This is a genomic window from Mesorhizobium sp. Primo-A, assembly GCF_003997175.1.
Taxonomy (GTDB): Bacteria; Pseudomonadota; Alphaproteobacteria; order Rhizobiales; family Rhizobiaceae; genus Mesorhizobium; species Mesorhizobium ciceri.
In genome coordinates this window covers 168,025-224,773 of sequence record NZ_RZTG01000008.1, presented here as the reverse complement: position 1 = coordinate 224,773, position 56,749 = coordinate 168,025, and the positions used below count along the sequence as shown (strand labels likewise).

The following is a 56,749-nucleotide window of genomic DNA, read 5'->3' as shown; positions in this document are numbered from 1 at the left end:
CTGTTGATGAACAGGTTCACCGAGCATAACGAAGTGGCCGTTTCAAGCGGTACATCGGTGAATTTCAAGGGCGACCGCGGGACACCAAGGCAGCAGGCGGAGCCGAAGCGGTATGCTGATGGTGACGGCAAACTCTATATCCCCGGCCCGAACATTTTCGCGTGCATCATTGCGGCGGGAACATTCCACAAGGCTGGGAAATCGAAACTAACCACGCTGCGGACATCACTCATTCCTGCCGGCATCATGGTTGATGACCTTGTCTGCAATTTGACTGACCTTGATGGTGATCCGCTGACGGAATGGGAAGTCGATAGCCGTTCGGTCGTTATCCCGTCGACTGGCGGCCGCATCATGTGTCATCGACCGCGCGTAGACGTATGGGCGGCAAAGTTCACCTTGGACGTGGACGAAACAATGTTTTCACCATCGCTTGTCCGTGCAGTTGTGGATGACGCTGGTAAGAAGATCGGGCTCGGCGACTTTCGTCCGGCCCGAAAGGGCCCCTTCGGTCGTTTCGTTGTTTCCCGATGGGAAATAGTGAAAGACGGCGGCGGTCTTCTACAGGCAGCTTAGGCTGCTCACGGTCCGATCAGGCTGCGCATCGTCGGGCATTGTATGGCGTGGTCCGGCGCGGCATGGTTAGGCGGCGCTGACCAAGGTTAGGTAGCGCAGGGCGTGGCAAGTTGCTGTTTTGCAAGGATATGGCGGTCTTCGGACCGCCATTTGCGTTTCTGGCCTCCCCAACAAGGATTTGCTGATGACTGTTCGAGTCTGCTCCCTTTGCTGGGGCACGGCATGGGAACGCTATGGCCGCACGTTCGCGCAGACTTTCGCGGATTATTGGCCGGCGGATGTCGAACTGGTCATGGTCACCGACCGCTTCATTGGCCTCCCGCGTGGCAAGCAAGCGCCGCTGGAACTGATCAACGGCTACCGGGCATTCCTGGACCGCTGGAGCAGCGAAATGGCCGCCATGGGCCATCGGGCGCCGGCGGGCACGAAAACGAACGAGAACGGCTACTCATGGCGCCATGACGCTGTGAAGTGGATGCCGCAGGCGCTGGCACCCATCCCGGGCATCGAAGGTCTTGAGGATGGCGACATCTTCGTCTGGTTCGACGCCGACACCGAAACCACCGCGACGGTTCCGGCCGGCTGGATTGAATCGCTGCTCGACGGCGCGGACGTAGCCTGCATCAGGCGGCCGGGGCGTCACACGGAAATCGGCTTCTACGCCATGCGCATGAGCCCGGGTACGCGGCGCGTGCTGCGCCTGTTCGCCGACTTCTACCTCAACGACTCAGTGTTCAAACTCACCGAATGGCATTCCGCCTTCGTCTGGGACCGCGCGCTCGAGACGGAACCGGAACTGAAGGTCAGCGATCTCAATCCGACCGGCGCCCGCGGGCATGCCTGGCCCAAGACGCCATTGGCAGCCTGCACTGAGCATCACAAGGGCAAGAGAAAAGACCAATGAGGCACGTCAAGCACGCCTTCTACATCGGATTCGATCCGCGCGAGGCTGCGGCGTTCGCCGTGACAAGGTATTCGCTGAACAAACATCTTATAACCCCCGTCCCCGTGAGAGGTCTGGTTCTTGCGGATCTTCGCGCTCGCGGCCTATACACTCGACCGACTACCGTGCGCGATGGTCGCCTTTGGGATGACATCTCCGGTGCTCCAATGAGTACCGAATTTGCGATCTCTAGGTTCCTGTGCCCTCATCTGGCGGGTAGCGGATGGGCAATCTTTATGGACAGCGATATGCTAGTCCGTTCAAACGTCGAAAGGCTGTTCAAACTTCTCGACCCGTCGAAGGCAGTGATGGTTGTCAAGCACAACTTTCAGCCGCCGGAAGGGATCAAGATGGATGGTCAAATTCAAACCAGGTATTCTCGAAAAAATTGGTCAAGCGTTTGCGCTTTCAATGCGTCGCACCCGGCGAACGCTGCTTTGACAGTGGAGATGGTGAACTCACTGCCTGGGCGTGAATTACATGCCTTCTGCTGGTTGGAAGATAAGGACATCGGGGAACTGGATTGTTCGTGGAACTGGCTGGCCGGTCACAGTGATCCGGAAATCGAACCAGACATATGCCATTTTACCGATGGGCTGCCATTCATGTTGGGGCATGAAGACGCTCCATTCGCAGATGAGTGGTGGCAAGAATTGTCGAACTGGGCTATATAGAAGCGAGCCGCCACGGTGTTGGAAGCACCGTGACGGCCCTAACCGAAACGATCATGTGAGGATCGAGTGGCTAACGACAGCATACAGCAAATTTCCGTCTTCATATATGGCCTGATTGATCCCCGCGATGGTCAACTGCGCTACGTTGGAAAGACCAAGAATTCCTTGAAATCTCGCCTTCTCGCCCATGTCAGCGACGTCAGGCGCGGCCGAACTTATATCCCTCGTCACAAATGGCTCTGTGACCTGCTGCTTGCCGGTGAATTCCCGGAAATTGTCGAATTAGACAGGGTTGCCTCCGACGCATGGCAAGAGGCCGAGCAATTCTGGATTGGCTATCTTCGTTTCGTTGGATTGCCACTGCTGAATGGCACAATCGGCGGCGACGGCACTATCGGGCATAAAATGTCCGAGGAAATTAAGAAGAAACTCTCAGATGGCGCCACCAAGCGGTATCAAAATCCCAACGAGAGAAGAAGGACCGGCGCTGCTGTCAAGCGCGGTCAAGACACCGACTCTTATCGGGCTTATATGCGCGAGCGGGCGGCGAAGTGCACGCCGGAGAGTTTGGCCAAACTCCACGAGGGGACGAGAAGATATTGTCGGTCCGAAGAGGGCCGGAAAGCAATCGCAGATCGAATGCGCGGCAAGGTTGTGTCTGAGGCGACAAGGAAAATTCTGTCTGAGCAGCGTCTAGGAGTAAAACTCCCCATCGAGACGCGCTTGAAAATGGCAGCGTCTAGATTGGGCAGAAAACACAGCGAGGCGACCAAGGCAAAGATGAGGGCGGCGATCAATCGCGATGCGTCATCCTTGCGCACTCGCGAGCGTTGGCTGGACCCGGAATACGTAGCCAAACAAGCGGCCGTCAATCGATCCGCCAAACTCAAATCAAAATGGGCCGACCCCATGTGGCGGGCAGAGCGTCTGGAACGACAAAGAGCGGCAAGAGCGAAGACATGAACCTGCAACCATCATCCTCAAGAAGTATGTAATGTCCGGCCTACGATCGCCGCTCAATTTCGCCAACACGGTCGACTACGAAGCCATCAAGCGCCATGCATTTCATGACCAAAACATTGTGATAGTCCGTTTGGACGATCCGAAACTATCCTGGGCTGATCGCGAAATGCTCCGCGCTGTTGGTGAGCGCCTATACGGAGCGCCTAAGCCGGCCGGGAGGTAGGTTATGGGCGGTATTGGCAGCGGCGGCAACGGCAGACTTACGGACGCTGAGAAACGCGCCAAAGGCACATTCCGAAACGACCGGACGGATGAGATCTACGCGGCCAAGGCCGCCGAGAAGGTTGTTGTCGGCCCTTGGCTGACTTCGATTCCTGAGCCGACCATTCCGCTGAATGCGGTCGGCAAGGCAAAATACGACGAGATCACTGCGCTCCTCTTCGCCACCAATAAGCTGACCAAGGTCACCTGCGGCGACTGCGAGCGCATGGCCGTGATGCACCAACAGATGCATGAAAGGCTGACGGCGGGCAAAGCGGTCTCGATGGATCTTATCAAGCGCATGGATGCGATCAGCGTGAGGCTCAGGATTGCAGAAGATGCGCCAGCGATCGCGAACCCCAACCAAAAAAACAGGTTCGCCGGGTCGGGGTTCTCCAATAGCAGGACTTCACCGATCACACTGCGGCCACATCGCGCCGCTGGAACTGGTAAACTCTGAAACCAACGAGATTGAGCTCGTTCCTGATTATCCGGCGATCGCCAGGCTGTATGCCGAGGTAGTCGCGTCGGGACGGCTTCCTACCAATCGCCTGCTTGTTTTCGCGGCGCAACGCTATCTCGACATGCTCGAGATGGCGGAGAACCCGAAGAACGATTTTTGCTACTCGCCTATCCATCTGGTCGACTTCTGCCGTTTTAGCGAGAGGCTGAGGCACTTCGAAGCCGGCAACTGGCAATTGAACCAATTCGATGAGGCCGGAGACCCAGATCCTCGCATCATCCTCGAGCCGTTTGAGATATGGATCGAATCCGCGATCCACGGTTTTCGGATGCGCAACAATGGCACCCGGCTCGTCAAGACAGCACTCGAACTAATTTCGAGAAAAAATGGGAAGTCGATTCGGGCCACCCGTGCTGCACTATTCGATCTCTGCTGCTCCGGAGGCATGGCGCCGGAAATCCCGATCGCCGCGTTTTCTTCGAAACAGGCTGACGACACGCTGTATGGCGACATCGTCAAAATGCTCAACAACGACGACGAGTTGAAGGAGCAGTTCAAGATCCGCGTGACGCAGGAGGAGATCACCTCCAACGGCGGCCGCATCTTCAAGCTGACCCAGCACGGCGATCGGATCGACGGTCTCAATCCGTCCTTGGCGCTCTTTGAAGAAGGTCACGCCGGCGCGGCGCTAGTTTACAAGGTTGTCGATTCCGCCTTTGGTGCGCGGCCGAACGCGCTGCGTCGCATGATCACCACCGCGGGTCACTATTCGGAGGGCCCGGCATTTGACCTCCTAACCCAGGCTCAGATGATCCTTGAAGGCAAGGTTCAGGATTTCACGTTCTTCGCCGCGATCTACACGCTGGATCGCGAGGACTACACCAACCCGGAAACCAACGCGATCGACTGGGATCGATTGCTGACAGACGAAAGCCTGATCGAACGGGCCAACCCGATGTACAGGGTGGCACTTGACCCGGTGGTCATCAGGGCTGCAGTGAACGAGGCTCTCCGGCTTCGTCCAGATAAGCGGGGTGAAGTAGCGCGTACCCGCTTCAATATCTGGACCGGTGCCGGGATGACGCTGATCGAGGCTTCGGCCTGGGGCCAGTGCAAGCGGCCGGTCTCGCTTTCTGACTTCTTCGGCATGAAGTGCTGGATCGGCGTCGATCTGGCGCAAGTGCTCGACATGTGCGCGATCACGCTGCTGTTCGAACTGCCGGCCGGGCAGCTGGTGGCATTCGCCAAGTTCTTTCTGCCGGCGGAATCGCCTACAGCGCGGAATCCTGATCTGGTCGACCATCTGGCGACATGGGAAACGCAAGGCCACCTTGTCCTGACGCCAGGCCCGCTCGCCGACCACGACCTAGTGCGCGCCGACATTGAAGCTTTCTGCGACGTGTTCGACGTCCAGGTGATCGCCTGTGACCCGGCGCAGGCGCACAACACGGTGAAGTACCTCTGGGATGGCAACCGACCGGTGGTCGTCTATCCGAACTCCGCGAAGACAATGACGGCGCCGACCGACGACATCCTTGGTCGCATTGCAGCACAGACTATCTGGCATGACGGGAACCCGGTTCTCGCCTGGAACGCGCAAAACGTTCATGGCGAGCGCAAAGCTAACGGCTCGATCATTCCGAGAAAAGAAAAAGAGAATTCACCTCGCAAGATCGATGGCTTCGTCGCCCTTTGCTTCGCGAATGGCTGCCGGATGCAGCCGGATGAGGCGAAGCCCGCTGGCGAGGTAGCCGGCACTTCGACTGACCCGTATCTGACGCGAGGCATGATTGGATTCGACCAGATGGTAGGTGACGGCAATGTCTGATGTCGAAGAGACGGCCGTCGTCGCAACCGAGTCCCGCCAAATGGACCTGATCGCGAAGGACCATGGCACAGAAATGACCATGGCGGAATTTACGTCGTGGTTGGGCGAGAACATCGCCAGCGCCAGTGTGCAGAATGCGCTGAAGCAGGCCGCATTCTTGCTGTGCTGCGACGTCATCGCCCAGGACATCTCTAAGTCCACGCTACGGCTGCGGGAGAGGCTTCCAAACGGCACATCTCGCGTTGTGCTGCCAGAAAAGCATGAGATGGCTGCGTTCCTCGCCCTTGAGCCGAACCGCCGCCACACATGGCCAGAGTTCATCGAAATGATGGTGCTCTGGGAGTGCTACACCTCGAACTCATATGCTGGTGTGCTGCGCAACAACTTCAACGATCCGCTGGAACTGATCCCATTCCAGACCGGTCGCGTCAGGACGCTGGTCGAGGGTCGGGACATCTTCTACGACGTCACAGCCGGCACCATGCAGGAACAGGCGCTGCTCGGCGCCGTGTCGATGACCTTCCATGAGAGGGACATGATCCACGTCCGTGGACGCATGATCGATGGACAGGATGGTTATTCGACGCTCATCGCCGGCAAGGACGTATTGGAGACGGGAAGCGCGATCGATGATTTCCGCACTTCTCTCTTCAGTGAAGATGGCCAGGTGCGCGGTGTTTTCAAAAAGAGCGGCGATGGCGCCATCGACGAACTCGCGTTCCAGCGGCTGCGGTCCCAGCTAAAGATCCTGATGAAGAGGTACAAGGCCGGTGTTGAACCGGTCGTCCTTGAAGACAACATGGAATTTCAGCCGATCGCGTCGAAACCGCAAGAGATGGAATTGACCAAGCAGTTCTCGGAACAGATCAGCCAGACGTGCCGGTTGCTTCGTGTCCCGCCGTACAAGGTCTTCCAAATGGATGGCCAAAAGTACGACAACCTCGATACTGCCGAGAAGATGTACGTGGGCGACACACTCATCCCGCGCGCCGAGCGTTTCGAGCATCGGTACGACAAGATCCTCCTGAGCCGCAAAGACCGGCTGAAATACTTCTTCCAACACGATCGCGAGGAAATGACGCTCCGCGACTCGCAGCGCGAGACCGAGCGCATCAAGACGCTGCTCGAGCGCGGCGCTATCGAAGTCGATGAAGCCAGGGCGATGCAAGGCTTCAATCCATTGCCGAACGGTCAGGGCCAGGTTCGCCTGATCCCGGTGAACATGAATGTCGTGGACCGCGACGGGAAAGTCATCGTCGCCGCATCGTCAACGGTCGATCCGAACGCTCCGGCGGCCGATCAACCAGCAACCGACGCAAAGAAGAAGAAAGACGCTTAGATCCTCACAATTGGAATTGTTGGAGGGCCACCAGATTCCTACATACAGACGGACCGCCGCAGCGTTGGAAGCGCCGCGACGGTCCTAACCGAAACGATCATGTGAGGATCGAGTGGCTATCCAAGAATTATTCGCTCGCATGGGCGACAGCAAGACCATTCAGTTAAATTGTCAGCATTGCGACAAATCATTTGTCCGATATCGGTCGCAGATCAAAAAAGGCAACCACAAGTTCTGCGGCCAAGAGTGCAAACGCGGGGCCGCCGGGGGATCGTGGCTTGTCTGCGTAGGGTGCGGTGGCGATACATACCGCAAGCGCTATCAAGCGGAGAAGATCGAAGCGTCAGGGGCGAATGTATATTGCTCCAGGGGATGTCAGAGTAAGCACAAGACGTTCTCGCGGACATGCAAAAATTGCAACTTGTCATTCTCGAAACCAACCAGTCAGGCCGTCGGCCTAAATCGAGATTCGCTTTGCAGCATCCAATGCAAAGAGGCGTTCGATTACATGGAGACAAAATGCAGTTGGCCTGGATGCTCTGAGACATTTCGGACAAGAATTCAGAGAAAGACGACCAGAGGCGTAGAGGGGCAATATTTCAGGACCGATTTTAACGGCACCATGAGGCTTTCATGGAGGCCAATCTGCGAGTTCCATCACAATCTTTGCTCCCAATACGTTGGCGGACACTACAGGGCGAACGGCAGACTCAAATGGTTTGATGATCCAGAGATAAATCTTGGATCGAGGGGCGTAAATCAGCCGATCACACGGCTTTTGATTTTTGCCAAGACCGACGGGAAATGCTCGCATTGCGACCGAAGTCTCGACTTCAATGGTGGCCACTCCGAGTGGCACATCGACCATACCATTCCAGTCTACAAAGGCGGGAAGACAAACTATCCAAATTTGCAGCCGCTTTGTCGGATCTGCCACGACGTAAAGACCTCTGTCGAGAAATCCGAGGTCGGTCGCCTTCGCCACAAAATGACGAAACTGGGCCGCTGGCTCACTCATACCGAAAAAGACGAACTGATCGCCGAGTTGCGACGCGAGATTGATGTTCTGCGCGCGTCCGCGAACAAGGAAAAGGAGTTGGGCGCATGCCTAAGAAAATCAGCATCGACGAAATCATCGCGAAGCGCAAAGACATTGGATCAGATGTCGCTCCGATTATGAAGGCCGCGAAGGCGCCGGCGTCGTGGAATAAGGAATCGCGATCGGCGCGGTTTGTCATGAATGCCCAGGCGGTGGACCGCTATGGTGACATCATTGTTACTGCCGGTATCGACACAACTGAGTTTGAGCGCAACCCGGTCGCCCTTCTTTTCCACAATTCGCGCACATGGCCTGTTGGCAGTTGGGGCAATCTCGAGAAGGTTCTAAAGGGGCGCCCGCCCCGAATTGAAGGAGACATCGTCCTTCTTCCTGCGGGCGGTCCGGTCAAGGAGATCGACGAAACCGAGTGGATGATTGCAAACGGAGGTATCCGGGCTTGCTCCATCGGGTTCATGCCGGATTGGGACAACTACGAAATGATCCTCGATGACGAGGAGCGATGGACAGGCGGTATCCAGTTCAACAAGTCAATTTTACTCGAGGCGTCGATTGTGGCGATTCCCGCGAGCCCGCAGAGTCTGATTAAAGCAGCCGGCCGCGACATGAACCTCGCTCGTGAACTGCTTGAGGACGTTCTCGACAACTGGGCCAAGACCCCGGAAGGCTTGCTCATCCCGATGGATGAGTATCGCGCCAAGCACTTCGATCTCAATGGCAACCGCTCGATCTTCGTCATCGACAAGGCGTTTGCGCCGACGGCCAAGACCTTCGTTCCCGTCGCCGACATGACGCTTGAGGCGACAACCCAAGACGAGGCAGTCAAGTTCGTCGGTGCGAAGGTGACGATCGATCCCGATCATGCCGAAAACAAAGGCGCTCCATTCTCCGACAGCCTGGCGAAAGCGACCGGGGAGGTCATCGACAGTTGGATCGTCGATGAAGGTGTGAACAAGGGCGTTCACGCTCTCGCTGTGGAATTTCTGACAGACGCCTGGAGCGGCATGTTCCGCGGCATCAAGGCGGACCGGTTCCTGCTTGCTGAGAAGGCAATCGCAGACGGAACAGCTACCGTCGATGAAGCTCGTGATGCTCTCGGCCTTGATCCACTGCCGGTGGCCGACGTCACCGACGAGAAGAAGGGTATGGACCTTCTCACGGACGAAGTCCTCGACGCCTTCGCCGCACAGATCAAGGAAGCCGACATCGTCGTGCTCCGCAATGCTGACGAAGTGAAACTCGTGATCGAGCGTGAGGGTGAATCGGTCGGCGAACTGGTCCTGCCGCTGGATCTCACCATCCGGCAGATCGACGAGGTTTCGCAGTCCATCTGCGATCGCGTGACCAAGGCGAAGGAAGAGCCGGAGTCGGAGAAGAAGCCAACGTCAGTCGGCTCGATCTCCATCGAACTGGACACGGCCGAGGCAACCGAAAAATTGACTGCTCTCCAGCGCCTTCTCGAGTCCGTCGGCGCCACGATGGCGAAGTTCTTCGGGACCAAGGACGTCGAGAAGGACGACCCCGACGACGAGCCGGCAGAACCGCCAGCGCCGCCATGCGAGGAAGAAGTAGAGGCCGCCAAGGCGGCAACCGCAGCCATCCTCGCCCGCTTCGCCTCCAAGGGTCTGATCGAGGCCTAACACCACATTCCAGAATTCCGGGCCGGGCAACCGCCGGATCAACAAGCCGCTCCGCAAGGGCGGCTTTTTTCATGAGCAAAAGGAGACAACCATGCTCGCAATCCTGAAAGCCCGGCTGAAAGAACTGGTCGGCGAAATCAAGGCCCTCACGGACAAGACTGACATGTCCGCCGAGGATTTCACCGGCCTCGAGACCAAGAACACCGAACTCGAAGAGATCGAGAAGAAGATCGATGCGCTGACGAAGGCTGATGAAGCCCGCGCCCGCGCCGCTCTTCCGGCAAACGATCCGGCCGGCTCCGTCGAGCGCACTCCCGCTGAAGTCGCGGTCAAGCTGACCACGGTCGAAAAGACCGGGCTCATGATCGCCGCCATGGCTCGCGCCTGGATCGAAGAGAAGGCCGGCGGCCCCAAGGCTGTCTTCCGTCACCTCGAGGCGGCCGGCTACGGCCATGTGGCCCGCGAGTTCGACTCCGCCCAGAAGACCCGCGCCCTGAATTCGGGTTCGGCGGCCGCTGGCGGCGTTCTGCTTCCGGAAGCCATGTCGAGCGAGATCATCGACGTTCTTCGCCCGACGACCACGTTCCTGCAGGGTGGCCCGCGTCGCGTGCCGCTGATCAACGGCAGCTACAAGATGCCGAAGGCGGGTTCGAGCGCCACCGCCGGATGGCGTGGTGAAGGCCAGGCCATCGCCAAGAGCCAGCCGACCTTCAAAGAGATCAACATGGTGGCGAAGTACGTCGACGCCCTCGTGCCGATCACCAACCAGCTCATCCGCTATTCGCTGCCGGATGTGCGCTCCTGGGTCGAGATGGACATGGCCAACGTCATGGGCGTCGAGATCGACCGCGCCGGTTACATCGGCGAGGGCACGGCCTACACCCCGCAGGGCATCACCACCGTTGCAGGCGTCACCACCGTCACCCTGACGGCCACCGGCACCGCGCCGACGGTCGCGCAGATCGAGGCGGACGCTTCCTCGGCGGAGCTCGGCATGATGAATGCCAACCTGCCGATGCTGGGCGCCAAGTGGGTCATGTCCCCGCGCACGTTCATCCACCTGCAGAACATGCGCGACGGCAACGGCAACCGCTACTACCCGGAACTCCAGCTTGCGAGCCCGATCTGGCGCAACAAGCCGGTCCTGGTCACCACCCAGAATCCGGTCAATGGCGGCGCCGGCACCGACGAGACGCAGATCTGGCTGATCGCCTTCGGTCACGTCCTCTTCGGCGAGGGCATGGGCATCTCGTTCTCGGTCTCGACCGAAGCGACCGTGGTCACCAACGGCGTTGCCGTGTCGGCCTTCCAGAACGACCTGACCTACATCAAGGCGTCGGCGGAGGCGGATTTCGACATGCGCTACCTCGAAGCCGTGTCGGTCATCCCGGGCGTTCGCTGGGGCGCGTAAGCGCCTCTTTGACTCACTGATCAGGAGATCTTCGTGAAAGTAGTCAAAAAGACCGGCCTCGTGCCGGTCCATTCCACCAAGACCGGCCGCATCTTTGGTGTGACGCCGGATACGGCTCGCAAGATGCTCAGGGAGAAGGCTGCCGAGTTGGTCAACGTGCCGGAAGGCATCGAGACCTTCGAGGTAGCCGACTCCGTTGAGCCGAAGCAGCCGGCCGAAATCAAAGAGGTGACCGCAGCGCCCATCCCGGACGATTGGGAGAGCATGCACCACCTCCAGAAGGTCAAGTTGGCCAAAACCCTCCCCGGTGGCGAAGACGTGAAGACGCTTGCCGCCGCCGTCGAGGTCATTGGCGCTGAAATTCAGCGGCGCGCCGCTGCTGTAACTCCGTCGGAATAATTCGGCGGAGACGAAAACGCACGAGAAGGAGATTCCAACATGCGTGCAAATATGCTCGACGGCGGCGCTTACAGCCGCACTGCCTTTGCTGCAATCAACAAGACAGCCGTGGCAGCCGGCTCCGGTGACGCCACCGAAGTCGACTGCGCCTGGATCGATCGCGAACTTGAAGGCATTGGCATGGCACAGTCCGCCAAGCTGGTGATCGCCTTCACCGCGACGCTCGAAACCGGCGAGACCCTGACCTTCGCCGGCAACTTCCAGGACGCCACCGCGCTCGCCGGCACTGGCGTGGCTGACTTCGCCACGGCTTTCGCGGCCGCTGTCGTCGCCACCGGTGACTCCGGCGGTTCGGTCGAAACCGGCACCTACGAAGTCGACATCGACCTCGCCGGCGCCCGCCAGTTCGTCCGGACGCAGATCACGCCGAACCTTTCTCGCGGCGCGACCGACACATGCGAATGGTCGGCGGTCCTGGTCCTGTACGGCGATCACAACCAGCCTTCGACGCAAGCCACCTACAAGCTGGGCACGGCAGACGCGATCTAATGCGCAAGGCGGGCCTTCGGGCCCGCCGACTACCTCGGGGGAGGGCGGCATGGCCAACTATCTCAGCAATGTCGGTTCTGCCTTTTCTCGCCTGCTGAACACGCTCATTGGCGGAAGTTCAGACCAGACGCTTTCGGCCAGGATTGGCCTCGCCATTCTAGGCGGCGGACCGGCGTCGAAAATCAAATTCCCCAACGCTCTTCGCGAGCATTTTGTCGATGCGGCCATGTGGTCGCTCAGAGGTAAAAATCATGACTGATTTCGTGAGAACCTTCCGCCCCAATGGGGACGACGGAGAGCGGGTGCCTCTGGATCAGGTCGGGTTACTCGCAACGCCGCAGATCGAAGTGGTCAGCGCAACTGCCTATGCGCTCACGAAAGATCACCACGGCAAGATTCTCGATTTCACGGCCGCTTCGGCGGTCACTCTGACTGTCCCGGCTGGTCTGCCATCGGATTTCATCTGTGGCATCAGCCAAGGCGGCGCCGGCCAGGTAACGCTCACGGCATCGGGCGTAACGATCGGTGAGCCGGACGATCAGCTTTCAACTGCGGCGCAGTTTGTTTTGCTGACGCTCATGGCTTTCTCGGCGGACATATTCCGCCTCTATGGACGGACCGCCTGACATGCTGGCCGGTAGCGGACTGTCGCTGGCGCAGGTCGCGGCGAATATAGGCGCGGGCGGGGGTGGTGGAGCGACTGTGGGCGCTGTCCATTTCGACGGCAGCACCCAAAATCTGATTGCCGAATCATTGGCCGGTGTGGTGGACAGTTATGTTGGTTCGTTCAGCGTCTGGTTGAACCCTGATGATTGGCATCAGAATCGCGCGATCTTCATCCCCGACACTACCAACTTTAACACCGAGTGGTTTGGTGGATCGGGCAGCGGGCCACCTGATTTTCTGCCATCGGGCGTTGGCAATGAGATGGCGTCGTTCGTCGGTGGACTCTTCAGATTGAATGCCGATGGTGTGCCGGGATCGATTGTTAACGGCGCGTGGCAATGGGTTGCCGGCATGTTTGATGCGAATCATCTGGAGGGCGAGAAGATCATCAAGCTCTTCATCAATGGCATCGACAAGACTGGCTCTGTTCAGGACTTCGGCGATCAGTTCATGCCCGGTTTTGGTGGATTGAGTTTCGCGTTACCAGACATCCTGGAGAACGCGACCTTCTATTCGGGCGGAATGGCCGAGTTCTGGTGGGCACCTGGGCAGTTCGTTGACTTCAGTGATTCCGAGGTTCGCGCGAAGTTCATGAGCGCGGGGAAGCCTGTTGACTTAGGCGCGGACGGCTCGACTCCGACCGGGACAGCCCCGGCTGTTTTCCTGAGCGGAGATGCAGCGACATTCGGCACGAACAAGGGCACCGGTGGAGTACTCACGCCAACCGGCACGCTAACCAACGCCTCCACAAGCCCGAGCGACTGACGGTGACCATGAAATCCCTCCTGACCATCGCGAAGGCGAGGTTTTCATGATCCGTTACACGGCACCGCTCGAGAAACCTGTGTCCAAGAAGGGGCTTAAGCCGAAGCCGGTGACGCGCCCAAAGGGCAAGGAAGTCGATCGTGTCGTTCGCGACATGCAGCCGGCCGGCCGTGGCCCTGGCTACAAGACCAGGTGAACATCCATGCTCGACATTGAGATCGTCACGCCTCCGACGGATGAGGCAACCGACATCGTGTCCGTCGCGGAACTCAAGCGGCATCTCCGCATCTCGTCGACCATCGCGGCGCACGACACTTTGCTCGGAGAAATCCTCGAAGACGTTGTTGATAAGTTGCACGGCATTGGCGGTGAACTGAACAGGACGCTGCTCACCACGACCTACAAGCGCTACATGACGAAATTCCCAGGGAATGACGAGTGCGGCAAGCCGCTTCCGATCTTGCTCCCATATCCTCCGTTGATCAGCCTTGGCGCGATCATGATTGAGGACGGAAGCAGTCCGGACAACGTCGTCGACTCCGCGGACTATGTCGTCAAGAGCGGCATGCTTGTTCCTGAGGTCCATCCGGTCAGCGCCTGGCCGTCTGTCACTGCTGCGCCGCGCGCGGTGTCGGTCACCTATACGGCCGGCTACGCTGAGCACAACGGCAAGGTCAAGAGGATGGTCAAGTTCTTGGCCGGCCACTACTTCGAAAACACAGAAGCGACCATCCTTGAGCAGAACAAGACGCTGATCAGCCGAAACGTACTGTTCGCCATGGATGACCTGCGCGCTGCGCTAAAAATTAGCAACTCGTATGACAGCTTTAATGAGGACTAACGCATGCGCGGCTCAGTCCTTCGTAACCAGATCGAGATCCAGCGCAAGGTTCAGGTCGGCGTCGACAGTCTGAACGCGCCAAACATGGTCTGGCAGACCTGGCGATCGCCTCTTTGTGAAGTGGAAGTCCGCCGCGGCCGAGAACACTTCGACCCGGCGACCAAGCAGCGATACTCAGAAGAGGTTTGGCGCTTTCGGACAAGGTATGAGGAAGTCGTCGGCCTCGATACGACGATGAGGATCGTCCACAACGGGATGAATTTCGACATCAAGGCGCCGCTGCCGGATGGGCAGTTCCAGCGGGACTGCATCATCGAGTGCACGGTGCAGGATTCGGTCATTGGGCCGGCACCGCTGTCGATCGCGATCACTGAGGCCATCCCCGACGGGCAGGCAAACGTCGTATTCGCAGGCTTCAGTATCTCGTGTGCCGGCGGAAGTGGCACGAAGGTCTACTCTGTCTCTGCCGGATCACTGTCTACAGGTCTCAGCCTCTCGTCCTCGACAGGTCTGATTTCCGGAACACCAACAACGGCCGGCGACTATCCAGTCACCTTCAAGGTCACTGACTCGAGCGGAAACGCGAGTCTCCCGTCGATTACACTGACCATTGTCGCGTAGGTAACCATGCCCGTTGACATCCAGACATTCACCTCCGGGATCAAACCGGCCGACCAAGCAAGGATCTGGTGATGTCGATCCTCGGCATGCGGCAATGGTCGATGGATGGGTCTTATCAATTTGTGCTGGAACCGGTTGCCTTTGTCGCCGCATCAAGCACGGTCTATGTAACCGCGACAAGCCAGAACCAGACGATCCCGGCCAGTGTTGCGACAGGCGATCTCCTGATCGCAGCGGTGATGCATAGGGCGGCATTGACGCCTGCTGCCGGATGGACACTGGTTTCGACTGTCTCTTGCACCGAAAACGGCACCACGACACAGAGCACCAGCGTCTACAAGCGCGTCGCGCAAAGCGGGGACGCTGGTGCGTCGACAACGTGGACGCAGGCGACATCGCAGCGCATGTCTGTCCACATCATGGCGTTTCGTCGATCTGGGGGATGCGACGTTGTCGATAATGACACCGCGTTCCAGAGCAATCTTGTAGCGAATACAAATGTCGGGAACATGGCGGTATCGGTCGCCACCGCTGATCTTCAGATGGGCGTTGCGGTTGCGTCAGCAGTTTCCGCCAACAATGTTGCCGGCGACTCTATGGCTGCATCTGTCGGGACATTGACGACGCCCGCGACCGCGACCGGCAACCGTCTTGGCGTGGCTTACCGAAGCCGCAACTCCGGCGAAACGACTGCGGGCACATTTACGACCAATCTAGCCCCGACCACTACGGCGAACGGCTGGGCGGCCGTCAGCCTGGTCATCGGCTGAGGTTAAGGGCAAACGTTCAATGCGAACTGTCAAAAAAGGCGCCACCAGTCAGTCGATCTATTTCGACATCCTGGATTCGACGTCGACCACCGGCGGGCGCAAGACCGGGCTTGTCTTCAACACGGCGAGCCTCGTCGCCTACTACGTGCGCAACCAGAACACGGCGGTTTCGATCACGCTGGCTACGCTGGCCGCCGCCAACACCGCATGGTCGTCTGGCGGGTTCAAGGAAGTCGACGCTGCCAACATGCCAGGCATCTACCGGCTCGACGTGCCGGATGCGGCTTTCGCCACCGGGGCCGACAGTGTCGCCATTGTGCTCAAGGGCGCCACCGGCATGGTGCAGGCGAGTTGTGATGTGCAACTGGTCGCGATCGACCCGCAGGACAGCGTTCGCGCCGGCCTGACCGCACTACCGAATGCCGCGGCAGAAGCCGCTGGCGGTCTCTACACGCGCGGCACCGGCGCTGGGCAGATCAACCAGGATGGGAATGGTCGCGTCGATACCAATGTCGTCAACTGGAAAGGCGCAACCGCTCCCGCGATGACCGGGGACGCTTATGCGCGTATTGGTGCCCCGGCAGGCGCATCTGTCAGCGCGGACGTTGCTGCCGTCAAAGCCGTTCTGCCCGCCGCCCTTGTCTCGGGCCGCATAGACGCCAGCGTCGGCGCCATGGCTGCCGCCGTGCTGACCGCCACTGCGATAGCCGCCGATGCGATCACCGATGCCAAGGTGGCCAGCGATGTCACCATTGCCAGCGTTACCGGAGCAGTCGGTTCCGTCACTGGCGCTGTGGGCTCTGTCACCGGAAATGTGGGCGGCTCTGTCGCCAGTGTCGCATCTGGCGGCATCACGGCGGGCAGCTTCGCGGCTGATGCCATTACGGCGGCCAAGATTGCGGCCGATGTCACCACCGAACTCCAGGCTGGCCTTGCCACGGCGGCATCCATCGCTGCGCTGAACAACCTTTCGGCCGCACAGGTCAATGCGGAGGTCGATTCGGCATTGGCCGACTACGACGCCCCAACCAAGGCAGAACTGGACGCCGCTGTATCGCCGCTCGCAACCGCCGCAAACCTCGCGGTCGTTGCCGGCTACATCGACACCGAGATCGGCACCATCATCACCAACTTGGCGACGGTCGACACTGTTGTCGATGCCATCAAGGTGAGCACCGACAAGCTCGACGACACGGTCGAGGACGACGGCGGCACCTTCCGCTTCACCGCCAACGCACTGGAACAGGCACCAACAGGCGGCAGCGCGCCAACAGCCGGCGAGATCGCCGACGAGGTGCAGACCCGCACCATCGCTGCGGTGACGCTGGTCAACGGCCTTGCGGCGAACAGCGTGACGGCGGCGGCCCTCGCAGCGGATGCGGTGACGGAAATCCAATCTGGATTAGCAACAGCCTCAGCGCTCTCCACGGTCTCTGGCAAGGTCGATGCGATCGATGACTTCCTTGATACCGAGGTTGCGGCAATCCTGGCCGACACCAACGAACTGCAGACCGATTGGGCGAACGGCGGCCGGCTCGACCTCATTCTCGATGCTCGCGCTTCGCAGGCAAGCGTCGATGACCTTCCTACAAATGCCGAGTTGGCGACGGCACTTGGAACCGCTGATGATGCGGTCTTGACACAGGTCGCCCTAGTCAAGGCAAAGACCGACAATCTGCCGAGCGATCCTGCCGACCAATCATTGATCATTGCCGCAGCGACCGCAATTCAAAGCGACATCGCGGCGCTCAACAACGTGTCGGCTGCGCAAGTCAACGCAGAGGTTGACACCGCGCTCGCGGACTATGATGGCCCGACCCATGCCGAGATGACGGCGGAACTTGCATCTGCGGATGACGCAGTCTTGGCGGCGATCGCCGCACTCACCATTCCGACAGCCTCTGCCAATGCCGCTGCGCTCCTGGCGTCTTCGTTCGAGAATGCTGAAACAGTGCAGGACTTCCTGCGGCTGTCTCGCGCTGCCCTCTATGGCGTCGGCGTCAATCTCGACACCTCGTCGCCGAAGTACAAGAGCGCCGACGGCAGCAAGAACCGCATCGTTGTCACGAGCGCCGATTCAGACGGCAATCGGCCTACGGTGACTCTGGACGCCACGTAAGATGTTCGGTCGCCGCTTCTGGGGACTCCGCTTCTTCGGCGATCGATACTGGGGACGCGGCACGACAGTCATTGTAAGCCCGACCGATCCGGCAAGGATCGCGTACGTCGCGGCCGAGACTCGTGTTGCTGCGATTCCTGCCGAAGTTCGAACCGCTACAGTCGCCGCCGAAACCCGCGTCGCATTCGTTCCCGAGTAAGAGGACACTGCCATGGCGCTCACTTGGGATCCGAAAGATCCGGACGAGGTTCTGGACTATGTCCTTGACTGGACTGACCGGCTCGCGGGAGACACGATCACGTCGTCGACATGGACCATTCCGGTGGGCTCAGGCCTCACGCTTGGGACAAGGTCGCTCACGGACACAACAACCACGGTCTGGCTGTCGGCCGGCGTTGCGGATGTCGCCTATCAACTACTGAACCGCATCGTCACTGCTGGCGGCCGGACTCATGACCAAACTGTGAAATTGAAAGTGCGGCAGAAGTGAGCGCGCTCTCGATCGCCATCACCAAACTTAAGGCGACATCGGCGGTTACTACGAAGACGACCGCGGTGCGCATCTATCCCATTGACCTGCCACAAGGCGCGACAATGCCCTGCCTAGTGGTCAACATCGCCAGCGGCTACGACGAGCACATGCTAACGGGGGCAGGAAAGTATTTCCGGAACCGGGTCACCATCGAATGCATGGCCGCGACGCCGGAAGAGGTCATGTCACTGGGCGATGCGGTGATGACCGCCTTGCAGGACAATGTGAATGCCACGATTGGCGCATTCACTGGGGTCGCCACCCAATTCGCCGATCTCGATCGGACCGATTACTCGGATGATCGCGCGACCTACCGGCGCACATTGGACTTCTTCATCCGCTGGCGATCGTAAGAGGCTGTCATGGCCAAGGGTTTCAAACTGACTGGGGACACTCAACTCCGGAGCAGCATCCAGCAGCTTGGTCGCGTCTATGATGGCCGCGCGATGGACGTCGACCTTGAGGCGGCTTTGGAGCCGATGCGCAAGGAGACGGAGAAGAACGCCGTCTCGGTCCGCAACTATGCCGGCAAGCATTCGGCATTCTTCCCCCAGCCGACCGGCGCCCCCAAAGGGGGACATCTCGACCAGGGCGTCGTGTCCGTCAAGATCAAGGGGACCGCCAAGGTCAGGGTTTGGTGGGTCACATTTGCTAAGCGCGCGCGGTATATCGCGCATCTGGTTGAATTTGGCACAGCGCCGCACTTCCAGCCCCGCTTCAAAGGCGGCTTCAGTCACCCAGGCGCCCGCCCGCACCCATTCTTCCGCCCGGCATTCGACTCCCAAAAAGGCAATGTGCTGAAGGTTCTCGGCGAGCGCGCTTGGCTCCGAATTTCCACGGCGGCGTTCCGCACGCGGAAGAAGTAACTCACACAAAAGAGGCTGAAAATGCCGCGTGGCGTTTACATCCGACGGGCGGCCAAGAAGCCGGATCCGATCGAAGAAGACGCGCCATTGGCGGTCGAACAGATTGCCGAACAAGAGGCCGCCCCCAAGGCGGCCTCAGTCGTTTCGGCCACCCCATCCTGCTCCATGATCGAAAGAAAGTGGAGCGGATATCCGGTCTGGCAATGCCGGAAGTGCCGGATCAACACACTGGTTCCCGAGGACGCCGCGGCGGCTCGGAAAGCCTGCCGCAGGTAACCGCTGACCATAGGAGAAATTGTCATGGTAGCATCGACTGGTAAAGTCGGCCTTGGAACCGTTTTCAAGGTCGGCGACGGCGAGTCGCCGGAGGTTTTCACCCCCGTCGTCAACGTCACTGCAATCAATCTTTCCGGCCGTTCGGTCGAGGAAGTCGACTTCACCCACCTGGCCTCGACTGGCGGCTTCCGCGAGTTCCGGCCAGGCTTCAAGGATCCGGGTGAGATCAAGATCACCTGCCACTACAATCCCGCCGACGCCACACTGAACGGCACCGCCGGACTCGAGTCCAAGCTGAACGCGGGAACCACGTTCAACTGGGAAATCGACATGACCAACGCCGGCTTCGCCTACAAGCTGACTGGCTTCGGCTACGTCTCCGGCGGCGACTTCACCTTCACAGGCGAAGATCCGATCAACTTCGAAGTGACGATCCGCGTCTCGGGTCAGATCGACGAATCCGTCGCATAATTGGAGAACTGACTTTATGACGACCACACCGCGCATGCGCGCTGATCTACCCTTCCCTCAAGCGGGGGAAGGGGTCTACTTTCGGTTCACAAATACCGATTGTGACCATCTTCAAGGCAAGTTCGGCGATAACTGGTTCGCCGATGTTGTCCCGCGGCTGAACCGTTTCGACACCACCTACATCAGGGAATGTGTCGCCATCGGCGGGAAGAAAGACGGCAAGTCAATTCGCATCAAGTATGACGAACTGGACTGCCCGATGATCGAGCTCGTTCAAACCATTCTCGATGCGCTGTTCATCTCCATGCACGGTCGGAAGTTCGAAGACCACCTCGACTATCTCGAATCGGTCAAGAACCTAGAAGTCACGGATGACGACTCGGGAAACGCATAGAGCCCGGTGAGTTTCTCGGGGAACTGCAGAAGCACGCCTACCGGGCGGGTATGTTCCCCCACCAATTCTTCGACCTCACTCCATTTGAGGTGACGACTTGGATTGGCCCGGCGCACCAGGGCCAGATGGAAGTCGCGTGGCAACGCGAGGCGGTCAGCCGCATGAGAAAGATTCCGCAGAAGCCATCGGAACTCTGGAAAGAGCCGCAGAAGCTTCAGACGGCGGATCAGATGCATCGGAAGATGCGAGCCTACGTGGAACAGTTGAAGAAAAACAAGAAGAAAAAGTGAGCAGGCAATGGCAACACCAATCGGTTCGCTCTACGCCTCGCTCACCATGGATGTGGGGCAGTATGCCTCCGGCTGGGCGCTCGCGGACAAGATCACTGCCCGCGGCGCCAGCAACATCCGCAAGGAGGCGGGGCTTGCCCAGGCTTCCGTTGCGCGTTTTGCCAAGACTTCCGCATCTTCGGGCATCAAGCCCTATGGCCTGATCGCCGTCTCGCGCGCCTTCGAGCGCGTCAACGATCGCGTCGGCCTGCTTCGCGGCACCATGCTGGCCACGACCGCCGTCTTTGGTGGCTTGACCGCTGCGCTGTCGTCGAACCTGGTCCTGCGCTACGCGGACACCTACAACAATCTCACCAACCAGATTCGCGTTGTCTCTGACGACGCGGCTGATCTCGCCGGACAATTGGCGGCGGTTCAGGCGGCGGCCGACAACAGTCGCTCGTCGCTGCAGTCGACTGCTGTTCTTTATTCCCGTCTTGCCAAGGCAGCCCCGACCAAGTCGAACTCGGATGTTTTGGACTATGTCCAGACCATTCAGAAGGCGCTTGCGCTCGGCGGCGCCACGGCGCAGGAAGCGGCATCGGCCGCCATCCAGTTCTCGCAGGCTATTGCATCGAACCGGCTTGGCGGTGAAGAGCTCCGCGCTGTTCTCGAAACCCCACTCGGCTTGGCTTTGGCAAAGGGCCTCGACGTCACGATTGGCAAACTCCGCCAGATGAGCATCGCCGGCGAGTTGACGGCCGACAGGGTTCTCGGCGCATTGGAGAAGATCAAGGGCGGAATCGACCAGCAGTTCAGCAAGTCGATCCTCACGATCGATCAGTCGCTTATCAAGGCCGACAATCAACTGACCGCCTACATCGGTACGCTGGACAAGACCTATGGTCTGACCCGCATCGTCTCTGGCGGCATTCTCGGCTTTGCCAACAACATCGACAAGGTCGCCGGCAGCGCGGTGGCGCTCGGCCTGGCGCTGGGCTCGGCGTTCGCAGGCCGGCTCGCTGGCAGGGGTATCGGCAAGGCTGTCGACTCCACCTTTGGCGAGGTAAGCCGACGCGCTGCGGATGCACGCGACCAGGTGCAGAAGCTGACCAAAGCGCAACACGATCTTGCGCAGGAGCTCGACCGCGGCACGCGGGCGCTCGGCAGCCTGAAGGGCCGCGACAACATCGAATTTGCTTCGAAATCCGACGTCAAGATCCTGCAGCGCGAAGAGGCGAAGCTCAACAAAATTCGTGAGGATCGCCTTGCAACCACGACGCGGCTGCGCGATGCCGTGTCTGCCGCCAACGCCGTTGAGGTAAAATCGTCGAAGTCGACGATCGCTTCCGCCAACAAGATTGTCGAGACCCAGAGCAAGATCGAGGACAGCCTCGCCCGTCAGACCACTCTGACAAATGAATTGCAGAAGGCTGAGACGCGCCTGACTGCGGCCAAGGGGCAACAGACGCTCAACGTCGCGAACATCGGCGCGGTGAAAGAGGCGGAAAAAGACATCACGAAGATCCGTCAGGCGCAGATCGCCGAGACGACGAAGGCTGCGCAGCTTGAGGATGCCGTCGGCACACAGCGCATCGCGCTTGCTGCAAAAATCGGCGACGCGGAAGCAAAGGCGGCCGAGCAGAAAGCCAAATTCCAGGCGATCGCGCAGACAGCTTCAAAGCAGACCGCAAAACTCCTCACTGAGGAGTTTGACCAGACGCAGCGCCTCGGACGCGCGCGCGCGGCGATCGGCGAAGTCGGCGGCATCGGCAAAGCTGCCGAGGTCCGTGGCGCCGAAGCCGCGCTGGGCGGTCTGAGGCAGGGCCTTGAGGACACCTCACAGTCGCTCGCTTCGGCCGTCAGAGGCACCAGCGTACTCCGGCAGTCGTTCGGCCTCCTGAAGACCGGCGCCGCCAGCCTGGTGGGCTTCCTTGGCGGCCCATGGGGTGTTGCCTTCACCGGTGCCATTGCGCTCACGACATTGCTCGGCATTCGCTCGGCCGAGGCTGCACAGCAGGCCGAGAATACGAAGAAGGCGCTGAAGGATGTTTTGGGCGACATTGCGAATGCCGGAGGCGGTCAAGGCCAGATTGCCCAGGATAGCCTCCATACCGACGAACTGAAGGGTCAACTCGACGAGAAGAAAAACCAGATCGACCTGTTCACTGCGGGTTTGAAGACACAAGCTGGAACGATCGAGAACGTCCTCATCCGCATTTTCGACCCGACACTCAATCCTGCATTGGCCGGCAACAGCAAATTTGCCGATCTCTTCGGAAGCGCGACCGCCGGCATCAACAACCTCATTAAGCGCGTCGGCGTCGGTGAGGTCCAACTCTCGGGTATCAACAGGGAGTTGCGGGCTCTTCCGGAAGCCAAGTTCATCGACGACGATCAGATTTCCAAACTGACCGTTGCCGTCAGCGAGGCTGCCAAACTCCAGTTGGCCCTCAACAGGGTAAACAATCAGGCATCACAACTGAAGACGACTCTTTCCTCCGGCGTTGGAAGCATCAACGTCGAGGCCGAGATCAATCGCGCTGGCCAGCAATCTGCTGATGCACTCGAATTGTACGAAGCTTCGCTGAAGGCGTCTAGGAAGACTGCGCAGGGCCTTCTTTTCGATCTTCAGAACATCAACGATGAGACGTCGCTCGAGTCCGATATCCGCAAGGGTACGGCCGCGATCATGAAGGACAACAAGGATCTGCTCGAGGGCGAGGCGCGGGAGATCGCCATCGTCAATACGGTCCTCGATCTGATCAATAGCAAATCGGAAGCTTGGTGGCGGTCGAGCGAGGCGACCAAAGGCGAGGTCGCGCAGATTCTCGCGATGGCCAAGCAAATAGCCCCGGAGATGAAGTTCGACAAGCCGGACGCGACCACTTCCCAGTTGGCCGCCATCGACGACATGATCAACGGTCAGGTCCAGGCTAATAAGAAAATACTCGAGCGCCGCGGTCTCATTGGCCAAGAGCAAAGCCTGCTGGAGACCGAAGATGGCATTCTCGAAAGCATCGCCGGCAAAAACATCAAGATTACCGATGCTATCCGTCAACGCGTTCGGGTCGGCGCCCAAGCTATAATCGCGTCCAAGAAGGAACTCGACATCCTAGAGGGCGTGAGCACCGCATTGCAGAACGCCGCCAGTGGGGACCTCATCCAGGCAAAAAGCACGGCGCGCGCGAAAGAACTCGACGAGTTGATCCAGCGCCAGACCGATCTTGAGGCTTTGACCGAACGCTTGAAACTGGCGCAAACCGATCTTGGCACGGCATTCGCCAACGGCGGCCGGAGTATGTTTGGTCAAGCTATCGAGATCGATGGTGTGTCACAATCATATGGCGCGATCGATGCCGAGCTCCAGAATCTGGTGAAGAGGTTTATTGAGGGCAGCGTCAATTCTGATGCATTCACATCCGGTCTCGCAAAGATCCGGAAACAATTGAGCAGCCTTGGTGCCAATTCCACTGCTCTCGACGGGTTCATCAAAGGCATCCAGGATGCGGTATCGTGGATCGCCCGTCTGACGGGCGCCCTTGATACCCTCAAGGCGAATCCGGTTATTAGCAAGGCCGGGCTGACTGGCACGCGCACTGTTGATCCAGCGACTGGCATCGGCGTTTCCCGCTTCAGGAATACTGCGGCCGCCGCCGATGAAGAGGATGCAACGCGATATGCGCAACATTATCTCGTGGCTGGCGCACAGATACGTGCAGACGCTACCAAAACGTCAGAGGCTCTCAATCTCGTCGGCGCGGCCGCTACGGACTCTGCCGCTCACGGAATCGACGCAATCAATACGCTGTCTGGAAGCGCACTGTCATCGATAAACCAAGTCTTTGGCATTGCCGCGGCTATCGACTCGTTGCACGACAAGACGGTGACGGTGACGATCAAGACGCTGCACGCGGACGGCGGAGTGGCCGCCCCACTCGCGCAATCCAGCCAGTTGAAAGACGCCATCAAAGCGGTTGGTGACGTGTTCGAGTCATCTCCGCTGTTCAACGAAAACTATCAGGTTCCACAAAGTGAGATCAATGCTCGCAAGGCTGCAATAGCCGCGTCGGGCGCCACGGATTTCGCCGGAAGGATAGCAGCGGGCGGGCGCCAGTCAACCAACATCGAAGATGACCGTGTCACGTATGGAGCAGTCCGTAGTTTGACAAGCGGCGATGATAGCAAAAAAATTGTCAAGGCTATTGAAAGCGGCGTCTCGGTGACGCGAGTCAGTCAAGATCTGACTACGGCGGCCGCCAACGCCGTCGGCGACTGTGTCAGAAATCTGGATCAAACGGCATCTGGCGGGTTCAGAGATCTGTCAAACCAGCAGCATATTACGATCAGCAAACTATCAGAAGTCACGGCCGCGATGAATCTCAACTCATATGCCTTGGCTGCCCTAGTCCACAACAACGACAGCGGCGCGACGGGCACGGGTAACACCATGTTCGGCGACGCGTTCGACTCGCAGTATGGCAGCTACATTTCGAGTTGGGGTATTGGCAAAATCAAAAGGCCAACGCTTCAAACCGGGCCCCAGGACTACGGCAAGCAGCCTCAGAGCATGGGTAACATCACAGTCGGTGACATCAACGTCAACGGCGTAACCGACGGCGCTGAGGCCGGCCGCCAGGCCGCCTACGAGTTTATCAGGACGGTCGACGGTGCACTGAGCGGGAGAGTCTGATGACCTATCCCACATTCCCCAAAACGGCCGGATTGGGTTTCGTCTCGTCAACCCCGGATTTCAATTCCGAGATGATCCAGATGAACGGCGGTGGCGTGCGCTCGATCGTGAGGCGGACACGCCCGCTCCGCAGGATGACCATGGCGTACAACAACAAGCTCATCGCCGAACTTCGGGCGATGTGCGAGCAGATCGAGGAGATCCGCGGCTGCGGCTATCCAGTGCTCATCCGGGACTGGCGCCATTATTCGGTGGTCGATCAGATCTTCGGCGTCGGCGATGGGACGTCTGCCGGTAAGCAACTGAAGATCGCATTCGGCGGCAGTCGGCCTTACGATTATCCGGTCAAGTTCCTCGACGAGGATGAGGCATCCATAGTCGTCAAGTCGAACGGAGCGGTCAAGGCGATCTCAACAAAGGTCGATGGCCTCATCGTCCCGACGACGCCTTGGACGAACGGGGAAACCCTCACATGGACTGGCAGTTATTACGTGGCCTGCCGGCTTGAGACGTCATCGCAGGACATCACCATAGACGGTCCGCGCGGCGCCTATGCGACGATCTCCGGCATGGCCGCCATAGAGGACATCAACGCCTGATGCCGCGCGATATCCCAACACCACTCCTGACCATGCTCGGGGGGCAAACAATCACGCCTGTATGGCTGGTGGAGGCGACGAACCGCCTCGGTGATGTCGTGCGTCTCTCGTCCTCCGGAGAAGATGTCACCACACTGAGTAGCCCGGACGAAAACTTCCTCGGCGATCCTGGCTTCAACATGACCAGCGTCACCTACACGGTGGATGGATTCCCGGCGACCGTCGACATCACGCTGCCTGTGGATGAGATCGGACCGATCTTTTCTGAACACGTCAAGCGCGGCGTTTGGCGTAAGGCGACGGTGGTCCTTTACCTGGCGGACATCGATTCTCCCGACAACCGCGAGATCATGGCGACCGGCTACATCGGCAACTCCTCGTTCTCGGACAGCATTGCTGCGACGTTGGAAATCGCCACCAAGGGTGAGCAACTTGGCGACATCATCCTCGACAAGATCCAGCCCAAGTGCAACCACGTCTTCGGTTCACCAGAGTGCGGGTTTGATCTGTCAACCCGAGAGGTCTCCGGGACCATCGTGTCCGTAACCAGCAACGGGAAATTCATCGTCGCGATCTCGAATCCCTCCTCGATCAATTTCAATTTCGGCGGCGCAATAAAGATGACCTCCGGGAACAATGCGGGGGACAGTCGCATGGTCAGAAAATGGTCAAGCGGAACCAGCCTTGTCGAACTGATCGATGGGTTCTCGCTTGATATCGAGGTCGGAGACACGCTGTTGATGCACGGCGGCTGCGCGAGAACGCGCGCCGTCTGCGCTGTGAATGGCCGCAAGAACAATTTCTCTGGCTATGATTATACGCCGGGTGAGCTTTATGGCGGGCTTGGCTGATGGCGATTCTTGGCCAGAAGGTCTATAAAGGGACCTGGTATTTTCCGCCTGAGCCCCCCCGCGTCGACAACGTCTCGACTAGGCGCACTGGCGTCGGCACACCTGGTGCTCTTGGGCGTCCGAAGGCAGCTGTCATCGGAACTGGAAGGGTCGAGGGCATCCCTGTTTATGGTCAGACGAAAGTCGTAACCACGACTTATAGGGGGGAGCGCATAGGGTCTGAATTTGAACTTACCTATCCGGAGCCAACCTCAGTCGCGACAATCGATGTCGGCTATCTACTTTGCAGGGACTACTTCGGCCGCGGCTACGACATCATTCGAATCGAGGCAAACGATGAGGTCGTGTTTGACGCAGAGAATGGCGCGATCCCGAAGATTGCTTTTCGTTTCTATAACGGGCTTCAGACCACGGTCGACCCGCTCGTCAGGACAATTGTAGGAGCTAATGCTGGCGCGCACACGGGTGATGTCCTGCTCTTCCTTCCGGACTTTCCGAGTCTGACAGCGCCAACGATCAATGTCGTCATCTCCAACGCAGCGACGGTGACTGGCGGCAACACTGAGATCGCGTGGACCGGCCAGACGCCAGAAGTCTTTCTGAATCTGGCCGCAGGTCAACAGGCCGCCTACGATCGTCAGGATCGTCTGATCTACCAGATCCTCACGGATACCGAAGTGCCCGGCCTCACGCCGGTCTACCTCGCGGTTTTGGATCTAGACACCAAGCAGGAGAGATACCGCGTACCGCTACAAGGATCAGAGGACTACGTCGGCATCACATCGGTTCACACCTGCCTGGCCATTGAAGGTGCCGGCTATGTCTTCGTCCATCACGATCATGCGCTACTGGCAAACAAGGACTGCGTGTACAACGCGGCGACGGGAGAACTCGTCGCCTCCTTTTTCGAAATTGACTTTGACGCCTCACATTATCAGGTGATGCCATTCGATGACAAATTTGTCGTTGTCGGCCGAGAAGATTTTTCTGGCACACCCGTCATGTCCGTCATCGACATAGTCACCAAGACACTCGATGTAAGCGAAACTGGGCTTCCTCTGGTACTCAATGCGCATTGTCGAGGCAGACAACAGCCCGGGACCGTCTCGTTTTTTGCTGGCAGTCATAAACAGATTTATGAGCTAACCTTCGACGGGGCAGACTGGGCCTCCACGCTTGTCTTTACCATAGCGGACCAAGACAATGTGGAAGTGCTTTGGTATGACTCGCTCACCGAATATCTGGTCGTGCAGGATGGTGATCGTATACTGTTGGTCAGTCCGACATCTGGCGCGGCCGTTGAATCGGTCGACACGGATGAGTTCTACCAAAACTCGGACTCCTTTCTGAGCGCGCTGGACCGGCTCTGGAGTCGTCCCGGGTCTGTGCTCATGTTCCGGCAGAGTCCGATCGGCATTGATGTTCTTAACATCAATGAGAAAACGATCACTCCCCTCATCGATAATGCTTCGGGCCTCTCATATGCCGATTTCCGGACTGGGATTTTCGATCAGTCGTCTCTTGCCTTCTATTTTTCCATTGGAGACGATGTCTGGACGGAATACAAAATCCCCGGGACTTTGCCTGGTCAGATCACCCTCGAAAGCCACATCACCGATCTTCTGACCTATCTCGGACCGTACACGATCGACCAGATCGAGTTCTCAGGGTTTGATGGTCTCGCTGATTGGGGTGACGTCATCAAAAATGATGGCACGAACATTCGCACCCTCCTTCGCTCCTACCAGGATCCGCTCGGCTTCGTATGGACCGACATCGGGAGCAGCATCCACTTCCGCAAGACTCCGACCGACGGATCGTTCGTAGCCAACGACACGCTGGTCGGTTCCGATCTGGTGTTCAAGGCGGATGGGTCGATCACATCGGTTGACAGAAGCGATATCACCCGCATCGCCAAGGTCTCGCTGGAATACATTTCAAAAGACGACAACTATCAATCCCGCACGGTCACCGCAGACAGCTTCAGCGCGCTGTACGAGGTCACGCGATCTACCCGGGAGGCGCAGTACCAGACGTCACTTACCTTGTCGGATCTGGATGGGGAGCGGCTCGTCAACGAGTTGCTGTGGAGCCTTCAGGCTAAGGACAGGACGCACTCGTTTTCGACCTATGCCGAGTTTGTGAAGTTCATTCCCGGAGACGTCATCCTCGTGCCATCGGGGAATGTCTCCTATACGGTCGAATTGACCAAAGTGAACATCAAGGAAAACCTCGTCATTGAGTTTGACGCGAGGGACTTCCAGACGTCGCTGTCAGCCGACGTCGCCGCAGTTACAAATACGGGCTACTCCGGCATTGTGTCGGTCAGCCTGCAGTCACAATACATCCATCTGGATATTCCGCTGTATAGCTACCAAGACGACGCCGCAGGCGCTTCGCTGGTTCAATACGGCGTCGTTGCGTCTCGCGGTCAGGTCACATGGGGTGGCGGCACGCTCTATGAAGGCAAGACAGCCGGAAATCTGTCGGTAGCCTACGATCAGGCGACACATAGGGGTTTTGTCGGGGTCTGCACCCAAGCGTTCCCCGATATGCCAAACGCGCACGCGGGTGACTTCACCAACAGTCTGATCGTTCGCAAGATATCCGGCGACGCGCCCGCGGCCGCAACTGAAGAGCAAGTTCTTCTCGGCTCCAATCTTGCATTTGTGGGCAAGGACGGACGGTGGGAGGGTGTCGGCTTTACGACTGTCATCCTCAACGATGATGGCTCCTACACCATATCGGGATTTGCCGTCAGGGGCTGGCGCGGAACCGAGGTCTATGCTGGCCTTCATCAAGTGGGTGATTATTTCGTCGTGGCAAGTCCTGCATGGGTCCAAAAAATCGCGCACCCGCTCACTGATCTCAACGTGACAGACTTCTTTAAGGCGGTTGGTTTCGACGGGTCGCCGGCCGCGGTGGTGGCGGAACAGCACACGATCACGGGAGCCGCAGAGAAGCCCTATGCGGTTATCAACGTCGATGATGAGATCGATGGCGGCGACACGGTCGTCGCCTTCGATTATCGCAGCCGGCTGTCAGCATGGGAGATGTTCAGCGCCGTTCCGGATTGCGGCGAAGCGACGCTCTCTTTCGAGGTCGACGTCATGGATGCTGACTCTCCCAATACGGCCATCCATACCTATCCGATCACCACCAACGAGTGGCGATACACAGCCGCGCAGAAAGTCACCGACTGGGGTTCGCCTCCGGCGCAAGCAAATATCCGCATCTACATGATGTCAGCTGCCGCCGGCAGAGGGCACGTCACCGAGGCGACGATCTCGCTCTGAGGTAATCAATGACAATCGAGCAGAAAATCCCCCAGGCGGTTCCGGTCGCCCAGGGGCAGGTCACCGATGGCGTAACCGCCATCAACAACCGTGACAACCGCGTTGAGTCTGCGGCCTTCGGCTTTGTCGATGTCTCGATCGACGGAACGACTGAGACGCTGACATCTGACCTTTTTTGGGAGGGTACTTTTCTGAAGCTGATTGCCGGGTCTCCCGGCCCAACCGGCGCAGTGACGCTGAATGTTCCAGCCGAGGAGCGTGGGCCATTCACGGTTTACAACAACTGCGGTCAGGACGTTACGGTCCAGATTTCAGGTCAGGCGGCCACACCGCAGACTGTCGTGAATGGCGATATCGGAAGCTTCATCTCCGACGGGATCAATGTTCGCGCCGCCGCCGGCGCCAGTGGATCTCCTCCATCTGCTCCGGCCATACCATTCTATCATCAGGTGGCTGTGAGCGATGAGACTACCGACCTCACCGCCGGAACTGCAAAACTGACTTTCCGCTGGCCGGTCGGCTTTACCCTGTCATCGGTTCGCGGCTCTCTCAACACCGGCTCCGATTCCGGAGGGCAGGTTGAAGTGGATGTGAAGCAGAGCGGGGTCACGATCTTTTCCACGCGACCGACTTTCGATGCGACAGAAAAGACGACTGTAACCGCGGCAACACCTTCCGTTCTTTCAACAACTGCAATGGTGGATGACGCCGAAGTGACGGTTGATATCGTCGGGGCCGGCGTCGGTGCCAAGGGATTGAAATTGACGTTCCGCGGGGTTCTGTAGGTGGGCGTTCTTCTCAATCCTTTTGTATTGGCGACGGGCGATGGGCCGCCGCCCACGCCAGACGTCAACGTCTGGACCCTGGATTTCATCAACGAGGTCTACACCAAGAACGGCTCTCCGGTCGTGCTGGCCGATATCATCGACAAGCCGGCGAGAGTAGGGGCGAGCGGTCTCGAAATCCTCGACAATGATGTTGCAGGCGGCGTCTTTGCCGCCGGCGATTTTCTCACTGACCTGATCACAATGAGTTGGACGAATGTGATCGAATGGGAAGAACTGGCCGGAGTCGATTACACCGAGTTGCTCTACATCTGGGAGAGCGGCAATCACCACCACTTTGGCATCGATAATACTGGTGCAGGCACGATTGACACGTATGACACGGGCTCAACCATCCGTGAAATCTTCGACACCGGCGCTTATCTGGCCGGTGTCCACAAAGTCGCTGTGACCCGTACAGATAGTCTTCTGTCGGTATCAACCGATGGAAATGCTGTAGTCACCGACGCTTCCGTTCAAAGTCTTGACCTGCAGGAAATTGCGACTTTCGGTGGACCCAATGATGGATCTTCCTACAAGGGATTTTTCATTCGGTCGATCGCGCTGATGCCGCCGGTCGCCGACGCAGCGCTGCCGGGTCTTTCGGCCTAAAGCGCAACTTCCAGAAGGAACTGCCCATGCGCCTCATCGACGATTGGCGCGCGGTGCGCAACCGCGCCTACAGCTTCCACTTTGCATGGATGGGCGCGCTGCTCGAGATACTCGGCGTCCTTGCTGACATGTGGTCCTACTTCGACGGCCTGCTACCGCTCTCGCCCAAGGCTTTTCAGTTGATGGGCATTCTGTTCGCAGTCGCCTCGGCCATCGGTCGTCTCATCCACCAACCCAAAATCTCAGGAGGCAGCAATGCCGATTAACAAGATTCGTTCGAGCGGCCGCGCCAAGTCGGCGATCGCCGCTGCACTGGCCGCTGCTCTGGCGGCTGGCGGATACTACTCGACGAACAAGACTCCGCCGGCCGTTGTTCTCGCTGTCGACTCTCTGATCATCCCTTGGGAGGGGCTGGTGCTGAAGTCGCACTGGGATCGCTTCGCCAAGAAATACGACATCTGCCACGGCGACACCCTGGTCAATGGCAAGCCTGTTACGCCAGGCATGAGCTTCACCAAGGAGCAGTGCCACGACATGTTGATGAAGCGCGTCGTCAATGACTACTACAAGCCCTTGACCCGCTGCATCGCTGGCTACACCAAACTGCCGGTGAGCCTACAGGCATCTCTGCTTTCTGGCGCCTACAACTTCGGCGTCGGCTCGAAGGAAAAGCACAAGGGTCTGTGCGGCTCCCGCGCGGCCAGCTTCGCCGAAGCCGGCGACTATAACACGGCGTGCTTGGCCATGACCGCCTTCAACAAGGCTGGCGGCGATATCGTCCAAGGGCTGGTGCGCCGCCGCGAGATGGGCGATGCCCAGCGCATCGGCGAGGCTGAACTTTGTGTGAGTGGCCTCTGATGTGGCTCGTCGTTGAAGAATTCGTCCGCAAGTGGATTCTGCCCGTCCTTGTGTTCAGCATTACGCTGCCGCTGTGGGTCTTCCTTGTGGCAGGCATCTGGCTCTACTTCGATCGGGGCTCGGCCATCCGAACGGCCGTCAACAAGGCCGTCACTGAACTCGTCGCCGGCGCTGAACTGGATGCACTCAACGCGACGCTCGTCGAAGAGCGCCGACTGCGGGTTTGGAGTGACGGCAAGGCGGAAGAGCAGCGCAAGATTGCCGATGAAGAGCGCTCGGCGCGCATCGAACTTGAGACACAACTGACGCTCACCGATGCCGAGAAAAAGGAAATGGCCGATGAACTCGCAAAAATTGAAAGCAGTCCTCCTCCTGCTGACTGTCGCGTTGATCAGCAGTTCCTTGACGGGCTGCGCAACAAATAAGTGGCTTCTCGGCCAAGCCTACAGCGACAAGGCCAAGGCGAACGTCGCCAAGGAGGCTGTAGCCGCGGCCGAGAGGGTCGTGCAGGAAGCCAGACGGATGCCTGACTACCCGGCGCTGTGCCGGCGCCAGTGGCGTAGCGGTGTGCTTCTTCAGGATCGCTTCGATACGGCGACAAAGAAAACTGACAACGCGCTCGGTGGGGCAAACGGTCAGATTGCATGGTGCGCTGCCTGGTACGATCGCAACAAACTCGCTCGTGAGCCGAAGAAGAAATCCTGAACGCCATAGGGGGCCATCATGACACTCCACGACGTTTTCGTCTCACTGGGTATTGACCCAGCGGTCCTTGCGGCCGGAACCGCCGGCGGCCTTCTCCGCGCTTTGTCGCGCAAGAAATTCAAGTTCCGGGAGATGGTTGTCTCCCCGATTTGCGGCTGTCTGGCGGCCGCCTATTTGACTGCACCAGCAGTACACATCGTTCGCGTCTGGGACTGGCCGCCATTGCCGGCCGAGCCTGATCAGACGGCAAACTACGCCATCGCGTTCCTGATTGGAGCGATGGCGATGTGGATCTCTGACATCGCAACGGACGCAGTCGTTCGGAGGGTATGGCCGCGACACGATTCCGACGAGGACTACTGAGTCTAGAAACAGAGCAGGAGGATCAGCATGGGCACACCAGCGCTGTCTGACGAAGAACGCTTGCGCCGCAAAACTGCAGTCGAGCAGGCGTTGAGGGACGGGTTTCCACCGATGGGGGTGTCGGGGAAGAAAGGGTGCGTGACAGAGGCAGCAAAAAGCCTCGGCGTCAGTCGCGGCACAGTCAATAGCTGGGTGATCGCCGAGGAAGGTCTCAAGGCAACCAAGCAGAAGAACTTTGCGCCTGATTGGTCGATCTATCAGACCCCCGCAAATCCAGAGCCAGCGAGGGCCGATCGACCGCAGGCGACTGTGGATGACAAGCTGATTGAGCACCGCCTTCGTAACCAAGTGAAGCGCCTAGAGACCGAGAACAAGGATCTCCTTGGGCGCGTATCTGGTGCCGAGGATTTCCGCTCATCGGTTCTTGGTCTGACTGATCCACTCGAGCCGGTCACCTTCCAGCGCCATGGTAAGTCTTCACGATCGCGCGAGACGGCGATCCTGTTCCTTTCAGATCTTCAATGGGGAGAGACCATCAATCTAGGCAATATGGACGGCCTGAATTCATACGACGCCGACATCGCCAGGAGTCGCCTTGAGAGAGTCTTCGTGACTGCGGTCGAACTGATGACCCGGCACTGGCCGGCCGATCAGGATCCGCCGGAGCGGATCATTCTGGTGCTGGGTGGCGATATGATCAGCGGCGAAATCCATGACGAGCTCGCCAAGTCAAATGCGCTGCTTTCCATCCCTGCTCTCAAGGACTGCGCTGCGCACATCGTTTCCGGCATCGAGCACATCCGCCAGCACATCGACTGCCCGATCGACATCATCTCGATCCCGGGCAACCATGGGCGGACGACAAGAAAGCCGGAATCGAAACTCTATGCCGAGCACTCCTATGACACGCTCGTCGCCGACTTGGTCGAATTGCATTTCAAGGAAGGCGGCAAGTATCCGGACTGGTTCCGGATGTTCAAGCCGATCTCTGGTGACGCACTGATCTGGATCTATGGCTACCGGTTCCTGATCACTCATGGCGATCGCATCGGCTCCCGCGGCGGCGCCGGCTTTGTGGGAGCGGCCGCCACCATCGCTCGCGGCTTCAAGAAGCTGGTCATGGACTATGCCGGCCGTGGCATCACGCTCGACTTCATCATGTGCGGCCACTTCCATGTGGCGCTCGAGCTCGAGGAGGGCATCTGCAATGGCTCACTGCCGGGCCCGTCTGAGTATGCCCGCGATTTTCGCTTCAAGCCCCGGCCTTGCTCGCAGACGTTCCTGACTGTGCACCCAAGGCGTGGCGTGACCCAGATACGCAGAATCGTGCCTGGCGTTCCGGAGGAGGGGTCGCTCTATGAGCCCAAGGAGCCGCCTGTCGATGGTGGCAAGCCCCGTTTCAGGATCCCGGCGATCGGTGAACGCGCATGAGCCTCATGATCGGCCTCACCGGCTCCCGCAACGTCGGCAAGAGCACCGTTGCCAACATGCTGGTTGAAAGCTTCGGCTTTCGCCGCATCCATGCGTTCGACGGCGGGAAGGCCGCCACGCTGGCCTACTTCATGCATCTCGGCGCCACGTCGACCGAAGCAAACGAGATGGTCTACGGCAGCCTTAAGGATATGCCATCCGATCTCCTGCCGGGGCGGGTTTCGCCGCGTTACTTTATGGAGAAACTAGGCAAATTCTTCGGGGTGACGCTAGGCCCAGAATGGACCCTTGGCGCGGAGGTTGCGCGGCATCAACGAAGCAACCCTGGCGCCAAACTGATCGCCGAGAGCCTGGTGTACGAAGCGGCGCATTGGAAAGCCGCCGGCGGAGTCATTGTTCGCGTCGAGCGCCCCGGGCATGTCGGCCCAGTCGGCTGCGAGAGCGATGTGTTCCAAGCGGGCATCGTCGAGGATGTAAAACTGCTGAACGACGGCGGACTCGGCAACCTTCGCCTTGCGGTTGTCGACCTTATGCGGAGGCTCGCGTCATGAGGACATATTTGGCGGGGCCTATGCGGGGTATTCCGCTTTTTAATTATCCCGCCTTCCATGCTGCGGCCGCCAAACTTCGCGCCGAAGGTCATGAGGTCTTTTCGCCAGCCGAGCGCGACACCGTTCGAGAGGGCAAAGACATCTCAATCGGTAATGCTGCCGGCTGTGAGATTCTCGCCGCCGCGGAGCACGGTTTCTCGACCCGCATTGCGCTCGCCGACGACTGTGACTGGATATGCCGGCATGCTGAAGCGATCGCTCTTCTGCCCGGCTGGCAGAATTCGCGCGGAGCCAAGGCCGAGTTGGCACTGGCAGAAGCTATTGGGCTCGAGGTGGTGCACCTATAGCGCCACACGCGAAAGCGTATAAAACTAAATCATCCGCAATCGCGTATACGCCCGCTCCGGTTCGCCGGGGCGGGCCCTTTTTGCGTTTATGGAACCGAAACACCTCTGCGCTATTGAATCGCGTTGCATCACGCGGAGTTTGCATGGCCGAGCGGCTGGCGTTCATTCCTCCCATGACCCCGAAGTTGGCCGCCATGCCGCCCTTGGGAGATGGCTGGATCCACGAGGTCAAGCTTGACGGCTACCGCGCCCAGGTCGTCATCAATGGGCCGAACGATATTCAGGTCTTCACCAAGAGCGGTGCTGACTGGTCACCTAACTTCGCAGGCATCGTCGAGGCGGCGCGCGGGCTCGAGGTCGAAAACGCGATTATCGACGGCGAGGCGGTGATCGTGAATGCCGCCGGATTGCCGGATTTCAATGCGATGCAGCGCATGGTCCGCAAAGACCCCTATGCCGCGGTCTTGGGCGCCTTCGACATCATGCACCTGAACGGCCACGACCTGCGCGATATCGGCTGCAAGGCGCGCCGGGAGATGCTGTTCAGCATCATCAAGCCGAACAGCCGCATCCAATTCAGCGAGGCGCTGCCCGGCGACGCCAAGTCCATCTTCTATCTCGTCGAACAGGCTGGCTTAGAGGGAGTGGTGTCGAAGCGTATCGATAGCCGATACCACGGCGGCCCGAGCTCGAACTGGGTGAAGGCGAAATGCTGGAAGCGCCGACCTCGCCCTCAACGATAGAGTTGCACCTCGTTGCGAACGAACTTGTCCAGCGTGCCTTGGCCGCCGGTGGAGATGTCGACCAATTCCATCATGACCGAGGCATCGGATGCAGCCGACTGGACCGGTTCCGTCAGAAAGAAACTGCCGAAGGCTTCGACCGGAACGCCAGTGCTGTGACCGGATAAATCATTTCCTTCGGCCTCAAGCGCGTTGCAGTTGAGAATTGCGCCATAGAGCAAACGACGGTCGATCGAAGTGATTACCGCTTGGCAACTGTTAGGGGGAGATCCAATCTCATTGCCCGTGGACGGATGGCCGACCAATCCAGCCGACTGTTCGTATTTGTAGACCTCGTAGCGCGTCGGCTTGGTGCCGGCCCATCCTGTGGGTTGTGGGATTCCCCCGAAATTGGTGCTCCAATAAGTGTCCAGTGGCCAGTTTCCGTCGCCCATGCGGCCGCCCATGTATGGGGTGGATTGGTCTCTCGGTAGCCCCATATTGCCAGCCATGCCGAACGTTAGCTGGTTCATGGTGGGGCACTGGCCGGCGCCGCCGGAAGTCTTCTTGGCGCCCTTCCTGACATTGGCTGCGGGGCCGTAGTCGGGGTTGTTGAAGCCGCCGCCTGTGGCTCTGATGCCGAACCGGACGTTGAAAGCATCTTGGACAGGACCCGCGTTTTGACCCGTCTTGGTATCGACACCCTTTCGCCCATAGCAACCCTTCGGCTTAGATGTAGCTATGGTCTCGGCGAGAGCCTGAGCGCCGTTTCCAACCCCTTGTGGAGGCTCAAGGAAACCGAAATTGCCGGGGCCGGCCGCAGCGCCGTTGCCGACCTTGCGGACTTCGATCTGCCGGCGGCGCAGGTTCGGATCAGCCGCGGCCTCTTGAAGGGTGTGGTCCGGGTCACCTTCATATGGGTTGCAGATGAAAATCGGGGTGAAATCACAGACGGCTGTCAAGAATCCCGCCACAGCCTGCGGTCTGATGTCGAAGGTGTTGTTGCTGCTTGCTGGAAAGATCGCTTCGAAGGCCCCCGCACCATCCGCCAAGCCGGACGGGTTCACCGTTACCTCGGCGAATACAGCTGATTTGGAGTCGGGTGCCGCCCAGTTAACGCCGTTGGCATCGACGCCGTCAGCGCCCAAAGCGATGTTGTCGCTTGCGGGTATCCCGGACAGGTAGGTCACGGTCACGTCCGCAAGCGCAAGCTTGTGGTTACTGCCCAGCTTCGAAAACTTGGTCGTGTTGCTGAGGAGCGTGGCTTTCGCCCGGTTAGCTCGGTCGATTGAATCCGCTCTGCCATCCAGTTCCGCAGCGGTCGCAAGCGCGAGCGCATCGACACCCTTCTGTAGTTCCTGGTGGAGCGAGTTTGCCCGGCTCATGTCGATCGCCAGAAGGGCAAGGCCGATGAGCGCAGGCAGCATGATAGCCACGAGGATCATCGCGACGCCGCGTTGGTCATCCAAGAATTCACGCAGAAAACGAAACATTGCAGCTTCCCCCTTGCCCAGGCCGCAGATATTTCCTCGTTTTATTAGATTATGCTAAATAATTTGCATGAGCAAGATGGCGGTTAATTGGCGCCAAGGACGTCCTTAATGGCGGCTTTTGTCTCCTCGTCTTGGATCTGCGCCCGTACCTGTCTGGCCTCGGAAAACATCCAAATCTCTTTTGCTGCCAGGTAGGCGGTCGAAATGATGACGCAAATGGCGGCCGCATTGATCAGCTTGTGGTTCATGGTATTTCCTCCCCAGATGGGGTGAATCTTGCGCGTTTTGGTCGCCGCTTGCAAATCCATGTTTCACCTCTCATCGGCGTGTGCATTTCAAGGTCAAGCCGCGCAAGCTCGCGAATGATCCTGCCGAATTGGAGGTCTCGAATGAGCCCTTCGTTTCCAACATCCATGCAATTCATGCGGTAACGGCTCTCAACAAAATCAACCCTTTAACGATAACGCTTCGTTAGGCTTAATAGACCATAAAGACGAGACGTGTCGTCACGGCTGCTCTCTTTGGTCGGGGCGCGCGTGTTTGTGAAGCCTATTCCCGTTGACGCCCATAGTGCCCCATGATATCCCATCCAGACATCAAAGCCTTCGTTCCGTGTCAGGGTAAAGCGTACGCCAATCGGGCAGCCGCGGCGGCTGCGCGTTTGCTGGTTTTTGCCTGTGCGGACGAGGCTGATACGGGGCAGGGAACGCGCTGCGGCGGCGCGTGCGACAAGATGCAGAGGGGTGCGGCGGCGCAAGCGGCTGTAGCGTTTAATGGACCGGTTTCTGTCAAACACGGTGAGCAGGATCGATGCGAAGGGGCGGGTGTCCGTTCCCGGGCATTTCCGTGCCGTCGTGCAGAAGCGCGGCTATTCGGAACTCTATGCGCTGCGCTGCCTGGACCTGCCGGCGATGGATGTCGGCGGGCTCGACCTGCTCGACCGCTACGAGCAGCGCATAGCGCTCGAGGATCCCTTCCTGCAGACGGCGGACGATATGTCGTTCTTCTGCCATGGCGACGGAACCTTCTTGAAACTCGACCAGGACGGCCGCATCACGATGAGCGATTTCCTTCGCGAACACACCGGCATCTCGGCGGAAGTGGCCTTTGTCGGGCGCGGCAATTTCTTTCAGATCTGGGAGCCGGGACGGCTTGCCGCCTATGGGGCGCAGGCGCGGGCACGGCTTTTGCAGCTTCGGCAGGGGACGAAGCCTGGGGAGCGACCGGAATGACGGCAGGCCACGGCGATGACCTTCCTCGCGCCGTAGATGGGCACGCCGTTGGCGGATCGGCCCGCCACATTCCGGTCCTCCTTGCCGAAGTGCTCGAAGCACTGGCGCCGGCGCAGGGCGACCTCATCATTGATGGCACGTTCGGCGCCGGCGGCTACACCAGGGCCATTCTGGCGACAGGCGCCTCCGTGGTGGCGATCGACCGCGATCCGGATGCCATTGCGGCCGGGCGCGATCTTGAAGTGCAGTCGGGTGGTCGGCTGCGGCTGGTGCAGGCGCCGTTCTCGACGCTGGACGAACATGTCGAGAGCGCCGACGGGATCGTGCTCGACATCGGCGTGTCCTCGATGCAGCTCGACCAGGCGGAGCGCGGGTTTTCGTTCCGCGCCGACGGGCCGCTCGACATGCGCATGGCGCAATCGGGCCTCAGCGCCGCCGACGTCGTCAATTCCTTCAAGCCGGGCGATCTTGCCCGCATCTTCGGCTTCCTCGGCGAGGAGCGCCATGCCGGACGCATTGCCCGCATGATCGAGGCGCGCCGCGAAAAGCGCCCGTTCGAGCGCACGTTGGAACTCGCCGACGCCATCGAGACGCATATCGGCCGGGCGCCGAAGGACAAGATCCATCCGGCGACGCGCGTCTTCCAGGCGCTGCGCATTTTTGTCAATGACGAGCTTGGCGAACTGGCCAAGGCCCTGTTTGCGGCCGAACGCGCTCTGAAGCCGGGCGGACGGCTCGCCGTGGTCACCTTCCATTCTCTGGAAGACCGCATCGTCAAGCGTTTCATCGCAGACCGGGCCGATGTCGCGACCGGCTCGCGTCACCTGCCCGAGGCGCATGCGCGCACCGCGACGTTCCGCAAGGCGGGCGGCGGCGTGACGGCCGGCGACGCCGAGGTGGCGGCCAATCCGCGCGCCCGTTCGGCCAGGCTGCGCGCGGCGGTCCGCACCCAGGCGCCGGCGCGCGGCAGCGACTTTTCGATTTTCGGCCTTCCAAAGCTTCCCGGTATCGACCGGCCGGGGGAGAGGTAGCTAAGTGTTTCGTACCAGCGACATTGTCCTGATCGCCGTCATGGTTGCGGTCGCGGCCCTTACCTACAAGGCCAAGCGCGAGGCCGAGGAACAATTGGCCGCCGTGCAGAAGATCCATGCGCAGATACGCTATGAGGAGGACACGATCGACCTGCTCAAGGCCGACTGGAGCCTGCTTACCCAGCCGTCGCGGCTGCAGAAGCTCGCCGAACTCTACAAGTCGCAGCTCGAACTCGAGCCGGTCAGCGCCCGCCAGATCGGCGGTGTCGGCGACCTGCCGGCCAAATCCCTTGACATCCAGGACATCTTGTCGGGACGCCAGGGCGGCATGGCTGATAGTTCGGGCGGCAAGGCGCCGTCGGACGGCAGGGATCCCGTGGTGACCGGAGGCATCGCCCAATGATCGGTAAACTGCTGAAACGTCGCGCCAGGACGAGTGAAGATGGATCGATCGTGGTCGAGGGCGCCCGCAAGGCGACCGGCGGCAAGGGCAGGACGCGCATCGTCATGACGATGGCGGTGTTCTTCGGCATCTTCTCGACCATATCAGGGCGGCTGGTCTATCTCGGCTTCCAGACCCCCGATATGTCGGGCGGGCCGCAGAGCCGGGTGACGGCATCGCGGCCCGACATCGTCGACCGCAACGGCGAAGTGTTGGCCACGGACATCAAGACGGCGTCGCTGTTTGCAGAACCACGCCGGATTGTCGACGCCGACGAGGCGATCGAGAAGCTGTCGACGGTGCTTCCGGACATCGACTATGAGCAGACCTACCATAAGCTGAAGAGCGGCGCCGGTTTCGTCTGGCTGCAGCGGCAGCTGACGCCCAAGCAACAGTCCGACATCATGCAGCTCGGCATTCCCGGTTTCGGCTTCCGCACCGAAAAGCGCCGCTTCTATCCGAGCGGCGAAACCTCGTCCTACATTGTTGGGCTCACCAACATCGACAACCAGGGCATCTCCGGCATGGAGAAATATGTCGACGAGCAGGGGCTGAGCGACCTGCAGGCGTCGGGCCTTGCCATTGCCAAGGATCTCAAGCCGGTAAAGCTTTCGATCGATCTGCGCGTGCAGCATGTGGTGCGCGACGAGATCGCCGCCGGCCTGGAGCGCTATCGTGCCATGGGCACCGGCGCCGTTGTGCTCAACGTCAAGACCGGCGAAGTGGTGGCCATGGCCTCGGTGCCGGATTTTGATCCGAACAATCCCTACAACGCACAAGACAAGGACCGGCTGAATCGCATGTCGGCGGGCCTCTACGAGATGGGTTCGACCTTCAAGAGCTTCACCTCAGCCATGGCGCTCGATTCCGGCAAAGCGACGATGGCGAGCCGCTTCGATGCTTCGCATCCAATCCGGGTCGGCCATCAGGCCATTCACGATTTCCACGGCAAGAACCGTGTGCTGTCGTTGCCGGAGGTGTTCCTCTACTCGTCCAACATCGGGTCGGCCAGGGAAGCCGAGATGGTCGGCATCGAGGGGCATCGCGAATTCCTGCATCGCCTTGGCATTCTGGACAGGATGCAGACCGAATTGCCGGAGACTGCCCGTCCGACTGAACCGAAGGTCTGGAAACAGGTCAATTCATTCACCATCGCCTTCGGCCATGGCGTGTCGACGACGCCGCTGCAAGCGGCTGTGGGCTGCGCGGCGTTGATGAATGGCGGTTTCCTGATGAACCCCACCTTTCTGGTGCGGACGCAGGCGGAAGCGATGGCCACCGCCAAGAGAGTGGTGAGCGAAAAGACCGTCGAAGGCATGCGCTACCTCTATTCGCTCAATGCCGAAAAGGGCTCTGCCAGAAACGCCAGAGTCCCCGGCTACCGCGTTGGCGGCAAGACCGGAACCGCCGAGAAGGTCATCAATGGCCGCTACTCGAAGGACTTGAATTTCAACACCTTCGTCGCCGCCTTCCCGATGGACGATCCGCAGTATCTGGTGTTTACCATTGCCGATGCCCCGCACCCGGAAAAGCCCGGCATGACGGATGTCGCGGCCGCGAATGCTGGGGTTATGGCCGGCAATATCATCAGGCGTTCAGCTGCCATGCTTGGCGTGAAGCCAGATTTCAGCCATGAAAATGGTGCAACGCTGGTTTCCTATCAGTGATTCTTAGGGCGCGCCGGCAACAGCGCGCTATTTTGTTACGGTGAACGGGACTCGATGAAGCTCAGAGATCTAGCCGGTATCCTGCCCGTCGAGGGAATAGCTTCCGTCGATCTGGAGGTTACAGGGATTTCTTCGGATTCCCGCGAGGTAAAAGCGGGCGTTGTCTTTTTTGCGCTCGCCGGAACCAAGGCCGACGGTGCCGTTTATGCCGCAGATGCCGCCGCGCGCGGTGCGGCCGCGATCGTGGCGGGCAAGGGCAGCACCATTGCCGGGCTCCCGGTTCCGGTGCTGGCGGTCGACGATCCGCGCCTGGCGCTGGCGCAGAGTGCGGCACGCTATTTCGGCAAGCAGCCTGAGATCATGGTCGCGGTGACCGGCACCAGCGGCAAGACCTCGGTCGCAGCCTTCACCAGGCAGATCTGGGAGCAAGCCGGTTATGCCGCCGCTTCGATCGGCACCACCGGCGTGGTGGCGCCTGGGCGCAACGACTATGGTTCGCTGACGACACCCGATCCGGTCGCCCTGCATCAATTGCTGCGGGAATTGGCCGATGCCGGCGTCACCCACGCCTCGATGGAAGCCTCCAGCCATGGGCTCGACCAGCGCCGCCTCGACGGCGTGAAGCTGGCCGCCGGCGGCTTCACCAATCTCGGCCGCGACCATATGGATTATCATCCGACCATCGAGGATTATCACCGCGCCAAACTGCGCCTGTTCGACACGTTGCTGCCGAAGGGCGCGCCGGCCGTGATCTTCGCCGACGATCCATGGTCGGCGCCGACGACCGTGGCCGCAAAGGCTGCCGGGCTCAATGTGCTGACGGTCGGCCGCCATGGCGACTTCCTCAGGCTGAAGCGGGTCGAGCACGAACGCCACCGCCAGCGGGCCGAAGTCGAGGCCGACGGCGTGCTCTACGAGATCGACCTGCCGCTGGCCGGTGATTTCCAGATTTCGAACGCGCTGGTTTCGGCGGGTCTTGCCATTTCCACGGGAACACCTGTCGCCAAGGCCCTGATAGCGTTGGAGAAACTGAAGGGCGCGCCGGGCCGGCTCGACCTCGTCGGCACCACCGGCAATGGCGCGCCGGTCTATGTCGACTATGCCCACAAGCCGGACGCGCTGGAAAACGTGCTGGCTTCGGTACGGCCGTTCACCACCGGTCGTGTCATCGTCGTGTTCGGCTGCGGCGGCGACCGCGACCGGGGAAAAAGGCCGATCATGGGCGAAATCGCGACGCGGCTTGCCGATGTCGTCATCGTCACCGACGACAATCCGCGCTCCGAAGTGCCGGAAACGATCCGTGCCGCTATTTTGGCCGCTGCTCCAGGTGCCATCGAGATCGGCGACCGGCGCCAGGCGATCCACGAAGCGGTCGCCATGCTGCATGCCGGCGACACGCTGATCGTGGCCGGTAAGGGCCACGAGGAAGGCCAGACGATCGGCTCCGAGACCTTGCATTTCTCCGATCATGAGGAAGTCCGCGCGGCACTCACGGAGCGCGCAGCATGAGCTTGCTGTGGACCTCCGAAGCGCTGGTTGCCGCCATGGACGGGCGGCCGCTCGGGCCGATGCCGGAGGGGATTTCAGGCATTTCGATCGACAGCCGCAGCCTGCAGCCGGGCGACGCCTTCTTCGCCATCAAGGGCGAGGCGATGGACGGCCATGACTTCGCAACCGCCGCCATCAAGGCTGGCGCTGGCGTGCTGGTGGTGGCCGAAGGCAAGCTGCCGTCGCTCGGCCGGTTGACAGCGCCGATCATCGTCGTCGAGGACGTGCTGGTCGCGCTGGAAAAGCTTGGAGTTGCATCGCGCGCCCGCTCGAGCGCGAAAATCATCGCTGTGACCGGTTCGGCCGGCAAGACCACCACCAAGGAAGCGCTGCGCCATGTGCTGCAAGCCGTAGGCAAGGTGCATGCCTCGGCGCAGTCCTTCAACAATCACTGGGGCGTGCCGCTGACCTTGGCGCGGATGCCTGATGATTGCGACTATGCCGTGTTCGAGATCGGCATGAACCATCCCGACGAGATCCGTCCGCTGGTCAAGATGGTGAGGCCGCATGTCGCCATCGTCACCATGATCGCGGCGGCGCATCTCGGCTTTTTCCGTAATCTGGACGAGATCGCCAAGGCCAAGGCCGAGATTTTCGAGGGGTTGGAGCCCGAGGGGGCCGCCGTCCTCAACCGCGACGATGCCCGATTCAAGCTGCTCGACAAGATGGCCCATGCCGCCGGTGTCGAGCACGTCTACGGCTTCGGCGAGAATGCGCGCTCTACCTTCAAGCTCACCAAATGCGAACTGCATGCCGATCATTCCGACATCACCGCCAGGATCGGCGGCCACGAAGTGACGGCGCGGATCGGCGCGCCCGGTCGCCATATGGTGCAGAACGTGCTGGCGGTGCTGGGTGCGGCGCATCTGGTCGGCGCCGATCTCGACAAGGTTGCTTCAGCACTGGCCGATCTCTCCGCCGAGCGCGGGCGCGGCAAGCGCCATGTGCTGCGCCATCCCGGTGGTTCGACTTCGAGCCACCCCGGTGGACTGATCACGCTGATCGACGAAAGCTACAACGCCAATCCGGCATCGATGGCTGCTGCGATGGCGTTGCTCAACGCGACGCCGGTGACGGGCGAGGGCCGCCGCATCGCCGTGCTCGGCGACATGCTCGAACTCGGCGACCATTCGACCAAGCTGCATGCGGCCCTTGCCGATCTCATCGTCGGCACGGGCACGCAGACCGTTTTTCTTGGCGGCCCGGAAATGCGGGCGCTGGCCGAAGCGCTGCCGGCTGACATCAAGACGGAATACCGCGCCGGTGTCGAGGAGCTGAAGCCGGTGCTGCTTGCCGCGCTCAAGCCGGGTGACGTGGTGATGATCAAATCGTCGAAGGGCATCGGTTTTGCAAAACTGGTCGATGCGCTGCTGGGCAAATTCCCGGCTGAATCGACAACCAGAAAACAGACCTAGGTCGGGGGACGAAAGCGCATGTTCACACTGCTCGTCGATTTTGCGGACAAGGTCTCGGTCTTCAATGTCTTCCGCTACATCACCTTCCGCACCGGTGGGGCGCTGATCACGTCGGCGCTGATCGTCTTCATCTTTGGACCGACCATCATCAATTCGCTGCGGCTGCGGCAAGGCAAGGGCCAGCCGATCCGCGCCGACGGGCCGCAGACACATTTCAAGAAGGCCGGCACGCCGACCATGGGCGGGCTGATGATCCTGTCGGGCATCATCGGCTCGTCGCTTTTGTGGGCGAACCTGTCGAGCATCTATGTCTGGGTGGTGCTGCTGGTGACGCTGGGCTTCGGCTCGATCGGCTTTTACGACGACTATCTGAAGGTCACCAAGCAGTCGCATCTCGGCTTTTCCGGCAAGGCACGGCTGGCGCTGGAATTCGTCATCGCCGGCATCGCCGCTTGGGTGATCATGCACAATGGCCAGGCGCCGTTCTCGTCGTCGCTGACTTTTCCCTTCGCCAAGGAATTCATCGTCAATCTCGGCTGGTTCTTCATTCCGTTCTCCTGCTTCGTCATCGTCGGCGCCGGCAATGCGGTGAACCTGACCGACGGCCTTGACGGCCTGGCGATCGTGCCGATCATGATCGCGGCTGCCTCCTTCGGCGTCATCGCCTATCTCTCCGGCAACGCCGTGTTCGCCGAATATCTGCAGATCCATTTCGTGCCCGGCACCGGTGAACTCGCGGTCGTGCTCGGTGCGGTCATCGGCGCTGGCCTCGGCTTCCTCTGGTTCAACGCGCCGCCGGCGGCTATCTTCATGGGCGACACCGGCTCGCTGGCCATGGGCGGCCTGATCGGCACGGTCGCCGTCGCCACCAAGCACGAGATCGTGCTGGTCATCGTGGGCGGATTGTTCGTCGTCGAAATCCTGTCGGTCATCATTCAGGTCGGCTATTTCAAGATGACCGGCAAGCGGGTGTTCCTGATGGCGCCGATCCACCATCATTTCGAAAAGCTCGGCTGGACCGAAAGCCAGGTGGTGATCCGCTTCTGGATCATCGCCGTCATCCTGGCGCTGGTCGGCCTGTCGACCCTCAAGCTGAGATAGGAAGCCCTTTGATCCCCGCCGCATCCTTTTCAGGCAAGCGCGTTTCGCTCTTCGGGCTTGGTGGCTCGGGGATCGCGACGGCGCGCGCGCTGATCGAGGGCGGCGCGGACGTGCTGGCCTGGGACGACAATCCCGACAGTGTGGCCAAGGCCGCCATTGCCGGTATCGCGACCGCTGATTTGCGCGGCGCCGACTGGGCGAAATTCTCGGCCTTCGTGCTGTCGCCTGGTGTGCCGCTGACGCATCCCAAGCCGCATTGGACGGTGGAACTGGCGCGCGGCTCAGGCGTCGAGATCATCGGCGACATCGAGCTTTTCTGCCGCGAGCGGGTGCTGAGCGCGCCGACAGCGCCTTTCATCGCCATCACCGGCACCAACGGCAAGTCGACGACGACCGCGCTGACCGCGCACATCCTGAAAGCCGCGGGACGGGATGCCCAGATGGGCGGCAATATCGGCCGCGCGGTGATGACGCTCGATCCGCCCGAGCCCGATCGGCACTATGTCGTCGAGTGTTCGTCCTACCAGATCGACCTCGCGCCCTCGATCAATCCGACGGCCGGCATCCTGCTCAACCTGACGCCCGATCATCTCGACCGCCACGGCACCATGCAGCACTACGCCGCGATCAAGGAGCGGCTGGTGGCCGGCAGCGAGACGGCGATCGTCGGCATCGACGATTCCTGGTGCGCGCAGATTGCCGAGCGGCTGGAGCGGGCGGGGCGGCATGTCATCCGCATTTCCAAGCGCCTGCCGCTGACCGACGGCTATTTCGCCGATGGCAGCAATTTGATGGAAGCTGTGCACGGCCGTTACAGCCGTGTCGCCTTCCTCGAAGGCATCGGCTCCTTGCGTGGCCAGCACAATGCCCAGAACGCTCTGGCTGCGGTCGCCGCTTGCCTCAAGGTCGGGCTGGAGCTTGGCGAGATCCAGTCGGGGCTGGAAAGCTTTCCCGGCCTCGCGCACCGCATGGAGCAGGTCGGCCGCAAGGACCATGTGCTGTTCATCAACGATTCCAAGGCGACCAATGCCGATGCTGCGGCGCCGGCGCTGTCGAGCTTCGCGCGCATCTACTGGATCGCCGGCGGCCTGCCCAAGGAAGGCGGCATCGAACCCTTGCGCGGTTTCTACCCGCGCATCGCCAAGGCCTATCTGATCGGCGAGGCGGCGCCGGCGTTTTCGGCGACGCTGGGCGAGGCCGTGCCCTACGAGATTTCAGGCACGCTGGCCGCGGCGGTCGAGCACGCCGCGCATGATGCGGCTAAGGACGACAGCGGCGAGGCGGTGGTGCTGCTGTCGCCGGCCTGCGCCAGCTTCGACCAGTTCAAGAATTTCGAAGTTCGCGGCGAAGCCTTCAGGCAAGCTGCGAATGCTATCGAGGGTGTGAAACCCATCGGAGGGGCACGATAATGCAGAGCCGTCTCGACAAAAGTCCGGTTGCGACCTGGTGGTGGACGATCGATCGCTGGTTCCTGGCGGCGTTCCTGTCGCTGATGGGCCTCGGTATCGTGCTGTCCTTCGCGGCGAGCCCGGCGGTCGCCGAACGCATCGGCCTCGACAGTTTCCACTTCGCCACCAGGCAGATCATCTTCACCGTACCGGCGCTCGGCGTGATGCTGGCTGTGTCGTTCCTCGATTCCAGGCAGATCCGGCGCATGGCGCTGATCATGCTGTGCCTGATGCTGGTGCTGATGGTGGCGGTGCTCTACATCGGCGTCGAGGTGAAGGGCGCACGCCGCTGGGTGTCGCTTGCCGGCCTGTCGATCCAGCCGTCGGAATTTTTGAAACCAGCCTTCGTCATCATGTGCGCCTGGCTTTTCGCTGAGCACAAGCGCCAGCCCGACATTCCCGGCAATCTGTTCGCCATGTTGCTGCTGGTACTGGTCGTGTCGCTGCTGGTGGCGCAACCGGATCTCGGCCAGACCATGCTGACGACCGGCACCTGGGGCATCATGTTTTTCATGGCCGGGCTGCCCTGGCTGTGGATCGTTGCGCTGGGTGCCGCCGGCGTCGGCGGCGTTTTCGCCGCCTATACGGTGTTCCCGCACGTTGCCTTGCGCATCGACAAGTTTCTTACCGGCGAAGGCGACACATTCCAGGTCGATATGGGACGCGACGCGCTGATCAATGGCGGCTGGTTTGGCGTCGGACCAGGTGAGGGCACAGTCAAGCGCGTTATTCCCGACAGCCATGCCGACTTCGTCTTCTCGGTCGCAGGCGAAGAGTTCGGACTGATCATGTGCTTCTTCATCATGTCGATATTCGCCTTCATCGTGCTGCGCGGCCTCAACACGGCGCTGAAGGAGCATGACGATTTCACCCGCTATGCGGTCGGCGGCCTCGTCACCGTCTTCGGCCTGCAGGCGGTCATCAACATGTGCGTCAACCTCCAGCTTGTGCCGGCCAAGGGCATGACGCTGCCGTTCATCTCTTATGGCGGCTCTTCGCAGATCGCCATCGCCATCTCGATGGGGATGGTGCTGGCGCTGACACGCAAGCGGCCGGAAAAGCGCAAGCAGATGGGCTTTGGCCTGTCGCAACGCGCCGTGCCGGCGGAGTGATATGGCCAGAGGCGTCATCCTTCTCGCGGCAGGCGGCACCGGTGGGCATCTTTTCCCGGCCGAGGCGCTGGCGCATGAGCTGAACGAGCGCGGCTGGTCGGTGCACCTGGCAACCGACGACCGTGCCGAGCGTTTCGCCGGCCATTTTCCGGCCGCTGCCGTCCACCCGATCCAGTCGGCGACGATGGGCTCGAAAAATCCTTTTGCCCTGCTTGGTGCCTTCTGGAAAATCTGGCGCGGCGTGCGCCAGGCTTCTGCCGTCATCGCCAGGATCAAGCCGGATGCCGTCGTCGGCTTCGGCGGCTATCCAACCTTGCCGCCGCTCTACGCGGCGACACGGCGCAAGGTACCGACCCTGATCCATGAGCAGAACGCGGTGATGGGGCGCGCCAACCGGGCGCTGGCCGGCCGTGTCGACGCGATCGCCGGCGGCTTCCTGCCGCAGGACAGCAGTGCAGCCGGGGTCAAGACGGTGACGACAGGCAATCCGGTCCGGCCTGCGGTGCTGGAAGCGGCCAAGACTGCCTATGCGGCATCTGCCGGGGATCAACCGTTCCGCCTGCTGGTTTTTGGCGGCAGCCAGGGCGCCCAATTCTTTTCCGATGCCGTGCCGGGAGCCATTGCGCTGCTTTCCGACGCCCAGCGCAAACGGCTGGTCATTACCCAACAAGCGCGCGCCGATGACGTGGCGCGGGTCAAGGCGGTCTATGCCACCCTTGGCGTCGCCGTCGAGGTCTCGCCCTTCTTCACCGACATGGCGGCACGCATGGCGGCCGCTCATCTGGTGATCTCGCGTTCCGGCGCCTCGACCGTCTCGGAGATCGCCGTCATCGGCCGGCCGGCGCTGCTGGTGCCTTACCCCCATGCGCTCGATCACGATCAGGCGGCGAACGCGGCGGCCCTTGCCGCTGCCGACGGCGGCGAAGTGCATCCGCAATCCTCGCTCTCGTCCGAACGCATCGCAGCGCTTGTCGGCGGGCTGATGGACGACCCCGATCGGCTGACGGCAATGGCGGCGGGTGCGAAATCGGCCGGCAGGCCGGACGCGGCACGGTTGCTCGCCGATCTTACAGAGGCTATTGCGTCCAAAAAAACCGTTTCGGATTTCAGGAAGGGGACGCAAGCATGAAGATGCCGCAGACCATCGGCCTTGTGCATTTCATCGGCATTGGCGGCATCGGCATGAGCGGCATTGCCGAAGTGCTGCACAATCTCGGCTACAAGGTGCAAGGGTCCGACCAGGCCGAAAGCGCCAATGTGCAGCGGCTGCGCGACAAGGGCATCGAATGCTTCGTCGGCCATAGGGCCGAGAATCTCGGCGATGCCGAGGTGGTGGTCGTCTCGACGGCGATCAAGAAATCCAACCCTGAGCTGAAGGCCGCGCGCGAAAAGCTGCTGCCGATCGTGCGCCGGGCCGAGATGCTGGCCGAACTGATGCGCTTTCGCCAGGCGGTGGCGATCGGCGGCACGCATGGCAAGACGACGACGACCTCGATGGTGGCGACCTTGCTCGATGCGGGCGGGCTCGATCCGACCGTGATCAATGGCGGCATCATCAATGCCTACGGCACCAACGCCCGCATGGGCGACGGCGAATGGATGGTGGTCGAGGCCGACGAGAGCGACGGCACCTTCCTGAAACTGCCGGCCGAGATCGCGGTCGTCACCAACATCGACCCCGAGCATCTTGACCACTATGGCAGCTTCGACAAGGTGCGCGAGGCGTTCCGCCAGTTTGTCGAGAACGTTCCGTTCTACGGTTTTGGCGTGATGTGCACCGATCACCCCGAAGTGCAGGCGCTGGTCAGCCGCATCGAGGACCGCCGGGTCATCACCTATGGCGAGAATGCGCAGGCCGACGTGCGCTTTACCAATCACCGCATGTCAGGTGCCATTTCGGAATTCGACGTGGTGATCCGCGACCGCAAGACCGGCGGCCAGACTGTCATAGCAGGCCTGCGCCTGCCGATGCCCGGCCGTCACAACGTCTCCAACGCGACGGCAGCAATCGCGGTCGCGCACGAACTCGGCCTGTCGGCCGAGGCGATCAAGAAGGGCCTGTCGTCCTTCGCCGGCGTCAAGCGCCGCTTCACCCATACCGGTTCGTGGGACGGCGTCGAAATATTCGACGATTACGGCCACCATCCGGTCGAGATCTCGGCGGTGCTGAAGGCGGCGCGCAGCGCCACCCAGGGTCGTGTCATCGCCATTGCCCAGCCGCATCGCTTCACCCGGCTGCATGATCTGTTCAACGAGTTTTCCACCTGCTTCAACGACGCCGACACAGTAATGGTGGCGCCGGTCTACGCCGCCGGCGAAGAGCCGATCGACGGCGTCAGCTCGGACGCGCTGGTGTCGCGCATCCGCGCCGGCGGTCATCGCGACGCGCGCTACATCGAGGGCCCGGCGGCGATTGCGCCCATCGTCCGTGATCTGGCCAAGCCGGGCGATTTCGTCGTCTTCCTTGGAGCCGGCAACATCACCCAATGGGCCTATGCGTTGCCCAAGGAGCTTGGCGGGACCGTCTCATGAGGCACGGCCAGGCCCTGATCGACAGACTTGGCGACCGGCTTGCCGGCCTGCGTGGCCGCCTGACGCCGAACGCCGAGATGGACAAGATCACCTGGTTCCGTGCCGGGGGGCTGGCTGAAGCGTTGTTCCAGCCGGCCGATGAGGAGGACCTTGCCGCGTTCCTGAAAGCCGTTCCCGAAGAGATACCGCTGACGGTCGTCGGCGTCGGCTCCAACCTTCTGGTCCGCGATGGCGGCATCGAGGGCTTTGTCATTCGGCTTTCGGCCAAGGGCTTCGGCGATGCCGAGGTGATTTCGCCAATCAGGATCAAGGCGGGAGCTGCGACCCCCGACAAGCGCGTCGCAGCGGTGGCGCTCGAGGCCGGCATTGGCGGCTTTCATTTCTACCACGGCATTCCGGGTGCAATCGGCGGTGCGCTGCGAATGAATGCCGGCGCCAATGGCGTCGAGACGCGCGAGCGCGTCATCGAAGTGCGAGCACTCGATCGCAAGGGCAATGTGCAGACGCTGAGCAATGCCGATATGGGATACGCCTATCGCCATTCGGCGGCTCCCTCCGGGCTGATCTTCACCTCCGCCGTGTTCGAAGGCTTTGCCGAGGACAGGGCGACCATCAAGGCTGCGATGGAGGCCGTGCAGAACCATCGTGAGACCGTGCAGCCGATCCGCGAAAAGACCGGCGGCTCGACCTTCAAGAATCCCGACGGCACATCGGCCTGGAAGGAGATCGACAAAGCGGGCTGCCGCGGCCTGATGATCGGCGGCGCGCAGATGTCGCCGATGCATTGCAACTTCATGATCAACACCGGAACCGCGACCGGCTACGACCTTGAATATCTCGGCGAGACGGTGCGCACGCGGGTGCTGGAGAATTCCGGTATCCGGCTGCAATGGGAAATCAAGCGCATCGGCAATTTCCGGCCAGGGCATGCCGTTCAGGAGTTTCTCGGGCAGCTCCTTTAAGGTGCGCTGATATTCAGGTGATGCTCCGCTCCGGTTCTCGAAAGCCATCGTTTTCGACTCGGCCTGACCTGAATCTCGACACACCTAGCGCCTCGTTGAAGTTCATGTGATGCATGAACTTCAACGAGGCGAAAAACGGTCCGCGACCGTTGCCGCAAAGACTCAACGACACGCTTTTCGCATCCATTTTCTTAGAAAGTGAATCTCTCGGAATCGTAAGCACTTGCCAGTGAATCAACTCTCTGATTCTCTGCTCGAAAGCGTTTCCTGATTTGAGTCGTTCGACGCGTTTTCAGCGTTTTCCGTCTGGGGGGGCAACCTGCCGGGAGACTCTGACTCAATGTTGCGGAAAATCTGGTTTTGGTCCGCCGTGAGAGAGGGGATGCCGGGGAATGAAAAACAAGCATGTGGCCGTCCTGCTGGGTGGTTTTTCGTCCGAGCGGCCCGTGTCCCTGTCCTCCGGAAAGGCTTGCGCCGATGAGCTTGAGAAGGAAGGTTACCAGGTCACCCGCGTCGATGTCGGGCGCGATGTCGGCTCCGTGCTTGCCGAGCTCAAGCCCGATGTCGCCTTCAATGCGCTGCACGGCCCTTTTGGTGAGGATGGCACCATCCAGGGCATCCTCGAATATCTCGGCATTCCCTACACCCATTCCGGCGTGCTCGCCTCGGCTCTGGCCATGAACAAGGAGCAGGCCAAACGGGTTGCCAAGTCGGTCGGCATCGTGGTCGCCGAATCGAAGGTCGCCAGCCGCTTCGCCATCCAGAACAAGCATCCGATGAAGCCGCCCTATGTGGTCAAGCCGGTCAATGAGGGTTCGAGCTTTGGTGTCGTCATCGTGCATGAAGGCCAGTCGCATCCGCCGCAGGTTCTTGGCTCGTCGGAGTGGAAATATGGCGATACCGTCATGGTCGAGCGCTACATCCACGGCAGGGAGCTGACCTGCGCGGTGATGGGCGATGTGGCGCTGGGGGTCTGCGAGATCATCCCGACCGGCCATTCCTTCTACGACTATGATTCAAAATATGTCGCCGGGGGATCAAAGCACGAATGCCCCGCAAAAGTTTCACCGAATATTTACCAAAAAATACAAACACTGGCGCTCAAGGCTCACCAAGCGATCGGCTGTCGGGGCGTTTCCCGGTCGGACTTCCGTTATGACGATCGGCATTCCGAAAACGGCGAGATTGTCTGGCTCGAGGTCAACACCCAGCCGGGTATGACGCCGACGTCCTTGGTGCCTGAAATCGCCGCCCATGCCGGGCACTCGTTTGGCGATTTGTTGAGTTGGATGGTGGAGGACGCTTCGTGTCTGCGTTGAAATGGGGACAGGGTAGGGAGAGGGGCGCGGCCGGTCCGGCGCTGTTCGGCCTGTCGTTGTCGTTGGACCATTTCGTGCTGCCGCGGATGCTGCGCCGCCCGGTGCGCATTATGGCGCGCCTCGGTGTCGGAGAATTCCAGGCGCCACGCTTTTCCGCGGCCATGATGTCGGCCGTGCTGATTTTCTCGAGCAGTGCCTATGGCGCCTATCTCGGCGGTCATGTCGACGGTATCGTGCAGAGCATCACCGCCCGTACCGGATTTGCCGTCGATCAGGTCAAGGTGGTGGGCAATCGCCAGACCTCGGAAATCGATATACTCGACAGGCTTGAACTCGACGGCTGGACGTCGCTGATCGGCTTTAATGCCGAGGCCGCGCGGGAACGAATTGCGACCTTGCCGTGGATCGAGGTCGCGGCGGTGCGCAAGGTCTATCCGCATACGCTGGAAGTGCGTGTCGAGGAGCGTGAGGCTTTCGCGCTCTGGCAGCAGGGTGACGAGCTTTCGGTCATCGAGAAGAATGGCGCCATGATCGCGCCGTTCTCGGGCGGCAAGCAGGTGCTTCTGCCTCTGCTGATCGGCACCGGCGCGCCGGCGAGCGCGCCCGATTTCCTGGCCAAGGTCGAAAAATATCCCGAGCTCGCGAACCGGATCAAAGGTTATATCCGTGTCGGCGAACGGCGCTGGGACCTGAAGCTGGACAATGGCATCACCATCAAGCTTCCCGAGGACGACGAGGATCAGGCGCTCGCCGAACTCGTGAAGATGGATCATGACAACGGTTTGCTGTCGCGCGACATCGCCGCCGTCGACATGCGCCTGACGGACCGGCTGGTCGTCCAGTTGACGGCGGAAGCGGCGACGCAGCGCGAAGCCGCCCTCAACGAGAAACCCAAGAGCCTGAAGCGCAAGCCGGAGACGAAGATATGAGCTGGCTTGGCAGTCCTGGCGATGCCGCGTCGCGCCGGTCTGGCACCCTGACGGTGCTGGATGTCGGTTCGAGCAAGGTCTGCTGCATGGTGGCCAAGCTCAAGCCGTGCGATGACGGCAAGCTGCTGCGCGGCCGTTCGCACCGGATCCAGGTGATCGGCATCGGCCATCAGAAGTCGCAAGGCGTGAAGTCGGGTGTCGTGGTCGATCTCGACAGGGCGGAGCATGCCATCCGCCTTTCCGTCGACGCAGCCGAGCGCATGGCCGGGCTGACGGTTGATTCGCTGATCGTCAACATGACGGCCGGCCGGCTGAAGAGCGAAGCCTTCTCCGCCACCATCAATCTTGGCGGCCACGAGGCCGACGAGGCCGACATCAAGCGCGTTCTCGGTGCAGGCGCCAAGCAGGCGCTGAAGGCCGAGCGCGAAGTGATCCATTCGCTTCCCGTCGGCTTCTCGCTGGATGCCGAACGCGGCGTGCGCGATCCGCGCGGCATGGTCGGCGACGCACTCGGCGTCGACATGCATGTGCTGACCGGCGACGCCGCGCCGATGCGCAATCTGGAGCTGTCCATCAACCGTTCGCATCTGTCGGTCGAGCGCATGGTGGCGACGCCCTATGCCAGCGGGCTGGCGGCGCTGGTCGACGACGAGCTGGAAATGGGTGCGGCCTGCATCGACATGGGCGGCGGCACGACGACGATCTCGGTGTTTTCGGAAGGCAAGTTCGTCCATGGCGACGCCATCGCCATCGGCGGCAACCATGTCACGCTGGACATGGCCAAGGGGCTGTCGACCTCGCTTGATGCCGCCGAACGGCTGAAGGTGATGCATGGTTCGGCGCTGCCCGGCAGCGCCGACGATCGCGACCTGGTCTCGATCCAGCCGATCGGTGACGATGGCGACGTGCCCTTGCAGATCCCGCGCTCGGTGATGACGCGCATCGTGCGCGCCCGCATCGACGAGACGCTCGAACTGCTGCGCGACCGGCTGAACAAGTCCGGCTATGGCAATGCAGTGGGCAAGCGTGTGGTTCTTACCGGCGGCGCCAGCCAGCTTGCCGGCCTGCCGGAGGCGGCGCGCCGCATTCTGGGACGAAATGTGCGCATCGGCCGCCCGCTCGGCGTGGCCGGCCTGCCGGAAGCGGCGAAGGGGCCGGCCTTCTCGGCCGCGGTGGGGCTTCTGATCTACCCGCAGATGGCGAGCTTCGAGAGCCATCCGGCGAAAGGAATTTCCGGTCTCAAAATGACCGGAACGGGCGGAAAACTGCATCGCATGAGTCAGTGGTTGAGAGACAGTTTCTAAAATTGACGGGGACAGCCCCATAGGCGGCCGCGGCGGCGAAGCGGCGTGAAAGGCAAAGGACGGAGACAATGACCATCAATCTGCAAAAGCCGGACATCACCGAGCTTAAGCCGCGCATCACCGTGTTCGGTGTCGGCGGCGGCGGCGGCAATGCCGTCAACAACATGATCACCGCCGGTTTGCGCGGCGTCGAGTTCGTGGTGGCCAACACCGACGCGCAGGCGCTGACCATGTCGAAGGCAGGCCGCCTGATCCAGCTCGGCGCTCACGTCACCGAGGGGCTCGGTGCGGGATCGCAGCCGGAAGTCGGCCGTGCGGCGGCGGAAGAGTGCATCGATGAAATCCTCGATCACCTGACCAACACCCATATGTGCTTCGTGACAGCCGGTATGGGCGGCGGCACCGGCACCGGTGCTGCTCCCGTCGTTGCCCGCGCAGCGCGCGAAAAGGGCATCCTCACCGTCGGCGTCGTCACCAAGCCGTTCCACTTCGAAGGCCAGCGCCGCATGAAGACCGCGGACTTCGGCATCGAGGAATTGCAGAAATGCGTCGATACGCTGATCGTCATCCCCAACCAGAACCTGTTCCGGCTGGCCAATGACAAGACCACCTTCGCCGATGCCTTCGCCATGGCCGACCAGGTGCTCTATTCCGGTGTCGCCTGCATCA

59 protein-coding genes (2 of these 59 running past the window's edge) are annotated in these 56,749 nt (G+C 60.4%); 56 read left to right on the top strand and 3 right to left on the bottom strand.

Translation table 11 applies throughout. The features are described 5' to 3' along the window. The 7 genes from EOC83_RS16610 to EOC83_RS16580 form a co-directional block, all read left to right on the top strand. Positions 1 to 576 carry the 3' portion of a hypothetical protein gene (locus EOC83_RS16610; RefSeq protein ID WP_063168358.1) on the top strand. The gene continues 36 nt to the left of window position 1, outside the view, so only the last 576 of its 612 coding nucleotides appear in the window; the start codon falls outside the window, past its left edge; it ends in the stop codon at positions 574 to 576. Positions 577 to 868: 292 nt separating this feature from the next. Next, positions 869 to 1,480, top strand: coding sequence for a hypothetical protein (locus EOC83_RS16605; protein WP_127224367.1), 612 nt, complete (start codon positions 869 to 871; stop codon positions 1,478 to 1,480). Continuing rightward, positions 1,477 to 2,193 carry a hypothetical protein gene (locus EOC83_RS16600; protein ID WP_063168356.1) on the top strand — a complete coding sequence of 239 codons (717 nt, stop codon included), beginning with the start codon at positions 1,477 to 1,479 and terminating at the stop codon, positions 2,191 to 2,193. The genes EOC83_RS16605 and EOC83_RS16600 overlap by 4 nt, the downstream gene beginning before the upstream one ends. Before the next feature lie 66 nt (positions 2,194 to 2,259). Next, on the top strand, positions 2,260 to 3,156 hold the full coding sequence (locus EOC83_RS16595) for an NUMOD3 domain-containing DNA-binding protein (protein ID WP_063168355.1): 897 nt from the start codon (positions 2,260 to 2,262) through the stop codon (positions 3,154 to 3,156). Positions 3,157 to 3,382: 226 nt separating this feature from the next. Then, on the top strand, positions 3,383 to 3,877 hold the full coding sequence (locus EOC83_RS33230) for a hypothetical protein (protein WP_063168354.1): 495 nt from the start codon (positions 3,383 to 3,385) through the stop codon (positions 3,875 to 3,877). A gap of 124 nt (positions 3,878 to 4,001) precedes the next feature. Next, complete coding sequence (locus EOC83_RS16585) at positions 4,002 to 5,708, top strand: terminase TerL endonuclease subunit (RefSeq protein ID WP_063168353.1); 1,707 nt, start codon at positions 4,002 to 4,004, stop codon at positions 5,706 to 5,708. Then, entirely contained in the window at positions 5,701 to 7,047 is a 1,347-nt protein-coding gene (locus tag EOC83_RS16580; protein ID WP_063168352.1) for a phage portal protein, read from the top strand. Before EOC83_RS16585 ends, EOC83_RS16580 begins: the two co-directional genes overlap by 8 nt. A 631-nt stretch (positions 7,048 to 7,678) precedes the next feature. Here EOC83_RS16580 and EOC83_RS33225 read toward each other — a convergent pair. Then, positions 7,679 to 8,065, bottom strand: a complete 387-nt coding sequence (locus EOC83_RS33225) for a hypothetical protein (protein WP_063168351.1) — start codon at positions 8,063 to 8,065, stop codon at positions 7,679 to 7,681. Positions 8,066 to 8,151: 86 nt separating this feature from the next. Here EOC83_RS33225 and EOC83_RS16570 point away from each other — a divergent pair, with 86 nt between their 5' ends. The 33 genes from EOC83_RS16570 to EOC83_RS16415 all read left to right on the top strand — a co-directional run bounded on the left by EOC83_RS16570 (position 8,152) and on the right by EOC83_RS16415 (position 36,566). After that, entirely contained in the window at positions 8,152 to 9,744 is a 1,593-nt protein-coding gene (locus tag EOC83_RS16570) for an HK97 family phage prohead protease (RefSeq protein WP_063168350.1), read from the top strand. Positions 9,745 to 9,835: 91 nt separating this feature from the next. Next, positions 9,836 to 11,155, top strand: coding sequence for a phage major capsid protein (locus EOC83_RS16565; RefSeq protein ID WP_063168349.1), 1,320 nt, complete (start codon positions 9,836 to 9,838; stop codon positions 11,153 to 11,155). Positions 11,156 to 11,188: 33 nt separating this feature from the next. Continuing rightward, on the top strand, positions 11,189 to 11,554 hold the full coding sequence (locus EOC83_RS16560) for a hypothetical protein (RefSeq protein ID WP_063168348.1): 366 nt from the start codon (positions 11,189 to 11,191) through the stop codon (positions 11,552 to 11,554). 39 nt (positions 11,555 to 11,593) lie between these two features. Then, positions 11,594 to 12,103, top strand: a complete 510-nt coding sequence (locus EOC83_RS16555; RefSeq protein ID WP_063168347.1) for a hypothetical protein — start codon at positions 11,594 to 11,596, stop codon at positions 12,101 to 12,103. Positions 12,104 to 12,152: 49 nt separating this feature from the next. Beyond that, entirely contained in the window at positions 12,153 to 12,362 is a 210-nt protein-coding gene (locus tag EOC83_RS16550; protein ID WP_063168346.1) for a hypothetical protein, read from the top strand. Next, a complete protein-coding gene (locus tag EOC83_RS16545; protein WP_127224462.1) occupies positions 12,355 to 12,729 on the top strand; it encodes a hypothetical protein in 375 nt (124 codons plus the stop codon). The genes EOC83_RS16550 and EOC83_RS16545 overlap by 8 nt, the downstream gene beginning before the upstream one ends. Position 12,730: 1 nt before the next feature. Next, entirely contained in the window at positions 12,731 to 13,534 is an 804-nt protein-coding gene (locus EOC83_RS16540; protein ID WP_063168344.1) for a hypothetical protein, read from the top strand. Between the two features lie 46 nt (positions 13,535 to 13,580). Next, positions 13,581 to 13,730, top strand: a complete 150-nt coding sequence (locus EOC83_RS32785; RefSeq protein WP_158515787.1) for a hypothetical protein — start codon at positions 13,581 to 13,583, stop codon at positions 13,728 to 13,730. A gap of 6 nt (positions 13,731 to 13,736) precedes the next feature. Continuing rightward, entirely contained in the window at positions 13,737 to 14,375 is a 639-nt protein-coding gene (locus EOC83_RS16535; RefSeq protein WP_063168343.1) for a hypothetical protein, read from the top strand. A 3-nt stretch (positions 14,376 to 14,378) separates the two neighbouring features. After that, on the top strand, positions 14,379 to 14,996 hold the full coding sequence (locus EOC83_RS33020; RefSeq protein ID WP_063168342.1) for a head-tail adaptor protein: 618 nt from the start codon (positions 14,379 to 14,381) through the stop codon (positions 14,994 to 14,996). A 71-nt stretch (positions 14,997 to 15,067) separates the two neighbouring features. Further along, positions 15,068 to 15,766 (top strand): hypothetical protein, encoded by a 699-nt coding sequence (locus EOC83_RS16525; RefSeq protein ID WP_063168341.1) that lies wholly within the window; start codon positions 15,068 to 15,070, stop codon positions 15,764 to 15,766. Positions 15,767 to 15,785: 19 nt separating this feature from the next. Next, a complete protein-coding gene (locus tag EOC83_RS16520) occupies positions 15,786 to 17,885 on the top strand; it encodes a hypothetical protein (protein ID WP_063168340.1) in 2,100 nt (699 codons plus the stop codon). 211 nt (positions 17,886 to 18,096) lie between these two features. Then, positions 18,097 to 18,375, top strand: coding sequence for a hypothetical protein (locus EOC83_RS16515; protein WP_063168338.1), 279 nt, complete (start codon positions 18,097 to 18,099; stop codon positions 18,373 to 18,375). Beyond that, the gene (locus EOC83_RS16510; protein ID WP_063168337.1) at positions 18,372 to 18,770 is read left to right on the top strand and encodes a DUF3168 domain-containing protein; all 399 of its coding nucleotides are present in this window, start codon (positions 18,372 to 18,374) and stop codon (positions 18,768 to 18,770) included. Before EOC83_RS16515 ends, EOC83_RS16510 begins: the two co-directional genes overlap by 4 nt. A gap of 9 nt (positions 18,771 to 18,779) precedes the next feature. After that, positions 18,780 to 19,283: an HK97-gp10 family putative phage morphogenesis protein gene (locus tag EOC83_RS16505; protein WP_063168336.1), complete on the top strand. Its 504-nt coding sequence runs from the start codon at positions 18,780 to 18,782 to the stop codon at positions 19,281 to 19,283. Between the two features lie 300 nt (positions 19,284 to 19,583). Next, positions 19,584 to 20,030 carry a phage tail tube protein gene (locus EOC83_RS16500; RefSeq protein ID WP_063168334.1) on the top strand — a complete coding sequence of 149 codons (447 nt, stop codon included), beginning with the start codon at positions 19,584 to 19,586 and terminating at the stop codon, positions 20,028 to 20,030. Positions 20,031 to 20,046: 16 nt separating this feature from the next. Next, on the top strand, positions 20,047 to 20,424 hold the full coding sequence (locus tag EOC83_RS16495; protein ID WP_063168333.1) for a hypothetical protein: 378 nt from the start codon (positions 20,047 to 20,049) through the stop codon (positions 20,422 to 20,424). 50 nt (positions 20,425 to 20,474) lie between these two features. Then, complete coding sequence (locus EOC83_RS16490) at positions 20,475 to 20,714, top strand: hypothetical protein (RefSeq protein ID WP_063168332.1); 240 nt, start codon at positions 20,475 to 20,477, stop codon at positions 20,712 to 20,714. Between the two features lie 7 nt (positions 20,715 to 20,721). Beyond that, positions 20,722 to 25,386, top strand: coding sequence for a tape measure protein (locus EOC83_RS16485; protein WP_063168331.1), 4,665 nt, complete (start codon positions 20,722 to 20,724; stop codon positions 25,384 to 25,386). Further along, complete coding sequence (locus EOC83_RS16480; protein ID WP_063168330.1) at positions 25,386 to 25,985, top strand: DUF2460 domain-containing protein; 600 nt, start codon at positions 25,386 to 25,388, stop codon at positions 25,983 to 25,985. The genes EOC83_RS16485 and EOC83_RS16480 overlap by 1 nt, the downstream gene beginning before the upstream one ends. After that, positions 25,985 to 26,836, top strand: a complete 852-nt coding sequence (locus EOC83_RS16475; RefSeq protein WP_082826479.1) for a DUF2163 domain-containing protein — start codon at positions 25,985 to 25,987, stop codon at positions 26,834 to 26,836. Before EOC83_RS16480 ends, EOC83_RS16475 begins: the two co-directional genes overlap by 1 nt. Continuing rightward, complete coding sequence (locus EOC83_RS16470) at positions 26,836 to 30,132, top strand: phage tail protein (protein WP_063168328.1); 3,297 nt, start codon at positions 26,836 to 26,838, stop codon at positions 30,130 to 30,132. The genes EOC83_RS16475 and EOC83_RS16470 overlap by 1 nt, the downstream gene beginning before the upstream one ends. Before the next feature lie 8 nt (positions 30,133 to 30,140). Continuing rightward, positions 30,141 to 30,917 (top strand): hypothetical protein, encoded by a 777-nt coding sequence (locus tag EOC83_RS16465; protein ID WP_063168327.1) that lies wholly within the window; start codon positions 30,141 to 30,143, stop codon positions 30,915 to 30,917. After that, positions 30,918 to 31,568 (top strand): hypothetical protein, encoded by a 651-nt coding sequence (locus EOC83_RS16460; protein ID WP_063168326.1) that lies wholly within the window; start codon positions 30,918 to 30,920, stop codon positions 31,566 to 31,568. A 26-nt stretch (positions 31,569 to 31,594) separates the two neighbouring features. After that, a complete protein-coding gene (locus tag EOC83_RS16455; RefSeq protein ID WP_063168325.1) occupies positions 31,595 to 31,834 on the top strand; it encodes a hypothetical protein in 240 nt (79 codons plus the stop codon). Then, the gene (locus tag EOC83_RS16450) at positions 31,824 to 32,426 is read left to right on the top strand and encodes a lysozyme (RefSeq protein WP_063168324.1); all 603 of its coding nucleotides are present in this window, start codon (positions 31,824 to 31,826) and stop codon (positions 32,424 to 32,426) included. The genes EOC83_RS16455 and EOC83_RS16450 overlap by 11 nt, the downstream gene beginning before the upstream one ends. Then, a complete protein-coding gene (locus tag EOC83_RS16445; RefSeq protein ID WP_063168323.1) occupies positions 32,426 to 32,851 on the top strand; it encodes a hypothetical protein in 426 nt (141 codons plus the stop codon). The genes EOC83_RS16450 and EOC83_RS16445 overlap by 1 nt, the downstream gene beginning before the upstream one ends. Then, positions 32,766 to 33,131, top strand: a complete 366-nt coding sequence (locus EOC83_RS16440; RefSeq protein ID WP_127224461.1) for a hypothetical protein — start codon at positions 32,766 to 32,768, stop codon at positions 33,129 to 33,131. The genes EOC83_RS16445 and EOC83_RS16440 overlap by 86 nt, the downstream gene beginning before the upstream one ends. A gap of 18 nt (positions 33,132 to 33,149) precedes the next feature. Continuing rightward, positions 33,150 to 33,494 (top strand): hypothetical protein, encoded by a 345-nt coding sequence (locus EOC83_RS16435; protein WP_063168321.1) that lies wholly within the window; start codon positions 33,150 to 33,152, stop codon positions 33,492 to 33,494. Positions 33,495 to 33,521: 27 nt separating this feature from the next. After that, complete coding sequence (locus EOC83_RS16430) at positions 33,522 to 34,925, top strand: hypothetical protein (RefSeq protein ID WP_127224655.1); 1,404 nt, start codon at positions 33,522 to 33,524, stop codon at positions 34,923 to 34,925. Further along, the gene (locus EOC83_RS16425) at positions 34,922 to 35,476 is read left to right on the top strand and encodes a hypothetical protein (RefSeq protein WP_063168319.1); all 555 of its coding nucleotides are present in this window, start codon (positions 34,922 to 34,924) and stop codon (positions 35,474 to 35,476) included. Before EOC83_RS16430 ends, EOC83_RS16425 begins: the two co-directional genes overlap by 4 nt. A 20-nt stretch (positions 35,477 to 35,496) precedes the next feature. Then, a complete protein-coding gene (locus tag EOC83_RS16420; RefSeq protein ID WP_199489653.1) occupies positions 35,497 to 35,823 on the top strand; it encodes a DUF4406 domain-containing protein in 327 nt (108 codons plus the stop codon). Positions 35,824 to 35,966: 143 nt separating this feature from the next. Beyond that, positions 35,967 to 36,566, top strand: a complete 600-nt coding sequence (locus EOC83_RS16415) for an RNA ligase family protein (RefSeq protein WP_063168317.1) — start codon at positions 35,967 to 35,969, stop codon at positions 36,564 to 36,566. Here the strand turns inward: EOC83_RS16415 and EOC83_RS16410 are convergent. Next, entirely contained in the window at positions 36,557 to 38,038 is a 1,482-nt protein-coding gene (locus tag EOC83_RS16410) for a pilus assembly protein TadG-related protein (RefSeq protein WP_063168316.1), read from the bottom strand. The two genes, EOC83_RS16415 and EOC83_RS16410, sit on opposite strands and share 10 nt — an antisense overlap. 83 nt (positions 38,039 to 38,121) lie before the next feature. After that, positions 38,122 to 38,346, bottom strand: coding sequence for a hypothetical protein (locus EOC83_RS16405; protein WP_063168315.1), 225 nt, complete (start codon positions 38,344 to 38,346; stop codon positions 38,122 to 38,124). Positions 38,347 to 38,811: 465 nt separating this feature from the next. On the opposite strand from EOC83_RS16405, the gene mraZ reads away from it, so the two are divergent. The 16 genes from mraZ to ftsZ all read left to right on the top strand — a co-directional run. Next, positions 38,812 to 39,270 (top strand): division/cell wall cluster transcriptional repressor MraZ, encoded by a 459-nt coding sequence (mraZ, locus tag EOC83_RS16400; RefSeq protein WP_063168314.1) that lies wholly within the window; start codon positions 38,812 to 38,814, stop codon positions 39,268 to 39,270. Continuing rightward, positions 39,267 to 40,301 (top strand): 16S rRNA (cytosine(1402)-N(4))-methyltransferase RsmH, encoded by a 1,035-nt coding sequence (gene rsmH, locus EOC83_RS16395; RefSeq protein ID WP_027160638.1) that lies wholly within the window; start codon positions 39,267 to 39,269, stop codon positions 40,299 to 40,301. Before mraZ ends, rsmH begins: the two co-directional genes overlap by 4 nt. A 4-nt stretch (positions 40,302 to 40,305) precedes the next feature. Then, complete coding sequence (locus EOC83_RS16390) at positions 40,306 to 40,704, top strand: hypothetical protein (protein WP_013530950.1); 399 nt, start codon at positions 40,306 to 40,308, stop codon at positions 40,702 to 40,704. Continuing rightward, positions 40,701 to 42,410 carry a penicillin-binding protein 2 gene (locus EOC83_RS16385; protein WP_013530951.1) on the top strand — a complete coding sequence of 570 codons (1,710 nt, stop codon included), beginning with the start codon at positions 40,701 to 40,703 and terminating at the stop codon, positions 42,408 to 42,410. Before EOC83_RS16390 ends, EOC83_RS16385 begins: the two co-directional genes overlap by 4 nt. Before the next feature lie 54 nt (positions 42,411 to 42,464). Then, complete coding sequence (locus EOC83_RS16380; protein WP_063168313.1) at positions 42,465 to 43,919, top strand: UDP-N-acetylmuramoyl-L-alanyl-D-glutamate--2,6-diaminopimelate ligase; 1,455 nt, start codon at positions 42,465 to 42,467, stop codon at positions 43,917 to 43,919. Continuing rightward, on the top strand, positions 43,916 to 45,373 hold the full coding sequence (locus EOC83_RS16375; protein WP_063168312.1) for a UDP-N-acetylmuramoylalanyl-D-glutamyl-2,6-diaminopimelate--D-alanyl-D-alanine ligase: 1,458 nt from the start codon (positions 43,916 to 43,918) through the stop codon (positions 45,371 to 45,373). The genes EOC83_RS16380 and EOC83_RS16375 overlap by 4 nt, the downstream gene beginning before the upstream one ends. A gap of 18 nt (positions 45,374 to 45,391) precedes the next feature. Further along, positions 45,392 to 46,474, top strand: a complete 1,083-nt coding sequence (gene mraY, locus EOC83_RS16370) for a phospho-N-acetylmuramoyl-pentapeptide-transferase (RefSeq protein WP_013530954.1) — start codon at positions 45,392 to 45,394, stop codon at positions 46,472 to 46,474. A gap of 8 nt (positions 46,475 to 46,482) precedes the next feature. After that, positions 46,483 to 47,883 carry a UDP-N-acetylmuramoyl-L-alanine--D-glutamate ligase gene (murD, locus tag EOC83_RS16365; protein WP_063168311.1) on the top strand — a complete coding sequence of 467 codons (1,401 nt, stop codon included), beginning with the start codon at positions 46,483 to 46,485 and terminating at the stop codon, positions 47,881 to 47,883. After that, positions 47,883 to 49,034 carry a putative lipid II flippase FtsW gene (ftsW, locus tag EOC83_RS16360; RefSeq protein WP_013530956.1) on the top strand — a complete coding sequence of 384 codons (1,152 nt, stop codon included), beginning with the start codon at positions 47,883 to 47,885 and terminating at the stop codon, positions 49,032 to 49,034. The genes murD and ftsW overlap by 1 nt, the downstream gene beginning before the upstream one ends. Before the next feature lies 1 nt (position 49,035). Then, complete coding sequence (murG, locus tag EOC83_RS16355; RefSeq protein WP_063168310.1) at positions 49,036 to 50,163, top strand: undecaprenyldiphospho-muramoylpentapeptide beta-N-acetylglucosaminyltransferase; 1,128 nt, start codon at positions 49,036 to 49,038, stop codon at positions 50,161 to 50,163. After that, positions 50,160 to 51,566, top strand: a complete 1,407-nt coding sequence (murC, locus tag EOC83_RS16350) for a UDP-N-acetylmuramate--L-alanine ligase (RefSeq protein ID WP_013530958.1) — start codon at positions 50,160 to 50,162, stop codon at positions 51,564 to 51,566. The genes murG and murC overlap by 4 nt, the downstream gene beginning before the upstream one ends. Then, positions 51,563 to 52,528, top strand: a complete 966-nt coding sequence (gene murB / locus EOC83_RS16345) for a UDP-N-acetylmuramate dehydrogenase (protein WP_063168309.1) — start codon at positions 51,563 to 51,565, stop codon at positions 52,526 to 52,528. Before murC ends, murB begins: the two co-directional genes overlap by 4 nt. 392 nt (positions 52,529 to 52,920) lie before the next feature. Beyond that, complete coding sequence (locus tag EOC83_RS16340) at positions 52,921 to 53,847, top strand: D-alanine--D-alanine ligase (protein ID WP_013530960.1); 927 nt, start codon at positions 52,921 to 52,923, stop codon at positions 53,845 to 53,847. Beyond that, positions 53,835 to 54,776: a cell division protein FtsQ/DivIB gene (locus EOC83_RS16335; protein ID WP_063168308.1), complete on the top strand. Its 942-nt coding sequence runs from the start codon at positions 53,835 to 53,837 to the stop codon at positions 54,774 to 54,776. The genes EOC83_RS16340 and EOC83_RS16335 overlap by 13 nt, the downstream gene beginning before the upstream one ends. Continuing rightward, complete coding sequence (gene ftsA / locus EOC83_RS16330; protein ID WP_013530962.1) at positions 54,773 to 56,080, top strand: cell division protein FtsA; 1,308 nt, start codon at positions 54,773 to 54,775, stop codon at positions 56,078 to 56,080. The genes EOC83_RS16335 and ftsA overlap by 4 nt, the downstream gene beginning before the upstream one ends. A gap of 68 nt (positions 56,081 to 56,148) precedes the next feature. Further along, on the top strand, positions 56,149 to 56,749 hold the beginning of the coding sequence (gene ftsZ, locus EOC83_RS16325; protein ID WP_063168307.1) for a cell division protein FtsZ. Its footprint extends 1,079 nt past the window's final position; the window shows 601 of its 1,680 coding nt (coding positions 1–601); the start codon lies at positions 56,149 to 56,151; its stop codon lies beyond the right edge, outside the window.

Coding starts and splice junctions, on each gene's coding strand:
- EOC83_RS16605 (WP_127224367.1), top strand. CDS start 869: ATGGTCACCGACCGCTTCATTGGCCTCCCGCGTGGCAAGCAAGCGCCG.
- EOC83_RS16600 (WP_063168356.1), top strand. CDS start 1,477: ATGAGGCACGTCAAGCACGCCTTCTACATCGGATTCGATCCGCGCGAG.
- EOC83_RS33230 (WP_063168354.1), top strand. CDS start 3,383: ATGGGCGGTATTGGCAGCGGCGGCAACGGCAGACTTACGGACGCTGAG.
- EOC83_RS16585 (WP_063168353.1), top strand. CDS start 4,002: ATGCTCGAGATGGCGGAGAACCCGAAGAACGATTTTTGCTACTCGCCT.
- EOC83_RS16580 (WP_063168352.1), top strand. CDS start 5,701: ATGTCTGATGTCGAAGAGACGGCCGTCGTCGCAACCGAGTCCCGCCAA.
- EOC83_RS33225 (WP_063168351.1), bottom strand. CDS start 8,065: ATGAGTGAGCCAGCGGCCCAGTTTCGTCATTTTGTGGCGAAGGCGACC.
- EOC83_RS16570 (WP_063168350.1), top strand. CDS start 8,152: ATGCCTAAGAAAATCAGCATCGACGAAATCATCGCGAAGCGCAAAGAC.
- EOC83_RS16565 (WP_063168349.1), top strand. CDS start 9,836: ATGCTCGCAATCCTGAAAGCCCGGCTGAAAGAACTGGTCGGCGAAATC.
- EOC83_RS16555 (WP_063168347.1), top strand. CDS start 11,594: ATGCGTGCAAATATGCTCGACGGCGGCGCTTACAGCCGCACTGCCTTT.
- EOC83_RS16550 (WP_063168346.1), top strand. CDS start 12,153: ATGGCCAACTATCTCAGCAATGTCGGTTCTGCCTTTTCTCGCCTGCTG.
- EOC83_RS16545 (WP_127224462.1), top strand. CDS start 12,355: ATGACTGATTTCGTGAGAACCTTCCGCCCCAATGGGGACGACGGAGAG.
- EOC83_RS16540 (WP_063168344.1), top strand. CDS start 12,731: ATGCTGGCCGGTAGCGGACTGTCGCTGGCGCAGGTCGCGGCGAATATA.
- EOC83_RS32785 (WP_158515787.1), top strand. CDS start 13,581: ATGATCCGTTACACGGCACCGCTCGAGAAACCTGTGTCCAAGAAGGGG.
- EOC83_RS16535 (WP_063168343.1), top strand. CDS start 13,737: ATGCTCGACATTGAGATCGTCACGCCTCCGACGGATGAGGCAACCGAC.
- EOC83_RS33020 (WP_063168342.1), top strand. CDS start 14,379: ATGCGCGGCTCAGTCCTTCGTAACCAGATCGAGATCCAGCGCAAGGTT.
- EOC83_RS16525 (WP_063168341.1), top strand. CDS start 15,068: ATGTCGATCCTCGGCATGCGGCAATGGTCGATGGATGGGTCTTATCAA.
- EOC83_RS16520 (WP_063168340.1), top strand. CDS start 15,786: ATGCGAACTGTCAAAAAAGGCGCCACCAGTCAGTCGATCTATTTCGAC.
- EOC83_RS16515 (WP_063168338.1), top strand. CDS start 18,097: ATGGCGCTCACTTGGGATCCGAAAGATCCGGACGAGGTTCTGGACTAT.
- EOC83_RS16505 (WP_063168336.1), top strand. CDS start 18,780: ATGGCCAAGGGTTTCAAACTGACTGGGGACACTCAACTCCGGAGCAGC.
- EOC83_RS16500 (WP_063168334.1), top strand. CDS start 19,584: ATGGTAGCATCGACTGGTAAAGTCGGCCTTGGAACCGTTTTCAAGGTC.
- EOC83_RS16495 (WP_063168333.1), top strand. CDS start 20,047: ATGACGACCACACCGCGCATGCGCGCTGATCTACCCTTCCCTCAAGCG.
- EOC83_RS16490 (WP_063168332.1), top strand. CDS start 20,475: ATGTTCCCCCACCAATTCTTCGACCTCACTCCATTTGAGGTGACGACT.
- EOC83_RS16485 (WP_063168331.1), top strand. CDS start 20,722: ATGGCAACACCAATCGGTTCGCTCTACGCCTCGCTCACCATGGATGTG.
- EOC83_RS16480 (WP_063168330.1), top strand. CDS start 25,386: ATGACCTATCCCACATTCCCCAAAACGGCCGGATTGGGTTTCGTCTCG.
- EOC83_RS16475 (WP_082826479.1), top strand. CDS start 25,985: ATGCCGCGCGATATCCCAACACCACTCCTGACCATGCTCGGGGGGCAA.
- EOC83_RS16470 (WP_063168328.1), top strand. CDS start 26,836: ATGGCGATTCTTGGCCAGAAGGTCTATAAAGGGACCTGGTATTTTCCG.
- EOC83_RS16465 (WP_063168327.1), top strand. CDS start 30,141: ATGACAATCGAGCAGAAAATCCCCCAGGCGGTTCCGGTCGCCCAGGGG.
- EOC83_RS16455 (WP_063168325.1), top strand. CDS start 31,595: ATGCGCCTCATCGACGATTGGCGCGCGGTGCGCAACCGCGCCTACAGC.
- EOC83_RS16450 (WP_063168324.1), top strand. CDS start 31,824: ATGCCGATTAACAAGATTCGTTCGAGCGGCCGCGCCAAGTCGGCGATC.
- EOC83_RS16445 (WP_063168323.1), top strand. CDS start 32,426: ATGTGGCTCGTCGTTGAAGAATTCGTCCGCAAGTGGATTCTGCCCGTC.
- EOC83_RS16440 (WP_127224461.1), top strand. CDS start 32,766: ATGAACTCGCAAAAATTGAAAGCAGTCCTCCTCCTGCTGACTGTCGCG.
- EOC83_RS16435 (WP_063168321.1), top strand. CDS start 33,150: ATGACACTCCACGACGTTTTCGTCTCACTGGGTATTGACCCAGCGGTC.
- EOC83_RS16430 (WP_127224655.1), top strand. CDS start 33,522: ATGGGCACACCAGCGCTGTCTGACGAAGAACGCTTGCGCCGCAAAACT.
- EOC83_RS16425 (WP_063168319.1), top strand. CDS start 34,922: ATGAGCCTCATGATCGGCCTCACCGGCTCCCGCAACGTCGGCAAGAGC.
- EOC83_RS16420 (WP_199489653.1), top strand. CDS start 35,497: ATGCGGGGTATTCCGCTTTTTAATTATCCCGCCTTCCATGCTGCGGCC.
- EOC83_RS16415 (WP_063168317.1), top strand. CDS start 35,967: ATGGCCGAGCGGCTGGCGTTCATTCCTCCCATGACCCCGAAGTTGGCC.
- EOC83_RS16410 (WP_063168316.1), bottom strand. CDS start 38,038: ATGTTTCGTTTTCTGCGTGAATTCTTGGATGACCAACGCGGCGTCGCG.
- EOC83_RS16405 (WP_063168315.1), bottom strand. CDS start 38,346: ATGGATTTGCAAGCGGCGACCAAAACGCGCAAGATTCACCCCATCTGG.
- mraZ (WP_063168314.1), top strand. CDS start 38,812: ATGGACCGGTTTCTGTCAAACACGGTGAGCAGGATCGATGCGAAGGGG.
- rsmH (WP_027160638.1), top strand. CDS start 39,267: ATGACGGCAGGCCACGGCGATGACCTTCCTCGCGCCGTAGATGGGCAC.
- EOC83_RS16385 (WP_013530951.1), top strand. CDS start 40,701: ATGATCGGTAAACTGCTGAAACGTCGCGCCAGGACGAGTGAAGATGGA.
- EOC83_RS16380 (WP_063168313.1), top strand. CDS start 42,465: ATGAAGCTCAGAGATCTAGCCGGTATCCTGCCCGTCGAGGGAATAGCT.
- EOC83_RS16375 (WP_063168312.1), top strand. CDS start 43,916: ATGAGCTTGCTGTGGACCTCCGAAGCGCTGGTTGCCGCCATGGACGGG.
- mraY (WP_013530954.1), top strand. CDS start 45,392: ATGTTCACACTGCTCGTCGATTTTGCGGACAAGGTCTCGGTCTTCAAT.
- ftsW (WP_013530956.1), top strand. CDS start 47,883: ATGCAGAGCCGTCTCGACAAAAGTCCGGTTGCGACCTGGTGGTGGACG.
- murG (WP_063168310.1), top strand. CDS start 49,036: ATGGCCAGAGGCGTCATCCTTCTCGCGGCAGGCGGCACCGGTGGGCAT.
- murC (WP_013530958.1), top strand. CDS start 50,160: ATGAAGATGCCGCAGACCATCGGCCTTGTGCATTTCATCGGCATTGGC.
- murB (WP_063168309.1), top strand. CDS start 51,563: ATGAGGCACGGCCAGGCCCTGATCGACAGACTTGGCGACCGGCTTGCC.
- EOC83_RS16340 (WP_013530960.1), top strand. CDS start 52,921: ATGAAAAACAAGCATGTGGCCGTCCTGCTGGGTGGTTTTTCGTCCGAG.
- ftsA (WP_013530962.1), top strand. CDS start 54,773: ATGAGCTGGCTTGGCAGTCCTGGCGATGCCGCGTCGCGCCGGTCTGGC.